The sequence below is a fragment of the Roseiarcus fermentans genome, assembly GCF_003315135.1.
Taxonomy (GTDB): domain Bacteria; phylum Pseudomonadota; class Alphaproteobacteria; order Rhizobiales; family Beijerinckiaceae; genus Roseiarcus; species Roseiarcus fermentans.
Map to the genome: position 1 here is coordinate 1 of NZ_QNRK01000047.1, position 50,699 is coordinate 50,699.

The window sequence follows — 50,699 nt, forward strand, 5'->3', positions numbered from 1 at the left end:
ACGTGTCGTACATCGCCATCGCCTGGCCATTGCCGTTGACCTGGCCGTTCTCGCCCCACATCGCGTCCGGCAGACCCGAGTACCACACCGCGTTCCGGGTGTAGGAGCCGGTCAGCAGGAAGGTGTCGCCCGGGCCGAACGACGGCAGGTTGAACTTCACGCCCGCGTCGATGCCCCAGCCGACCTTGTTCTGCGAGGAATTACAGTTCACGATGAGCGCGCCCACGCCGCAACCGGCGACGCCATTCGTGCCGTAGAGCGAGTTGTACGAGACGTTGACGTTATGGAGCACGCCGGACAGCTGGGCTTCGCCCCAGCCCTGGGTCACGTGCAACTGGCCGACGATGTCGGGCCAGCGCGTACCGCCGAAGGTGCCGCCGGGAGGCGCGAAGTTGGTGCCGCCGCCCGTCCCGCTGGCGTTCTGGCTTTCCAGCGACAGCGTCGCCGAGAAACCGCCGCCGAACGAGGCGGTGTAGGCGAGCAGGTTCGGTTCGTTGGAGCCCTTGCGGTCCGGGGAGAACATGTTCGCCCAGTTGTCGCCGCCGCCGACGAACGAGTAGAACGAGGACGCGACGCCCGCCGTGATGCCGGCCCAGGTGACGTAGGCGTTGTTGACCAGCACCGAGCTGCCGGTGTTGTCGAAACCGCTGCCCATGTTGGCGTTGAGGTCGACGTGACCGATCAACGGGCCATAGGCGGTGTTGGAGGCCATGTCGAAGCCGATGTTGGCGCGGGTCGTCCAGCCGATCGCGTTCCGACTCCAGGTATCGTTGCCTTGGCTGCGGCTGCCGGCGATCAGCACGCGCTGGCTCGAAGCGCCGCCCGAGGCCGTGCCGCCGGTGATCGTGCCGCCGGTGGAGACCACGCCCGTGGCGAGCCGAGCGAGAGTGGTCGGATCCGAGCCGCCGCCGCCGACGTAAGCGTTGTAGACGCTGGAGTAGCCGCCCTGGTTGTACTGGGTCGACAGGTTGCCGCCCTCGATCTGGGCGGTGATGTAACCCGAGAACTTCACGCAGGTGTCGGAGCCCGGCAGGGTCCAGCCGGTGATGCCGCCGACGTTGCAGATCTTGACGTATTGTTCGACCGGGGCGGCCTTCCTGGTGGGAAGATCGGCGGCTTGCGCCCCGGCGACTGCGACGATCGCCGCCGCCGAGCCCAAAAGAATGCTCTTCATGAGCGTCATGTGTGATCTCCAGTTAACGTTATGTATTTCGGTCTCGTGAAAACTCTGGCGCTCCGGTCCGTGCCTCGGGCCGGCGAAGCCGACGGGGTGCCCCCGGTTGGCGGCCTGCGCAAGCAAAGAAACGCCCATGACTTGCCTGGATCGGGAATTGCCCTGTTCACGCAACCGACCATACGCTGATCGAATCCGTCCTCAACTCCTATTCGACGACGAATCGCCGCTCGACGGCCATTATTCGGATCGTGTTGCAAAATCGACACGTATTCATCCTGTATCGATTTCATAATTTTGAAAAATATTTCATAATTGAAGATTCATTATTATGAGTTTTATCAGAGCTTGTTGTGTTACCTCCGTTCACAGCAAATAAATTGAATTTTATATTCGTAAACAAGGGCGCGGCCGTTGGACTCGCGCCTCCCTGCCGGGCAGCGGCCTCTTCGGATTCGAAATCGGAGTTCCCGCGCCGGGCGGCGGCCGATCAAGCGTCAGAGCCGGAGCAAGCGGAGCGGGAGAGGCTCGACGGCCGGCGCGAGATTGCGAAGGGCCCTCTGGGTCGCAGGGGCGCCGCGCCCCGAGCGCCGTCGTCGAGGCGGCGTTGCGCGCGGGCCGGCTGGCCGACCCGGACTTACGCGGCCGGGCGAGCCTCGATGATCACGAAGGCCTGGGCGAGCGGCGGCTCATCGGTGATGGTCAGGTGGATGAAGGCTTCCGTTCCCGGCGGCAGGATCGCCTTCAGGCGCAGGGCCGCCCCGCCGGTGAGTTTCATCGTCGGCTGGCCGGTGGGCAGGTTGACGACCCCCATGTCGCGCCAGAACACGCCGTTCCGCAGGCCCGTCCCGAGCGCCTTGGCGCAGGCCTCCTTGGCCGCGAACCGCTTGGCGTAGGAGGCCGCGCGCGCCGCGCGGGCGTCCGACCGGCGGCGCTCGAGGTCGGTGAAGCAGCGCCGGACGAATCGGTCGCCGTGGCGCGCGAGCGTCTGCTCGATGCGCCGGATGTCGCACAGGTCGCTGCCGACGCCGACGATCACCGCGCCGCCCCTGCGCCGGCGCGCCCCTCGTCCATCGCCGCGCGCATGCGCCGGATGGTGTCGGCGAGGCCGACGAAGATCGCCTCGCCGACCAGGAAGTGGCCGATGTTCAGTTCGACGATCTGCGGCAGGCTGGCGATGACGCGGGCCGAATCGTAATCGAGCCCGTGGCCGGCGTGGCATTCGAGCCCGAGGCCGGCCGACTGCGCCGCGGCGACCCGCAGCCGACCGAATTCGTAGTCGGCGCGCGCGGCGTCGCCGTGGGCGAGGGCGTCGCACCAGGCCCCGGTGTGCAGTTCGACCACCGGCGCGCCGAGGTCGGCGCTCGCCTTCAGGGCCTCGCTCGACGGCTCGATGAACATCGACACCCGGACGCCGGCCTTGCCCAGTTCGGCCACGTAGGGCTTCAGCGCCTTGAAGCCGCCGATCACGTCGAGACCGCCCTCGGTGGTGCGCTCGGTGCGCTTCTCGGGCACGAGGCAGCAGGCGTGCGGGTGCACGCGCAGCGCGATGTCGAGCATCGCCTCGGTCGCCGCCATCTCGAAATTGAGCGGCTTCCTGATCGCGGCCTTGAGCCGGCGCATGTCGTCGTCGTGGATGTGGCGGCGGTCCTCGCGCAGATGCGCGGTGATGCCGTCGGCGCCGGCCTCGATGGCGACCAGCGCCGCGCGGACCGGATCGGGCGCAGCCCCCCCGCGGGCGTTGCGGATGGTCGCCACATGGTCGACGTTGACGCCCAGGCGAAGCGCGGTCATCGGAAGTCTCCCTCGGGTTGGCCTAGCCGGCGAGCGACCGGCTGCCCGGCTTCGTCGCCGGAAGGGCGGCGAGGTCGGGCGGCAGCGCGTCGGCGGGATAGGCCGGAATGTCGAGCGTCGCCAGGGCGACGCGGGGCACGCCGATGTCGGCCTTGCCGCCGGACCGGTCGATCAGGCAGGCCGCGCCGACGATCCGGCCCGGATGCCGGGCGAGCGCCTCGAGGCACTCGCGCGACGACAGGCCGGTGGTGATGATGTCCTCGACCATCAGCACGCGCGCCCCGGCGGGAATCGTGAAGCCCCGCCTGAGCGCGAACGCGCCGTTCTCGCGCTCGACGAAGATCGCCTTGGCGCCGAGCCAGCGCGCCGTCTCGTAGCCCGGCACGATGCCGCCGACGGCGGGCGAGGCGACGACGTCGATCGGCCCGAATTGTTCCCGCGCCTTTTCGGCCAGCGCCCGGCACAGCCGTTCGGTGCGGGCCGGGTCCTGGAACACGAACATCTTCTGCAGGAACACCGGCGAATGCAGTCCCGACGACAGGATGAAGTGCCCTTCCAGGAGCGCGCCCGCGGCGCGGAACTCGTCAAGCGCCTCGTCGGCTGTTAAGGTCGTGCTCATGGCTCCTCTTAGCAGGCCCGCGCGCGCCGCGCCAAGCCGGAGCGCCGCCGCACCGAAGTTCCTCCATGCCGACGCCGCCGCCCTTTGCGACCAAAATCCTCGCAGCCGACCCCGACGCGACGGCGCCGCGGTGCGGCTTCTGCTCGCGCTCGCGGGCGGAAGCCTCGCGCATTTCGAGCTTCCCGCCGGGGCGGTGTCCCACGCCGTGACGCATCGCACGGTGGAGGAGCTCTGGTACGTCGTGGCCGGCGCCGCCCGGCTGTGGCGCAGGGCCGGGTCGGAGGAGCGGATCGAGCCGCTCGCGCCCGGGACGGCGGTGACGATCCCGCTCGGGACGGCGTTCCAGTTCCGCGCCGAGGGCGACGAGCCGTTCGCCTTCGTCGCCGTCACCATGCCGCCGTGGCCCGGCGCGGACGAGGCGGTCGCGGTCGAGGGGCCCTGGACGGCTACGGTCTCCGCCGGCCGGTAGCCGGCCGCCAGAGCGCCCTTGCGCCGGCCCGGGCCCGCTGCTAGCCAAGACGCCGCGAAAAAGGGGCCGGATTAGCACAGCGGTAGTGCAGCGGTTTTGTAAACCGAAGGTCGGGGGTTCGATCCCCTCATCCGGCACCATCTTTCCTTCCGCCGATCGCCAGTGTCCGAAAAAGGCGCTTTGGATTCGCGTCCCGAGCGTTCGCCCGGCTACGACCGTCGCCGCCGGTCCCCGCGCCGGGCGAGGAGTCAGAACTTGCTGTAGCCGCCGTCGATCACGAGGCAATCGCCGGTGTGGTAGGACGACAGCGCGCTCATCAGGTAGACCGCGATCCCGCCGAAATCGGCGGGCTGGCCGAAGCGGCGCATGGGAATGCGCGGCATTGCGGCGGCGACGAATTTTTCGTTGGCGGTGAGCGCGGCCGTCATGTCGGTCTCGATCCAGCCCGGCAGAATCGCGTTGGCGGTGACGCCGTAGCGGGCGTGCTCGACCGCGAGCGTGCGGACCAGTTCGTTGAGCGCCGCCTTGGTCGCGGCGTAGTGCTCGCCGCGCGGCATGCCGAACAACGAGGCGAGGCTCGACGTCGCCACGATTCGGCCGAACCGGTCGCCGCCCTCGGCGCGCCGGATCATGTGGCGCAGCGCCGTCTGGAAAACATGGAAGACGCCGTCGAGGTTGGTCGCGAACATCGCCCGCCATTCCGCCTCGGTTCGGTCGACGAAGGCGCGCTGGCCGAACGACCCCACGCCCGCGTTGGCGAAGCAGCCGTCGACCCGGCCGAAAGCCTCGAGCGTTCCGGCGAACGCGTCCTCGATCGCCGCGCGATCGGTCACGTCGCAGGTCCGCGCCTCGACCTGCGCGCCGCATTCGCGCAGGTCCGCGAGGGCGGCGCGGTTCTTGTCTTCGTTGCGGCCCCAGATCGACACCGCGCAGCCGGCGCGCGCGAGCGCCTTCGCCATGCCGAGGCCGATCCCGCCGTTGCCTCCCGTCACGATCGCAACCCGCCCGCCGAGATCGAAATCATTGGCCATCGAACAATCCTCCCCGCGGTCGCGCTTTCCGAGCGACGCCGGCCGCGAGCGGCATCTGAACCGACCGCGGCCGTCTCGGCAAGGCGAAGGGGCGGCGGGCCCGCTCGCGGAGTTCGTCACCCGCCGTCAGCCGAGCGTGACCGCGGCCAGTTCCGAATGAGCGGGCCTCGGACGGCTGGGAGCGAAGACTTGCCCCGCCAAACCGAACCTGCCGCCTTCGCCTTGACGTCGGTCAAGACTCCTCAGCCGACGGCGAACGCGGCGAGTCTCGCGACATCGGCGATGCTGACGCTCTCTCGCTCGACTGCGACGCCGAGGCCGGCGAGCTTTCCGAGCGCCCGGGAGAAGCTCTCCGGCTTCATGCCGAGGCGGCTCGCGATCAGGGCCTTCTCGTAGGGCAGCGCAATCCGGGCCGGGCCGCTCGTCGCCGCCGCCTGCCGGACGAAGAAGTCGGCGATGCGCTGCGGCGCCGAGCGGGCCTTCAGGTGTTCGATCTCGTCGACGAGCTGCCGCAGACGCATCGAGGCCGCGGCGAGCATGTCGAACGCCAGTTGCGGCTGGTCCATCACGGCGCGGCGCAGCTTGGCCGCGTCGATCTTGAGGATGCGCGCCGGCGAGACCGCTTCGCAGCCCGCCGGGAACCGCCCGCCGAGGAACATCGCGACCTCGGCGAAGGTCTCGCCGGCGGAAAAGATCGCGACCACCACCTCCTCGCCGTCCTCGCGCAGGCGGTAGAGCTTGGCCCAGCCCTCGATGAGGCAGAAGAACCCGTCCGCCGGATCGCCCTCGTCGAAGACGCGCTCGCCGCGGCCGTAGGTCTTCGGGCCGCGATCGCCGATCATGGCGCGCGTGATCGTGGCGCCCATCGCCTTGAACAGCGGCGCGCGCATGACGATGTCCCAGTCCGGATCGGAAAGTCCCACGGCGTTCCCTCGCTCCCGCGGTCTCTAGCAAACCCGCGCCGCCCATGCACGAGGAGCCGGGAGCGGGGCTCGCTTGACCTTGGTCAAGGACGGCGCCCGACAGATCGCTAGGACTGGGCGGCCCGCGGGCGGAAAGGCGAACCGATGCCGATGTCGAGCGCCTACGCTCCCTCGGGTGGAGACCGCATCCAATGACCGCCGTGCAGCACGCGCCTGTTCCTCGCTCCGCCGCCGCCGCCCGCGCCTGGCGGGGTTCGGCTCTGCTCAGCCGCGGCTTCCGGCCGTTCTTCCTCGGCGCCGGCGTATGGGCGCTGGTCGGCATGGCGCTGTGGCCGGCGGTCTTCTCCGGCGCGGTCGCGATCCCGACCGCCTTCTCGCCGGTCGACTGGCACGCCCACGAGATGATCTTCGGCTACGGCGCGGCGGTGATCGCCGGCTTCCTCCTGACCGCGATCCCCAACTGGACCGGACGCCTGCCGGTCGCCGGCGCTCCGCTCGCGGCGCTCGCTGCGCTGTGGATCGCCGGACGCGCCGCCGTGTTCGCCTCGTCCGCGATTCCGCGCCCGGCCGCCGCGATCGTCGACGCCGGCTTCCTCGTCGTCTTCGCCGCCCTCGTCGCGCGCGAGGTCGTCGCCGGCGGCAACTGGCGCAACCTCAAGGTTGCGGCGCTGGCGCTGGCGCTCGGCCTCGCCAACGTCGCCTTCCACGTCGAGGACGCGCGCGCGGGCTTCGCGGACCATTCGATCCGCGCCGCGCTCGGCCTCGTCGTCATGTTGATCTTGCTGATCGGCGGGCGGGTGACGCCGAACTTCACCGGCAACTGGATCGCCCGCAACGCCGCCGGCCCCCGCCCGGCGCCGGCCGGCCGGGCCGACGCGATCGTCCTCGCGCTGTCGGGTTTCGCGCTCGTCGCCTGGGCGGCTGCGCCCGAGGGCGTAGCCGCCGGCGTCCTCGCGCTCGCGGCCGGCGCCGGCAATCTCTGGCGCCTGTCGCGCTGGCGCGGGTTCGCGGCCCGGCGCGACCCGCTGGTCGTGGCGCTGCACGCGGGCTACCTGCTCGCCGCGCTCGGCTTCGTCGCGGCGGGGGCGAGCGCCCTTTGGCCCGCCCGGATTCCGTATGCGGTCGGCGTGCATGTCTGGGCGGTCGGCGCGGTCGGGATGATGACGCTGGCGATGATGACCCGGGCGACGCTCGGCCACACCGGACACGCGCTCGTCGCCTCGAGGACGACCGTCTTCGCCTATCTCTGCATCGCCGTGGCGCTCGCCGCCCGCATCGTCATGGCGATGGCGCCCGACGCCGCTCTGCTGCTGATGCATGTCGCCGCCTGCGCCTGGGCCTTCGGCTTCGCCGCCTTCCTGTTCGCCTACGCGCCCATGCTGATCCGCAGGAGCGGTCCGGGCTGAGGTCTTGCGCGGGAGGCGCGCTGTTCGTCGTCGCGAGGAACGCCGCCGGGACTCTTGATCCGGGGGACGCGGCGATCCGTCGCCACCGGCCGGACCCTCAGGCGAGCAGGGCCTGGCGCAGCTCGCGCTTGAGGACCTTGCCGTTGGCGTTGCGCGGCAGCGTGCCGGCGACGCGGTGGAACGCCTCCGGCGCCTTGTAGTCCGAGAGCAGCTCGGCGCAGTGGCGCTGCAGTTCGGAATCCTCGACCGCCTCGCGCAGCACCACGAAGGCGTGCACACGCTCGCCCAGCACCGGGCAGGGTTTCGCCACCACCGCGACTTCGACGATCTCGGGGCGGCCCAGCAGCACGTTCTCCACCTCGGAGGCGAACACCTTGTAGCCGCCGCGGTTGATCACGTCCTTGATGCGGTCGACGACCCGCAGGTAGCCGTCCGCGTCCCTGATCCCGAGATCGCCCGATTTCCAGTATCCGCCGACGAACTCGCGCGCCGTGGCCTCGGGATTGTTGAAGTAGCCGGGGACGACCATGGCGCCGCCGATCCAGATCTCGCCGGGCTCGCCCGCCCTCGCCTCGACGCCGTCGGGGTCCATCACCACGATGCGGCCGCAGGGGACGGCGAGCCCGACCGAATCCTTTCGCGCCGCCGTCTCGTCCGGCGGCATGATCGTGGCGGGCGAGGTGGTTTCGGTCGCGCCGTAGCAGTTGAGCAGCTTCAGAGTCGGCAGCCTGGCCGCGATCCGCTCGAGCGTCGCCTCGGGCATGATCGCGCCGCCGAAGCCGGACACCCGCCAGGCCGACAGGTCGGCGGCCGCGAAGTTCGGCGCCATGAGGCAGAGGGCGAACATCGCCGGCACGAGCAGCGAATAGGTCACGCGCCGCCGCGCCGCGAGGTCGATGAACTCGCTCGCCTTGAAGGACGGCATGACGACCAGCGTCCCGGCGCAGTGGATCATCGCGTCGACGAGCGCGATCAGGCCGGTCACGTGGCTCATCGGCACGGCGATGAGCGCACGGTCCTCCTCGGTCAGTTCCATCGCGATGCGATAATGGATGACGGAATGGGCGATGCTGAAATGGGTCAGCATCGCGCCTTTCGGACGCCCGGTCGTGCCGGAGGTGTAGAGGATGGTCGCCGCGTCGTCCTCCCCGACCGGCTCGGCCCGGCTCACGGCAAGCGCGCCCGAGAGCGCTTCCAGCGGCGGGCCGCCGTCGCGCCGCACCGCGACCGTATGCGCGAGGCTCGGCGGTTCGCCGGGCCGGGGCGTGCGGTCGGCGAGATCGGGCTCATGCACGACGACCCGGGCCGCGCAGTCTTCGATGATCTCCCGGTTCTCGGCGAGCTGATGACGGATGTTGAGCGGAACCGACACCGCGCCGAGCCGCGCGACCGCGAACAGCACGACGACGAATTCGACGCTGTTGCCGAGCAGCATCGCGACGCGGTCGCCCTTGCCGACGCCGAGCGCGCGCAGGCCCCCCGCGACCCGGCCGACCGCCTCGTCGAGCGCGCGATAGGTGAGCTCGAGGTCGCCGCAGACGAGCGCGACCCCGTCCGGACGGCGCGCGACGGCGCTTTCCAGCATCGCATGCACGCTCTCCGGCCGCTCGACGAAGGCGCGCACCACTCTTGCGCCGTAGTGCAGCTCGTCACGGGTCGCGGGCGCGCGGCCCCGGTCGAACCAACTGTCCATGGCGCTCCTCCTTCCGCTCCTGAACCAGCGACTTCGCGATCGCCGCCCTCTGCTGCTCGCCTCCCGAAAGCGCCACCGCTTTCGCCTCGTCGCCGATCTCGAAGAACCCCTCGGCCTTGCGGGCGCCGACCGCCTCGTCGGTGACGACCTCCCCGGCGTCGCTCGGCGAGCGCCAGCGTCTCCTCGAGCGCATGCGCGTCAAGCTCCCCTACCCCTTCGAGCCTTGCGAGACCACCCCGAATGGATCCGGCGCCGAAGGCTGCTCGAGCGTTGCTGCGAAAAGCGCCCCGGGGCGACCCGGAGGGAGGCAAAACGCGCCTTTGCGCGAACGACGGTCGCCCTCGGCCGCGCCGTCCGGTCCGCCCCCCTCATCTCCCGGCCTCGTTCGGCGGGTCGCCCGCGCCCGCGCCGTCGCCGCGGGTCTCGGGCATGAACAGGGCGAAGATCGCGAAGGCGACCGCGGCGGCGGCGGCGAGCGCGAGGAAGGCGGTCGAATAGCCGAAGCGGTCGACGACCTCGCCGACGGCGAGGCCGCTGATCGCGGCGCCGACCCCCTGGGTCGTGGCCACCGCGCCCTGCGCGAGGGCGTAGCGGCCGGTCCCGCGCATGATGTCGGCGATCACGAGCGGGGTCAGCGCCTGATAGATCCCGGCCCCCACGCCGTCGAGCAGTTGCACGCCGAGCAGCCAGACCGCGTTGTCGGAGACGAGATAGAGCGCCGCGCGGACCGGCAGGACGAAAAAGGCGACGAGGAAGATCGGGCGGCGGCCCCAGCGGTCGGCGCGCCAGCCGACGACCAGCGCGATCGGAACCATGACAGCCTGCGCGGCGACCATGCAGAACGACAGCATCGCGGTCGCCTCCTTGGGGAACTGCAGCGCGAGCTTCTGCCCGACCAGCGGCAGGAGCGGCGCGTTGGCGAAATGGAAGACGAAGGCGCAGGCGGCGAAGACGACGAGCGGGCGGCTTCGCAGCAGCGCCGAGGCCCTCTCCGCGCCGTCGCCGTCGCCGCCCAGGTCGCGCGCGCGGTCGTGGTCGATCGCTTTCGCCGGAATGGCGAGGACTGCCGCCGACGTCAGGGCCGCATAGACAGGCACCAGCAGGAACACCGCCCGTTGCGAAAAGGCGTAGCCGACGAGGCCTGCGACAAGCGCGGTGGCGATGTTGCCGCCATGGTCGAAGGCCGAGTTGCGCCCGAGCCTCCGGGCGAACGCGTCCTTCGGGACGAGGCCCAGGGTCAGCGCCGCGACCGCGGGCACGAACGCGTCTCCGGCGAGGGCGAGGATCGTGGTGGCGAACGCCATCGGCCAGAAGGTCGGGCGCAGGACGATGATCGCGGCCGCCGCCGACATCGCCGCCATCGTCGCCACGATCACTTCGCGCTTCGCCCGGGTGACGTCGATGGCGGCGCCGATCGGCGTCTGGAGCGCGATCCCGACGAGCGCGCTGGCGGTCGTGACGAATCCGACTTCGGTCTGCGTCCAGCGCCGGCTGGTGACGAGAAACACGTTGATGAACGGCCCGAACAGGTTGCGGACGTCGGCGGACAGGAAATTGACGGCGTCGAGGGCGAGCGGAACGGTCAATGGCCTGCCCCTGAACAGCAACGACGTCGACGTCCGGCCGAACGCGCGCCAGGGCGGCATGGTTCCGCTGCGCACCGAGTCGATCCGACGCGCCGTTCCCGGCCCGCGATTCCCATCGCGCGGATCATGCGCTGCGCGCCTGCGCCGCGGCAGCAGAGGACGGTGCCGCAGGGAAGCATAAGCGTGACGCAGATGGCTACAAAAGCGATTTAACCTACCTAATCTAGTTTACATTGGAAACAATTATTATAATTTCTAATACGGTGGCAACATTTTACTGTTCTTTTTACTGGATACGATATTGCAGGAGCGCAATACTCATGGTATTTGTTGAGGTGTCTTGTGGCCTGACTGCCTATTTCGTATGCGGGAATGCAAGATATTATGTCCAATCTGATCAAGGGGGTTCGTTGATGACATGGAAAACTTTGGCCGTTGCGGCCGCGCTACTCGGCGCCACGGCGCTCTCGGCTCACGCCGCCGTGGTTGGAACGCAGGCTTTCGCCGATCTCGGCTCGCCGACCGCCGACGGCAGCACGGGCGGCGATCTCAACACCGCGACCCAGTTCACGCTCGGCGACCTGGTGACCACGACCTCGCAGACCGGCGTTTTCAGCGGCCTGTCGACCATCATTGGGCCGGTCGCGTTCAACACGTCGGTCGCCGACAGCCTGAGCTTCACCAACCCGGAGTTCGGCTCGTTCACGAGCTCGAAATTTACCGAAACCATCAACGTGCCCGGCGCGATCGCCATTTTCGTGTTGGGCGAGTGGACCCCCGGCAGCTTCGGCGGGGTCACCGGCGGCCCCTACGCTTCGGGCTTCACCATCACCCTGAACCAAAATCCGGCGCACACCGGCGCGATCTCCGACTCGGCGACCTTCTCGGTGCCGCCGTCCGGAGTCATTCCGGAACTCTCCACCTGGGCGATGATGGGCCTCGGCTTCGCTGGCCTCGGCCTTGCCGGTTACGGCACCTCGCGCCGCACCGCGAGGTTCGCCGCGTAACCAAAGCCGGCCCGCCTTGCGACCGCCAGGGCCGCCCTCCGGGCGGCCCTGCTATCCCTCGCGAGGCTCGCGCCGGCGCTACCCAGACACCGCCAGATGGCCGTGGAATCGCTGGCGAAGCGCGGTCTTCAGGAGCTTGCCGGTGGCGGTGTGGGGCAGGCTTTCGACGAACACGACGTCGTCCGGCAATTGCCATTTGGGCAGCCTTTCCGAGAGAAAGGCGAGAATCGCCTCCGCGGTCGGCGCTCCGCCCGGGCGCGGGTGGACGATCAGGAGCGGACGCTCCTGCCACACGGGGTGCGCGACCGCGATCACCGCCGCCTCGAACACGTCCGGATGCGACATCGCCAGGTTCTCGATCTCGATCGACGAGATCCACTCGCCGCCCGACTTGATGACGTCCTTGAGCCGGTCGGTCAGCTGGACGTAGCCGTCCGCGTCGATGGTCGCGACGTCGCCGGTGCCGAACCAGCCGTCGCCGTCGAGGATCGCGCCGCCCTCGCCCTTGAAGTAGCCCGACACGATCCAGTTCCCGCGCACCTTGAGCTCGCCGACCGAGACGCCGTCGTGCGGCAGCGCCTGTCCGCCGCGGCCCGAGAGCTTCAGCTCGACGCCGAACACCTGCCGCCCCTGCTTGACCTGCATGTCGATCCGCGCGTCACGGCCGAGGGCGTCGTGCTTGTGGAGCGGCGCGCCCGTCGTCACGATCGGGCTCGTCTCCGTCATGCCCCAGGCGTGCAGGAGATAGACGCCGAGCAGATCGTGGAACTTCTCGATGATCGCCCGCGGCGGCGCCGAGCCGCCGCACAGAACCGTCTTCAACGCCAGCTGCGACAGGTCGAGCCGGTCGCGGTTCGCCTCGACCCAGCTCAGGACGTTGAGCCACACCGTCGGCACGCCGCCGGACTTGGTGCAGCCCTCCTGGACCATCAGCGAGAACAGGCTCTCGGGATCGAGCCTCGGCCCGGGCAGGACGAGCTTCATGCCGCACATCGCCCCGGAGAACGGCACGCTCCAGGCGTTGGCGTGGAACAGCGGCACCACGACCAGGAACGAATCGCGGCCAGACAGCCCGAGGCCGTCGACGGCGCAGGCGGCGAAGGCGTGCAGCACGGTCGAGCGATGGGTATAGAGCACGCCCTTCGGATTGCCGGTCGTGCCCGAGGTGTAGCAGAGCGTCGAGGCGGCGTTCTCGTCGAGGAGCGGCCATTCGTAGTCGGCGGTCTGGCCGGCGAGCAACTCCTCGTAGATCAGGAGCTCGCCGCCGCCGCCGAGCGCCGGCGCGCCCGCCCTGTCGCTCAGGGACACCCAGCGCACATGCGGCAGGCGCGGCGCGAGTTCGGCGACGAGCGGGCCGAACCCGGGATCGAAGAACACATAGCCGTCCTCGGCGTGGCGGATGATGTAGTCGAGCTGTTCGGGAAACAGGCGCGGGTTCACCGTGTGCAGCACGCGCCCCGACGACGTGACCCCGTAGTAGAGTTCGAGATGGCGATGGGTGTTCCACGCCAGGGTGGCGACCCGGTCGCCCTCACGCAGGCCGAGCGCGTCGAGCGCGCGCGCGAGCTTCTTCGCCCGCAGCGCCACCTCGGCGTAGGTCGAGCGATGGATCGCGCCCTCCGGATCGCGCGACACGATCTCGCGGTCCCCGTGCCATTTCGCGGCGTAGTCGACCAGCGTCGAAATCAGAAGCGGACGCTGTTGCATCAGTCCGAGCATGTTCCCTCCCCGCAGGCCGTTTCGGCCGGTCGCCCGAGCCTTGGGCCGGACGGCTGGCGCCGCAGGGCGCCTGCGCTCAGATTATCCAAACGGATGAGGTTGGCAAACGCAGACGACCCTTCGGGGACGGCGCCGGTCTCGGTCTCCGGCAGCGGGATCCGATCCCCGCGCTGATCGCTCGTCGCCCGACTGCGCCCTCGCCGGGCGCGCCGATCGCAGCCGCGCGATCGACATCCGCCTTGACTTGCGCGCCCGCCCGACTATGGTGCGCGCCAATCGCCCGCGAGACTATGCGGGCGTTTCCCGTTTCCGGCGCGGCCCCGCGCCCGTGTTCAAGGATTCAAGGACGACATGGCCAAGGCCGCATCGCTGAAGATCAAGCTGCTGTCGACCGCCGACACCGGCTATTTCTACGTCACCCAGAAGAACGCGCGCACCAAGACCGAGAAGCTGACCTTCAAGAAGTACGATCCGGTCGCGCGCAAGCACGTCGAGTTCAAGGAAACCAAGATCAAGTAAGCCCCGCCTCCAGCGGAGGTCGGCTTTTCGGGCGCCCACGGGCGCCCTTTTTGTTGCGTCCCTCCCGCCCGTCAGGCCGTGCGCCAACTCGGCCTTGTGGCGCGCGAGCGGCTTCGACGACCGTGGTCATGGGCGCCCCGGGCTCGATGTGACGCGGACCTCGACCGAGAGGCTCTCCAGCGCGTCGCTGCTTCCGGAATAGGAGCCCAGGACCGGCGCCGCCTGCCGGAGGTCGCGCGCCACGGCGACGGGAATCAGATTGGCGCCGCCGACGCTGCGGTTGGTCGGGTCGAAGCTGATCCACCCGGCGCCCGGGACGAAGACTTCGCCCCAGGCGTGCGTCGATCCGGCGTCGCTCGATCCCCGAAGCATCTGATCGGGATTGAACAGGTAGCCGGAGACCAGCCTCGCGCCGAAGCCCAGATGACGCGCCGCCTCGACGAACAGGACCGCGTAATCGCGGCACGAGCCCCAGCCGCGATCGAGCGTTTCAATCGGCGACTGGACGCCCTCGTCCTCGCGGCTCTGATAGCCGATCGCAACCGAAACGCCGGCGGCGAGGTCTTTGAGCAGCGCCAGCGTATCGGTCTGACGGCCGCGCACGAACCCGCGCGCCCAGGTCGCCAGGCGTCCGGCCGGATCCGGATACTGCTGTCGCGTCAGCGCCCCGAGGTCGGTCCATTCGTCGTCCGAGTAGCGGAACGGATAGACGATCGCCGAAGCTGCGATGGTGAAGATCGGCCACGCCGTCGCCTCGAGGCGAAGCTCCACCACGCTGTCGATCACGAGATCCCGGCTCGCGCCGTGAAACGCCGCCGTGGCGACGGCGTTGCCGAAGACGTCGTGCGCCCATGTCACCTGCGCGGTCGGCGACACCGTCACAACGCAGGAGATCACCTGCAGGTCGCGACTCTCGCGCGGGGAGAGCATCAGCCGGTGCGGCCACAGTTCGACCGGTCGCCGATACCGATAAACGGTGCGATGATGGACCGTGAGGGGAATCATCGGCCTGTCCTCTCGCGCGTCCCGTTCCGTGTCGGCGACCGGCGCGCGTCCGGCCACCGATTGTCGCTCAACCCATTCGAATGCGAAGGCGGTGGACCGCGCCGTCGTCGACAAGCGGCGCCTGCACCGGTCGCGCCGAGATTTCCGTCCCGTCCAGTTCGGCGAAGCAGACGCCGCGGCCGACCCCGGACGGATTGTCGACCGTAATGACGTATTGCGCCGAGCCCCGCCGAACCGTCATCTCGAATTGCCGCCAGGTCTTCGGAATGCAGGGGTCGAGATGCAGGGCGGCGCCGCGGATCCTGAGCCCGAGAATGCTTTCCACCCCGGCGCGCTGCATCCAGCCGGCCGAGCCGGTGTACCATGTCCAGCCGCCGCGCCCGACATGCGGGGCGCTCGCGTAGACGTCGGCGGCGACGACATAGGGCTCGACCTTGTAGCGATGCACGTCGGCGCGGGTTCGCGCATGATTGATGGGATTGAGCATCGAAAACAGCGCGACCGCCTCGTCGCCCTGGCCGAGCGCGGCGAAGGCCATCACCGACCACAGCGCCGCGTGCGTGTATTGCCCGCCGTTCTCCCGGATGCCCGGCGGATAGCCCTTGATATAGCCGGGGTCCAGCGCGGTCCTGTCGAAGGGCGGCGCGAACAGCACCGCGAGGCCGTCGGCGCTCCGGATCAGCTCCCGCTCGAGCGCGCTCATCGCCTTCGTCGCCCGCTCGGGCGCGGCGACGCCGGAGAGAACGGCCCAGGACTGGGCGATCGAATCGATGCGGCACTCGTCGTTGGCCGCCGCGCCGAGCGGCTCGCCGTCGTCGAAGAAGGCGCGCAGATACCAGTCTCCGTCCCAGGCCTCCCGTTCCAGCGAGGCGGCGAGGGCGGCGGCGTGAGCGCGCCAGGCCGCCGCTCTCGCGGTATCCCCGCGCGCCTCGGCGATCGGAAGGAAGGCCGTCAGGGCGGCATACAGGAACCAGCCGAGCCAGACGCTTTCGCCCGTCCCCTTTTCGCCGACGCGGTTCATCCCGTCGTTCCAGTCGCCTGTCCCGATCAGCGGGAGGCCGTGGACGCCGAGCGCCAGCGAGGCGTCGAGCGCCAGCGCGCAATGCTCGAACACGGTCGCGGTCTCGTTCGAGACGGTCGGCGTGAAGAAGCTGTCGTGATCGGCGGGCGCGATCGCCGGCCCTTCGAGGAACGGAACGCGCTCGTCGAGGACCGCGAGGTCGCCGGTCGCCTCGACGTAATGGGCGACGGCATAGGCGAGCCACGGACGGTCGTCCGAGATGCGGGTCCGCACGCCCTGGCCGGAATGCGGCAGCCACCAATGCTGGACGTCGCCCTCGACGAACTGGCGGCCGGCCGCCCGCAACAGATGCTCGCGGGTCAACTCCGGCCGCGCCGCCGTGACCGCCATTCCGTCCTGCAACTGGTCGCGAAAGCCATAGGCGCCGCTGGCCTGATAAAAGCCGGAGCGCGCCCAGAGGCGGCTGCTCACCGTCTGGTACAGGAGCCAGCCGTTGAGCATGACGTCCATCGACCGGTCCGGAGTCTTGACGACGACGGAGCCGAGGATGGCGTCCCATTGGCGCTTGACCTCCGCCTCGACCGTGTCGAGATCGGCGGCGCGATAGCGGCCGATGAGGTCCCGCGCCGCGGCTTCGTCCGGGGCCTCGCCCAGAAGGAAGACGACTTCCACTGTCTGGCCGGGCGCCAGATCGACCGTTGTGGCCAAGGCCGCGCACGGATCGAGGCCCGCCCCGACGCTCCCGGAGAGCGCCGCGGCGCCCACGAGCGCGGCGGGTTCCGCGAGCGTGCCGTTTCGACCGATGAACTCGCGCCGATCGCCGGTCCAGCCGGTCTGAATCCCGCGCAGATCGGCGAAGGCGACGCGTGAGGCGAAGCCGGCGCTCCACGCGTTGCGGGCGAACATCGCCCCGGTGGCGGCGTCGATCCCGGTCGAAACGAACGGCAGGGTCGCCGACCGCGCCGCGCCGAGAACCCATTCGACGTAGGCGGTCACGCTGACCCGGCGAGCCCGGCCCGAGCGATTGGTCAGCGCGAGGCGGGAAATCTTGATCGGATCGTCGACCGGCACATACTGGAGCAGGTCGGACGCGATCTCGTGCGCGACATGTTCGAAGCGGCTGTAGCCGCGGCCGTGGCGGGCGATATAGGTCGCGGCGAGGTCACGGATCGGCAGCGCCGTCGGCGTCCACAGGTCGCCCGTCTCGGCGTCGCGCAGATAGAAGGCCTGGCCCGGACGATCGTCGACCGGGTCGTTCGACCACGGCGTGATCTGATTCTCCCGGCTGTTCCCCGACCAGGTGTAGCCTCCGCCCTCCGCGCCGGCGTGGAAGCCGAACGAAGGATTGGCGATCACGTTGATCCAGGGCGCCGGCGTCGACTGGCCCGGCCCGAGCACGGTCGCATATTCTTGTCCGTCCCGGGCGAAGCCGCCGAGTCCGTTGAAGAATTCGAGGTCGGCTGGGCGCGCGCGCTGCTGCGGCGCCCGCGAACGGGGAACGATCTGCCTCGGCGCGGCCCTGGCGGGCGACGCGGCCTCCCCGACGCGATCGAGCTGTTCGGACAGACGGCCGCGCTGCGCGGCGAGAACGACCCGCGCCACGGACGCGAGAAGGTTCTTCGTCTCGGCGGCGATCAGGTCGGCGCGCAACAGGAAGACGCGACCCGGACCGCGCTCCGTCCCCGGCAACGGCGACGAGCGGCTCGCCCGGAGCAAGGTCTCGATCGCGATCTGCAGTTCCTGGACATAGGACGATTGGCGGTCGTTCAGGATCACCAGATCGACGGCGAGCTGTTTCATCCGCCAATATTCGTGCGCCTGCAGCAGCTCGCGCACGATTTCGAGGTCGTCGATATCGGCGATGTGCAGCAGGACGATCGGCAGATCTCCGGAAATCCCCTGTCCCCACAGGCCCGATTGCGGGCCGGAGCCTCGCTGGATCGTGTCCGAGGAGGGGCGCAGCGCCGACGATGCATAGATCACGTGCCCGGCCAGCCGCTGAAACAGGCTCGCTTCGCCGGCGCTGACGCCGAGATGGTGCAACTGCACCTGGCCCTGCGTCCAGGCCAGGGTCGAGGCGCGCGTGAACGCGGTGGCGTCGCGATGCTTGTCGACGCCATCGAGCAGCGCCTCGCGACTGGCCGCAGCGATCGTCCAATAGGCGACGCGGACCGTCGCCCCCGGCGCGACGCGAATGCGTCGGCGGATGGAGACGATGGGATCGAGGACCGCGCCGATCGAATTCGAGAGCGGCCGGCTGTCCATGATCGCGATCGGCGTGCGCACAGTGTGGCTGCGACCGAGGAACCGCGCCCGGTCCGTCTCGAACTCCGGCGCGCCGACCGCGTCGCCTTCGACGACCGTCAGATGCGCCGCCCAGACTTCCGGATCGCCGGAAGCGCGCCTTCGCCGCGTGGCCAGGATCGCCCCGACGTCGGGGAGAAATTCCGTCTCGACGAACAGCTTCGAGAAGGCGGGATGCGCGATATCGGCGCTCTGGGGCGCGAGCACGAGTTCGGCGTAGGACGTGATCTCGATGTCGCGCGACCGGATTCCGGAATTCGTGATCGAAACCCGACGGACTTCGGCGTCGGCCTCGCCCGAGACGATGACGTCCAGAGTCGTCGTCAGCGCGCCGTCCCTTCGGGTGATTTCCGCGCGATCCTCCTCGAAGGCGACGGCGTAGCTGTCCGGCTCGACGCCGGACGGCTGGAATCCTGCCGACCAGGCGACGCCGGTGCGCAAGTCCTTGACGTAGATATAGAAGCCCGAGTCGTCACAGGTCGCGTCTTCGCGCCAGCGGGTCAGCGCCAGATCGCCCCAGCGACTGTATCCGGAGCCGGCGGCGGTGAGCATCGTGGCGTAGCGCCCGTTCGACAGCAGGTGCGCCGCCGGCGTCGCCTGCTGCGCCGAGGCGAACCGCCGGCCGCCCGAGGGTTCGACATTGCGCGCGCCGGCGGCCGACTTGACATCGGCGGCCCAGGGGCGGGTCGCCGCGACCTCGCGCGGCATGCGCTCCTGCAGAAGCAGTTCGGTCGCCTTGATGATCGGCTCCGCGTGGAACCAGCCGCGCAACACGCCCTCCAGCACGGCGTCGGCGATGGCGGTGATCGTCATGCCCTGATGATGAGCCATGAAGGCGCGCACGATCGCGACGCTCTGGCCCTCCGGAACACGCGCGCGGGTATAGTCCAGGGCCTCGTAGAATCCGTAGCGCCCCTGCGCTCCGATCCCGGCCAGCCGCGCGAAGTTCTTGACCGCCGCCCGCGGGTCGACCATCGCCGCCAGCGCCGTCGCATAGGGCGCGATGACGCGCTCTTCGCCGAGACCGCGTTTCAGTCCGAGGCCCGGGACGCCGAAGTTGGAATATTGATAGGTCAGCTCCAGGTCGCGGGCGTTGTAGGCGGATTCGGATATCCCCCACGGAAGCCCGAGTTTCCCGGCGTAGGCGATCTGCCGCCCGACGATCAGCCGGCTGGTGTTCTCGAGCAGGCTTCCCGCCGGCGCCCGCATCACCAGCGAGGGCATCAAGTACTCGAACATGGACCCCGACCAGGAGATCAGCGCGGCGCCGTGCGCGACCGGCGTGGCGGAGCGGCCGAGGCGGAACCAATGCTTCGCGGCGACGTCGCCCTTGGCGATCGCGAACAGGCTGGCGAGCCGCGCCTCGGAAGCCAGCAGATCGTAGCAGTTCTGGTCGAGGGCGCCTTCGCCGACGAGATATCCGATCGACAGCAATTGCCGGTCGGGATCGAGCAGGAAGCCGAACTCCATCGCCAGCGCCAGCGATCGCGCCGTGCTCTCGAGGACGGCCAGCCGGTCGCGACGGGCCTCCGCCGCGTCTTCGGCCTGAGCCAAATCGTCCAGGTGGGATTCGATCGCACTCGGGACGGCGCGCGCCCAGAGCAGCATGTCGGCGCCCGGACCGTCGCCCCGTTCGACCGCGAGCGCGCCGGCGACGTCGACCATGATGTCGACATTGGCGCGAAGTCCGGCGAGTTGCGCCCGACCATCGCCTTGCGCAAGCGACGCCTGACGAAGGTCCGATGCGACCACCGCGAGCGCTTCGTCGAGCTGATGCAGGGTCACGGTCTGGGTCTGCCGGCCGTCGCGCAGGCGCGCGCATTCGGCGCGGGTCATGTCGAGCGCGTCGGCGACGCCGCCGAGGCGCCGCGCGGCGGTCAGCGGCTGCCTGATCCAGTCGTTGCACGCATTGGCCAGCGCAATCAGGTGCCCGGCGAGATTGCCGCTGTCGACGGTCGATATGTACCTCGGCTCCAGCGGGCGAAGGTCTCGCGTGTCGTACCAGTTGAACAGGTGGCCGCGGACGCGTTGCATGCGGCCGACCGTGGCGAGCGTCGCCTCCAGGCGATCGATCGCCTGACCGGTTCCGATCCAGCCGAACTCACGCGCGCAGGCGACCGAGAGCAGGTAGAGCCCGATGTTGGTCGGCGAGGTCCGATGCGCGATCGCGGGCGCCGGATCGTCCTGGAAATTGTCGGGCGGCAGGGCGTTGTCGGCTGAGGTGACGAACGTCTCGAAGAACCGCCAGGTGCGGCGCGCCGTCCGTCTCAGCGCCTGCGCGTCGGCGTCGGTCATCGGCGGCCGCGAGGCGGCGGCGGGCGGCAGGCTGACGAGACGCGCCACCGCGGGCGAAGCGAGCCACAGCGCGGCGAAGGGAAGCGCGACAGGCCAGGTTCCGTGCCGGGAGGCGAGCGCGACCAGCAGCGCGACCGCGCCCATGGCCATCGCGCCGAGCATCCGACGCGCGTAACCCGTCAGGTCGAGGCGGCGGCCGATCGCCGCCTGCGCGGCCGGAGTCCATTCGAGCAGATGACGGCGGCTGACGCCGAGGCGCCAGAGCGTGCGGCCGATCGCGTCGACCATGAGCGCGGCCTGATCGGCCAGGAAGGTGACGGTGAGCCCCGAAAGCGCCAGGGCCAGGCCCGCGTCGTTGGCCAGCGCGCGCAGATGGCTCGACAGGGTCACGCCCGGGCTGCGCGGCGGAATGGCCGACAGGACCGGAACCAGCGTCGGCAGGGCGATCGTCAGCACGACGAACAGCGTCCAGATCAGCGCCGGATGAAACGGCAGGGTCCAGCCGACCAGCAACGCCAGCACCGCGGCGGGCGCCGAGAGCGTGCGGCGCAGATTGTCCAGCATTTTCCAGCGGCCGATCGCCGGCAGGACGCTGGACGACGCCGCCGTTCGCGACCGCGACGGCCCGCGCCCGAAGATCCAGGGCAGCAATTGCCAGTCGCCCCGCGCCCACCGGTGATGGCGAACCGCGCCGACGTCGTAGCGGGACGGGAATTCCTCGACGACCTCCACGTCGGAGGCCAGTCCGGCGCGCGCGAACACGCCTTCGAACAGATCGTGACTGAGCAGGGTCGAGTCGGGCGCGCGGTCGGCGAGCGCGGCCTCGAACGCGTCGACGTCGTAGATGCCCTTTCCGGCGTAGGATCCTTCCCCGAACAGATCCTGATAGACGTCGGACACGGCCGAGGCGTAGGGGTCGATTCCGCTCACGCTCGAGAAGATCCGCTGGAACAGCGAGCCCTCGCCCCCGGTCGGCAGCGACGGGGTGACCCGGGGCTGCAGGACGGCGTAGCCCTCGACGACCCGGCGCCCGTCGGCGTCGAGGCGCGGCCGGTTCAGCGGATGCGCCATCTTGCCGATCAGGCGACGCACCGCGTCGCGCGGCAGGCGCGTGTCCGAATCGAGCGTCACGACATAGCGGACGCCGGACGGGACGGTCGGCGTCCCCAGCCCGACGTCGATGAACGTCGTGTCGGTCGCGCCGCGCAGCAGCCGATTGAGTTCGTGCAGCTTGCCGCGCTTGCGCTCCCACCCGAGCCACTTCGATTCGCCCTCGTTCCACACGCGGCGCCGGTGCAGGAGCAGGAAGCGCGGTCCGCCGGGCGCGGGGCCGTAGCGCAGATTGAGTCGCGCGATCCCTTCCGCCGCGACCGCGACGAGGGCGGCGTCGCCGTCGGCGTGTTCGTCGGCGGCGTCGGTCCAATCGGTCACGAGCGCGAAATGCACATCGCCTTCCGGGCTCGCGAGGTGGTGAATCTCGAGGCGCTCGACCAGGTCTTCGATGCTGTCCGGGCTCGTCAGCAGGGTCGGAACGGCGACCAGCGTGCGCAAGTCGGCGGGCACGCCGTCGAGCAGTTCGAGCGCCGGCAGAAGCGTCGCGGCGAAGCCGGCGTTGACCCCGCGATTGACGAACGCCACGGCGGCGTCGACGGCCGGAATGGCGCCGAGCGCGCCGAGCAGGCCGAGAACCGGGAGGCCGACGCCGGCGGCGAAGAGCGCGACGAGCGGCGCGGCGAGAAGGACCGCGGCGACGATGCAGATGGCGGTCACATAGCCGCTGACGCCGGCCGACCGGTTGACGCGCGTCGCCCAGTTTCGCATCGACGGGCGATAGTGGATCGCCCGCTCGAACGCGCGCCGTCCGCCTGCGAGCAGGACGTATCCGGCGTCCCCGCGTCGCTCCCGCTCCGTCGGCGGGGCGTCGGCGGCCGCCTGCCTCGCGGCAAGCGCCGCCGCGCTCGCGATATCGAGCTCCTCGCGGTCCGTGCCCCGGGAAAGCTCCTCGATGGCGCTGCGGTAGAGCGTGCGCGTCGGAAAATCCATGCTCTCGAAGCCGCTGTCGGCCGCGAGCACTTCGTCGACGAGGCTCAGCCGTTCGAACAGCTGCTGCCAGTCCGCGTCGGAAATCCGGCGCAGGCTGGTGATGACGTTGCGAACGGAGACGTTCGCGGCGCCCTGCTGGCGATGAACGTCGCGCACGGCCGAGTCGGCCGTCGCATCCTGAGCCGCGAGTCGCTCGTCGAGCCATGTCACCGCCGGCGTGATCGTCGGATCCTGGTCGCGCAGGCGATGGACGAGCTGGACCGCGAAGGCTTGTGACAGCGGCCGGCGCTCGTGGGCGGCGAGAACGACGGCGGCGGCTTCGGCCGGTTTCCCGCCGGCTCCGAGCAGACGGTCGGCAAGGCCGTCCGCGATCTGTCGTTCCGAGCGACCTTTGGTGATCTGCTGCGCCAGGCGTGCGAGATTCTCGATCAGAACGATCCGGAGGGTGATCGACACCGCCCAGAGCTCGCCGATGGTCAGCGGCTGCACCTCCTGATAGGCGCTCACGAAGCGAACCAGCGTTTCGGAATCGAACCGGCTGTCGGAATGGGCGACGAAGGCCCAGGCGATGCCGAAGACCCGGGGATAGCCGGCGAACGGCCCGACGGCGAGCTTGGGAAGCTGGCGGTAGTATCCCGGCGTCAGGTCCGACTGAATCGTGTGGATCTGCTTTTCGACGAGATGATAATTGTCGACGAGCCATTCCGCCGCGGGGGTGATCGGGCGTCCCTCGTTGATCGCCTTGACCGCCGACCGGTAGCCGTCGAGCAGCGCGGCGCGATTGTCGAGGAGACGCGTGGCCAGCAGTCGCCCCTTCGTGCTTCGGGACGAAACGATCTGCGCAACGGCGAGCGAGCGGGCGTGGTCCTCGAGGCGCTCGACGCCGAACAGTTCTTCGCGAACGGGTTCTCGGTTATCCCAGGGCGAGGGCGGACTCAGGCCTTCGAAGGCGCTCCGCAGGAAGACTTTCAATTTGACCTTTCTGCCGCGGAATGCCGCGGAGGATCGCCGAGCGGAGTCTGCTCCTGCGTCGGCTGTCCCCGGCTCCGGGAACCGGAAGGCGCCGAAGGGGCGGACAGCGCCGTCCCTTCGGAAAGTGTGATGCGTCCGACCTGTCGGCGGCCGCTCGGGACCGACGATCAGTAGTCCATGCCGCCCATGCCGCCCATGCCGCCGCCCGGCATCGCCGGCGCGTCGGCCTTCGGCCGCTCGGCGACCATCGCCTCGGTGGTGATCATGAGGCCGGCGACCGACGCCGCGTCCTGAAGCGCGACCCGCACCACCTTGGCCGGATCGACGATGCCCGCCGCGAGCATGTCGACATACTGCTCCGTCTGCGCATCGTAGCCGAAGGTCTGGGACTTGTTCTCGAGGATCTTGCTGACGACGACAGACCCCTCGACGCCGGCGTTCTCGACGATCTGACGGGCCGGGGCCTCGAGCGCCTTGAGCACGATGCTGATGCCGGCCTGGACGTCGGCGTTGTCGCCCTCGAGCTTGCCGATGGCGGCCTTGGCGCGCAGAAGCGCGACCCCGCCGCCGGGAACGATGCCTTCCTCGACCGCCGCCCTGGTCGCGTTCATCGCGTCGTCGACCCGATCCTTCTTCTCCTTGACCTCGACCTCGGTCGAGCCGCCGACGCGGATCACCGCGACGCCGCCTGCGAGCTTGGCCAGACGCTCCTGGAGCTTCTCCTTATCGTAGTCCGAGGTGGTGTCCTCGACCTGCGTCTTGATCTGCCCGATGCGCGCCTCGATCTCCGCCTTCTTGCCGGCGCCGTCGATGATCGTGGTCGTGTCCTTCTCGATGCGCACCCGCTTGGCGCGGCCGAGCATGTCGAGCGTGACGTTCTCGAGCTTGATCCCGAGGTCCTCGGCGACCAGGGTTCCGCCGCTCAGCACGCCGATGTCCTCGAGCATCGCCTTGCGGCGATCGCCGAAGCCGGGCGCCTTGACCGCCGCCACCTTGAGGCCGCCGCGCAGCTTGTTGACCACCAGCGTCGCCAGCGCCTCGCCGTCGATGTCCTCGGCGACGATCAGCAGCGGCTTGCCCGTCTGGACGACCGCCTCGAGGATCGGCAACATCGCCTGCAGCGACGACAGCTTCTTCTCGTGCAGGAGGATGTAGGGCTCCTCCAGCTCGGCGACCATCTTCTCGGCGTTGGTGATGAAATAGGGCGAGAGATAGCCGCGGTCGAACTGCATGCCCTCGACCACGTCGAGCTCGGTCTCGAGGCTCTTGGCCTCCTCGACCGTAATGACGCCCTCGTTGCCGACCTTCTTCATCGCCTTGGCGATCATAGCGCCGATCGACTTGTCGCCATTGGAGGCAATCGTGCCGATCTGGGCGATCTCCTCGGACGAGGCCACCTTCTTGGCGCGCTTTTCAATGTCCTTGACGACCGCCGTCACCGCGATATCGATGCCGCGCTTGAGGTCCATCGGGTTCATGCCGGCGGCGACCAGCTTCAGGCCTTCCTTCATGATCGCGGCGGCGAGCACGGTCGCGGTCGTGGTGCCGTCGCCGGCGAGGTCGTTGGTCTTCGAGGCGACGTCGCGCACCAGCTGCGCGCCCATGTTCTCGAACTTGTCGGAAAGCTCGATCTCCTTGGCGACGGTGACGCCGTCCTTGGTGATGCGCGGCGCGCCATAGGACTTGTCGAGGATGACGTTGCGGCCCTTGGGGCCGAGCGTCACCTTGACGGCGTTGGCGAGGATATCGACGCCGCGCAGCATGCGGTCGCGGGCGTCGGAGGAAAAGCGTACGTCTTTGGCGGACATGGAATGGGTTTCCCTGGATTGCTGGTTCTGGAATGAGGCGAATGGCGAAGGGCGAGTGGCGAGTGGAACGAGGAGCGGCGATGCGGCGAAACCACTCGCTATGCGCTACTCGCCATTCGCCAAGGCCTCACGCGACCACGCCCATGACGTCGGATTCCTTCATGATCAGGAGCTCCTGACCGTCGATCTTGACTTCCGAGCCCGACCACTTGCCGAACAGGACCCGGTCGCCGGCTTTCAGTTCGAGCGGCTGAAGCTTGCCGCTCTCGTCGCGGGCGCCGGGCCCGACTGCGAGCACCTCGCCCTCCTGGGGCTTCTCCTTGACGGTATCGGGAATGATGATGCCGCCCTTCGTCTTGTCCTCGCCTTCGATGCGACGGATCACGACCCGGTCGTGCAATGGGCGAAATTTCATGGCGATTGCTTTCCCGTCGACTGCATGACCGGCACGCTAGCAAAGGCTCCGGCTCTCGGCGGCAGTCCGACAATCCCCATATGGCCGCTCTTGGCACTCATTACAAGAGAGTGCTAACGGCGTTCCGCTGCAACTGCCGCCACACCTCGCCCACATCGCACGCCTGGAAATTCGGGGCGAACACGCGCCGGATCTTTCCGCGCAAGAGCCGGCGTCGCGGCCCGGCTCGACCCGTTGCGCTCGCGGTGATCGTCGATGAAGACGATCAGGGCTTGAACCGACGGTCGAGCTCCGCACGGGCGAAATGCGCCAACGCCTCGCGAAGACCGGCTTGCCGATGCTCCCGGTTCTCGCGCTCCAGCGCCTTCAGCCGCCGCGATCGGCGCGCTTCATCCAAAGTCGCAACGTCTTGGCCGTGCAGCCGATCGTCGTCGAAATCGACGACAGCGCCGCCCAGCGCGAGGCGCGCTCGGCCTCGCGCTCGAGCGCCATCCGCACCGCCGCCCGCTCTCGAACTGCCGGGGAAACCTTGTTCGTCGTCCCTCATGGCTCGGTCCTCTCGAGAGGGGAGCCTGCGGCGAACCCGGCGCGGTTCGTGCGTAGTTTCCGAGCCTGTCTGCGCGGCGTCCAAGCGCCTATCATTTACCGCGGCGGGCCATGACTTGCGGTGAAGCAAAGTCCGTGTGGCGAGCCTGCGTCAGCCACGCCATCGCTGCGCGCGAACGCCCAGCAACGAGAACGCGCGCGTCGCCCGGCATGCTCGCACGACAATGGCGGAAGGACCTTCGACCATGGAATCTCACGCGGATCAGCCTCCCAGGTCCGACCCGGGATCGAAGCCTGTTGCTGAAGACAATCTACAAACCCTCCCCCTGGCGGAGGTCGAGAAAAAACTGGGCTCGTCGCCAGACGGCCTGACCGAGGCCGAGGCGCAGAAACGGCTCGCACAATATGGGCCGAACGAGATCGCCGAGAAGAAGACCAACGAGATCCTGAAATTCCTCTCCTACTTCTGGGGTCCGATCCCCTGGATGATCGAAGCGGCGGTGATCCTGTCGGCGGCGGCCCGGCATTGGCCCGACTTTGCCATCATCCTCGTTCTGCTTCTCGCCAACGCCGTGGTCGGCTTCTGGGAGGAACATGAGGCGGGCAACGCCATCGCCGCCCTGAAGGCGACGCTCGCGATCAAAGCCAGGGTGAAACGCGATGGGAAGTGGGTTGACCCGGCGGCGCGTGAGCTCGTGCCGGGCGACACCATACGCCTGCGCCTCGGCGACATCGTGCCGGCCGACGCGCGCCTGATGGACGGCGACGAGATCTCCCTCGACCAGTCGGCGCTGACCGGCGAATCCTTGCCCGCCACGCGTAAATCGGGCGACGCCGTCTTCTCCGGCTCGATCGTTCGTCGCGGCGAAATCGACGCGCTGGTCTACGCGACCGGCGGCAAGACCTACTTCGGCAAGACGGCGGAACTGGTGGAGACGGCGGTCACCGTCAGCCATTTCCAGAAGGCCGTGCTGAAGATCGGCAACTATCTGATCATCCTCGCGCTGATCCTCGTCGCCGTCATCATCGGGCTTGGCGTCTACCGCGGCGAGCCGATTCTGACCCTGTTGCAGTTCGCCCTCGTCCTGACGGTCGCGGCGATCCCGGTGGCCATGCCGACGGTTCTCTCGGTGACCATGGCGGTCGGCGCGCGCCTGCTCGCCAAGAAACAGGCGATCGTGAGCAAGCTGGTCGCGATCGAGGAGCTGGCCGGCGTCGATGTCCTGTGCGCCGACAAGACCGGGACCCTGACCCAGAACAAGCTGACGCTCGGCGAGCCATTCTGCCTGGATGCGACCACCGCCGACGAGCTCGTCCTCTCCGGGGCGTTGGCTTCGCAAGCGGCGAACAACGACACGATCGATCTCGCCGTCCTCGGCGGCCTGAACGACAAACAGGCGCTGAAGCCCTATCAGATCACGCATTTCACGCCATTCGATCCGGTGCACAAGCGGACCGAGGCCACGGTCAAGGGCGCGGACGGAAAGACCTTCAAGGTGACCAAGGGCGCGCCGCAGGTCATCCTGGCGCTGGCGGCGAACGCGGCCGCGGTGAAGTCCGCCGTCGACAAGGCGGTCGACGATTTCGCCGCGCGCGGCTTTCGCGCGCTCGGCGTGGCGCGGGCGGATGGCGACGGCGAATGGCGGCTTCTCGGCGTCCTGCCGCTGTTCGATCCGCCTCGCGTCGACGCCAAATCCACCATCGCGACCGCGGCCGAGATGGGCGTGAAGATCAAGATGGTGACCGGCGACGCCCTGGCGATCGCACGCGAGATGGCCAAAATACTCGGCATGGGCGCCAACATCCTCGACGCGAACACCCTGGGCGACTCCAAGACCGAGGAAAGCGCGGCGACAGCCAAGTCCATCGAAGACGCCGACGGCTTCGCGCAGGTGTTCCCCGAACACAAGTTCCATATCGTCGACGTGCTGCAGAAGCACGGCCACATCGTCGGCATGACCGGCGACGGCGTGAACGACGCACCGGCGCTGAAGAAGGCCGACTGCGGCTTTGCAGTTTCCGGCGCCACGGATGCGGCGCGCGCGGCGGCGTCAATCGTCCTGGTGGCGCCCGGATTGTCGGTGATCATCGATGCAATCAAGGAGAGTCGCAAGATCTTTCAGCGGATGAACAGCTATGCGATCTACCGCATCGCCGAGACGCTGCGCGTCCTTCTGTTCATGACGCTGGCGATCGTCATCTTCAACTTCTATCCGCTGACCGCGATTATGATCGTCATTCTGGCATTGCTCAACGATGGCGCGATCCTGTCGATCGCCTATGACAATGTCAGCTACAGAAACCAGCCCGAAACTTGGGACATGCGCCTGGTTCTTGGGATCGCCACCGTGCTGGGTCTCGTCGGCCCGATCGCCTCGTTCGGGCTCTTTTACCTCGGCGACCGCATTTTCCATCTTGGACATCCGCAACTGCAAACGATGATGTACCTCATGCTCTCCGTTGCTGGGCATTTGACGATCTTCCAAACCCGCACGCGCGGTCCGTGGTGGTCCACACGCCCGGCGTGGATCCTGTTGGCGGCGGTCTTCGGCACTCAGGCCGTCGCGACGCTCATTTCCGTTTATGGCGCCTGGCTCGTGACGCCGCTCGGCTGGAAGTATACCGGGATCGTTTGGGTTTACGCCTTCGCTTGGTTCCTCGTGACGGACCCGGTGAAGCTGCTTGCCTACCGCATCCTTGCGCCTTCGAAGGTCGCATCCGCGCCCAACGATCGCCCGGCGCCGCCATTGGGAATTGCCGCCTCCGAGCCCGCATGATCAGATCTCGCTGCACGCTGGCCGGGAGGCTATCCAATCTCGGCAGTCGATGGCGGCGCTTCTGGCCGCAGAGCGACTGGCGATGAGGGAAGCCGTCATCGCTTGCAACGCGGGCGCGCCGGATCCCTCTTCCCCATCGCCGCCAGCGCCTGCTCGCAGGGGCGCAGAGCGGCGAGAAACATGCCTGGGCAATCAACGGGACTGCGCTGGCCCGCATACAATATATGAGACCCTGGGTCGGCCGGATCCCCTATCCGTCGCCCGACCGCGCGGCGCGAGGCGAAATGCCCCGCCGACACGCATGTCGAGAGGCTCGCCGGCGGCGCGGCGCGCTGGTCACTTTGTGCGAGGAGCCGTTCGGCCGAGACGGACGCCAACGATATGGTCAGCCTGTACGCTCCCGACGCCGCTGCGTCCGATCCAGAGCTCAGCCTTGCAGACAAGAGACGCTCACGCGACGCCAACGAGGCGGCCGACGACAGAGTTCAGAGTCGGTAAGTCGGCGTTGGCGCTCCCAAGGGGACTCGAACCCCTGTTTTCGCCGTGAGAGGGCGACGTCCTGGACCGCTAGACGATGGGAGCGGCGGCGCTTCTGCGCAGGGCCGTGTCTATATCGGCGGCGGGACGCGATGGCAAGGCGCGCGCGCGCAAAAAAAGCGCAGCGGCCGACGCCGCGTCGGTTCACCCGCATTTTGCGGCCGGCGGCGCTTCCGGCGCGAGAGTTGCATGGCTATAGTCCGACCGGCGGGGCGCGCGCCGCGGCGGGACTGCAACATTCTCGAGGGGGAACCATGGCGGGCATGGCTCGTCGGCCAATCGTCTTGATCGTTCTGCACCAGGAGCATTCCACTCCGGGGCGGGTGGGGCTCGCGCTCAAGGCCATGGGCGCGCGCCTCGACATTCGCCGGCCGTGCCTCGGCGACCCCCTGCCGGCGACGCTCGCCGACCACGACGGCGTCGTCGTGTTCGGCGGTCCGATGGGCGCCAACGACAACGCCGAGTGGATCCGGCGGGAGATCGACTGGTTCGCCGTGCCGCTCGCCGAAAAGAAGCCGCTGCTCGGCGTCTGCCTCGGCGCCCAGATGCTCGCCCGCCAGCTCGGGGCGCGCGTGTTCAGCTACGAGGACCGGCGCAGCGAGATCGGCTACGTCCCGATCCAGCCGAACGCGTCGGGCGACGCGCTGTGCGCCGAGCCGTTTCCGCGCTCCGTCTATCAGTGGCATTCGGACGGGTTCGACCTGCCGGCGGGCGCCGAATTGCTCGCCACCGGCGGCGAGGATTTCCCCAATCAGGCCTACCGTTACGGCGCCTGCGCGGTCGCGTTGCAGTTCCACCCGGAGGTCACCTACCACATGATGTGCAAATGGACGCTGCGCGGCGCCGAGCGCCTGACGCGTCCGGGCGCCCAGCAGCGTCCCAGCCATCTGGGCGGGTGGTTCCAGCACGACGGCCGGGTCGCGGCCTGGCTTCAGGCGTTCCTGCCCGTCTGGCTGAACGGCGCCCTCGGCGAAAAGGCCGGGCCGATCGAACCCTTGCGCGCGTCGGCGCCGCCGAGGCCGCTGGCCTCCGCCCGCGACAAGGGGCCCGCGGCGGTCCACCCGTTCGGCGCGCACGACCGTCACGAAGCTGCCGCCGCCCCGCGCCGCGCCGAGACCAGACCCGCAGCGGCCGGGCGCCTTTAGGACGACCGATTCCCCGCGCTTCGACGAGCGCGGCTACGAGGGCGAGCCTCCGTACTGGCGGCGAAAGTCCGACTTCTCCAGAAGCCACGAGACCGCGACGCCCGCGATCAGCCCCCAGAACGCGGCGCCGATGTTGAGAAGGCCGATGTCGGCGACGGTGACCAGGAAGGCGACGAGGCCGCCGAGCGAATAGCGGTCCCTGAACGTCGCGACGAAGGCGCCCTGCAGCACCCGCAGCATCGCCAGCCCCGCCAGCGTCATGATGAAGGCCTTCGGCGCTTGCAGCATCACCCGGGTGAACGCCGGGGCGGCGAGGCCGAAACCGATCGACAGCGCCCCGGTGACGAGGCCGGCGACATATTGCTTCTCCCGCGCCCCCGACGAGGTCAGGATCGCGTTGGTCGGCCCGGCGAGGCAGGTGCAGACGGCGCCGACCGCGGCGCTGGCGATCGCCCCGACGCCGCAGGCGAGCGTCACCGCGTCGACCGGCGGCGCGTGGCCGGCTGCGCGCAGCACCGCGAGACCCTGGCCGTTCTGGACGACCAGGACAGTGATCGCGAGCGGGATCACCAGTTCGATCATCGCAGACCACGACCATTGCGGCGCCTGGACGATCGGCCTCGCCAGTTCGAGCGCGCCGACCGCGGCGAAGTCGAAACGCCCGAGCGCGATCGTCGCGACGCCGCCGACGACGAGGGCGCCGATGATCGGCGGGACGATGCGGCCCGAGCGCGGCGACGCGCTCAAGCCCAGCCAGGCGATCGCCATCGGCGCGGCGATCAGCGCGTCGTCGTGCAGCGCGCGCACGAGATCGAGCCCGAAGCGCAGAAAGACGCCGGCCACCATGCCCATGACGATCGGCATCGGGAAGGCGTTCATCACCCGCTTGACCCAGCCGGTGACGCCGAGCGCGATCATCAGGGCCCCGGTCGCGTAATACGCGCCGACGACTTCGGCGAAGCTCAGGTGCGCGAGCGCCGGCCCGACCAGCACCGCGCCCGGAATGGTCCAGAAGAAGGCGAGCGGCTTGCGGTAGAGATACGAGAACAGCAGCGTGACGAGGCCGTTGACGAAGAACGCGCCGAACACCCACGAGGCGAGCTGCGCTTCGCTCAGACCGCCGCGCGCGCCGACCGCGAGGATGATCGCCACCGGCGCGGTGGCCGCGAACAGCCAGCCGATGAAGCCGTGCGCGACCGCGTCGGCGGTGAGGTCGTTGCAGAGCGCGCGCAATCCGGGCGGCGGACGCTCGGGCCGCTCGATCAGGGCCAGCATGCTCGTTCGAACTCCTGCGATCGGCGCGGGGACGCGGGCGGCGGAGCGGTCGCCCCGCCGCCCTGTCGGCGGCTTCAGGTCACGACGGACAGGAAGGCGTCGTTGAGCACCCGCTCGTAGTAGAAGATACCCTTGCCGATCTGGGTCTCGTCCCAGCTGCGGGTCGGATTGTCGGGATAGTAGGTGTAGCCGCCGGCGAACACTTCGCAGCGGTTGCCCGACGGATCGAAGAAATAGATCGTCTGGCCGCGGGTGATGCCGTGCCGGGTCGGCCCGATGTCGACCGAGATGTCGAAGCGAGTGATGACGTCGGCCGCGTGCCCGACCGCCTGCCAGTTCTCGAGTTCGAACGAGAGGTGATGCAGCTTGCCCGGTTCGGGATGTTTCACGAAGGCGATGTCGTGCGCCTTCATGCCGCACGAGAGCCAGACGGCGAGCAGCCCGTCGGGCATGTCGACGCGCTCGGCGCATTCGAAATCGAGAACCTTGACGAAGAAGTCGAGCGTCTTCTCGATCTCCGGCCCGTAGACCAGCGCGTGGTCGAAGCGCCGCGCCGCCATGCCGTGCGGCTCGACCTCCCAGACGTCGGGGTTGTGAACCCGCGGCCGAGGATCGGACGCATCCGAATGGGCGAACAGCTCGATCCGGTGGCCGGAGGGAATGGTGAAGCCGATGCGTCGGCCGACGCCCGGCTGCTCTCCCGCCGGAACCGCGTCGACCGCGATCCCGTATTCCTCCACCCGGCGCGCGAAGGCGTCGAGATCGGCGTCCTCGCGCACCTTGAACGCCATCAGGTCGAGGCCCGCCCGGTCGGCGCGGCGCAGCACGATCGAGTGATGATCGAACTCGTCGGCCGCCTTGAGATAGGCGCGGCCGTCGGCGCCCTCGCTCACCTGATGGAGGCCGATGCGTTTGGTGTAGTGCTCGATCGCGGCGGGCATGTCGAGCACCCGGATCTGAATGAATCCGGGCCTCAGCACTCCTGTCATGGCCATGTCGTTCCTCCCTGTTTGCGGTCGTTCGCGGACTTCGCCGCGCCGCCGCCTCTCCAACGCCCCCGCGCCTTGCTGCGAGACTTTCGTCCCGCTCATCCCAGATCGCCTCCGCCGACCGGCAGGACGGAGCCGGTCACGTAGGACGCCTCGTCCGAGGCCAAAAACAAGATCGGCGCGACCTGCTCCGCGATCGTTCCGTAGCGATGCATCAGGCTCGACGCCTCCGTCTGCTCGACGATGGCGCGATACCAGGCCTTTTCTTCTTCGGTCTCGCCGCCGGGATGGCGCGCGACCTTGCGCGGCGGCGCCTCGGTGCCCCCCGGCGCAGTCGCGACGACCCGGATTCCGGCGCCCGCATGCTCCATCGCCAGCGACGCGGTCAGCGCGTTCACGCCGCCCTTCGCCGCCGCATAGGGCGCGCGATGGATGCTGCGCGTGGCGATCGAGGACACGTTGACGATGACGCCCGCCTTGCGTTCGACCATGTGCGGCAGCGCGGCCCGGCAGCACCACAGCGTCGTGAACAGCGAGCGGCGGATCTCCCGCTCGATCTCCTCCGGCGCATAGCGGTGGTAAGGCTTGGTCCAGATCGTTCCGCCAACGTTGTTGACCAGGATATCGATCCGGCCCCAGCGCCGCAATGCCGCCTCGACCATCGCCTCGGCGCCGGCGAAGGTTTCGAGATCCGCCTCGAGGCCGCTCGCCGTCCCGCCGGCGGCCGCGATCGCCGCCACCGTTTCCCCGATGTGCTTCGAGCGGTCGACGCACAGCGCCGCCCCACCCTCGGCGGCGACGCCCTCGGCGACGCCGCGGCCGATGCCCTGCGCGGCGCCGGTGACCACGACCACCTTGTCGACGAAGCGCGGCGGCCGGCCGGCCGGCGCACGCGGGCTTCCGCTCGCCGGCGTCACCGCGCGCCCGTTTCGTGAACGGCGGCGAATTTCTCGACGTAGAAGTGTTTCGGCGCGACGCCCGTCCGCTCCATCCAGCGGCGCACGCCCTCGACCATCGGCGGCGGTCCGCAGACATAGACGTCGGCGTCGCCGCCGTTCAGGTCGTCGGCGGTCAGGTGGTCGGTGACATAGCCGGCGCGCTCGCGGCCCGAAGCCCCGTCGACCACGACGGTGAAGAAACTGAAGCCCGGCAGGCTGCGGCGAAACGCGTCGAGCGCCGGCAGTTCGACCAGGTCGTCGGCCGTGTTGACGCCGTAGCCGAGGCGGATCGGCTGGTCGGTCGGATGCGACCCGAGCCACGACAACATCGACAGGAACGGCGCGAGCCCGGTGCCGCCGGCGAGCATCAGGATCGGCCGCGCCGGCGGCCGCAGATAGAAGCTGCCGTAAGGGCCGACGAAGGTCATCGGGTCGCCGATCGCCGCCCGCTCCCGCATGTACCCGCTCATCAGGCCGCCGGGCACGTCCCGGATCAGAAAGGCGAGCTCGGTCGCGCCGGGGGGCGAGCTGAAGGAATAGGCTCGCTGCGCGTCGGCGCCGGGAACCCGGAGATTGACGTATTGGCCGGGCAGGAAGGCGAGCGGCTTGTCGAGGGTCAGGCCGAAGGTGACGGTGGTCGGCGAACCACGGTCGATGCGCGACAGCCGGCCCTGGTACGCCGTCGCCTCGACCTTGCATGCGGCGGAGGTGGTCGGCACCTTGAGGACGCAGTCGGAGGTCGGCCGCATCTGGCAGGCGAGCACGAAGCCCTGCGCCGCCTCCTCCGCGGTCATCGCGTCCTCGACGTAGTCGCCCAATTCATATGCGCCGCTCTCGCAATGGCACTTGCACGTGCCGCAGGCGCCGTCGCGGCAATCGAGCGGAATGTTGATCTTGGCGCGGTAGGCGGCGTCCGAGACCGGCTCGCCGGGATTGCAGGGGACGATGCGCGTGACGCCGTCCTCGAACTGCAGAGCGATGGTGTAGCCCATGGGGTTTCCTGTGGTCCTCGAGGGTTCGCGGCCCGGATTGGGTGTGGGAAGGGCGCGCCGGGCGCTTGTCCCGGCGCGCGGGCGGTCAGATGTAATAGACGTCGAGGACGTGATGAACGTAGTCGTTCTTCAGAACGACGTACTTCTTCTTGATCTTCGGCTTCGGGCCGCTGACGTCGATGGTATAGGTCGCCGTGCCGAAATAGACGTCGACGGCGGAATAGCGAAAGGCGTGGGTGGTCCAGAAGAAGCACACCTCCACCGCGCGCTCCGATCGCGACAGCACCTCGATGTTGGTGATGGCGCGGTTGAAGCGGGTGTCCGGGATGGTCGCCGACGAACGCTCCGTCTCGATGCGGAAGACGCGATCTTCCAGCCCGTTGCGGTTCGGATAGTACATCAGCGAGACTTCGGTCTTCGGATCGGTGGTCAGCCGGTCGTCGTCGTCCCACGACGGCATGTGGAAGACCGCATCCTCGGCGTAGAAGTCGAGCCAGTCGGCCCATCGCTTCTCGGACTGGGCGCGCGCCTCGGCGTAGAGAAACGCGGCGATCGCTTCGATGCTCAGGCTCATTGCTTCCCCCCGTCGGCTTCGGCGCGCACCGCCTTCTCCATCGCCTCGAGCCAGTACTTGTGCTGCATCACGTACAGGCCCTCGTCCTCCGCCTTCACCCCGGACAGTTCGGGGGCGAGGCCGATGGCGTCGGCGTTGGCGTCGGGCCCCTCGATCCAGTGGGTGGCGCCGCGGGTCATGTCGTTCCAGCGCACGGCGCGGGCGTTGAAGCCGGTCTGGCAGGCCCGGAACTCCTCGAGATCGTCGGGCGTCGCCATGCCGGTGGCGTTGAAGAAGTCCTCGTACTGGCGCAGGCGGCGTTCGCGCGCTTCCGGCGCCTCGCCCTTGGGCGCGATGCAGTAGATGGTGGTCTCGCTCTTATCGACCGCGATCGGACGGATGACGCGGATCTGCGAGGAGAACTGATCCATCAGATAGACGTTGGGATAGAGGCAGAGGTTGCGCGACTTGCGCAGCATCCAGTCCGCCCGCGCTTCCCCGTAGGTCTCGATCCATTCGTCGCGCTTGGCCCACAGCGGGCGGTTCTCGGGGTTGGCCCAGTTGGTCCACAAGAGCATGTGGCCGTTCTTGAACGAGTAGAAGCCGCCGCCGTCGCGCGCCCAGCCGCCGGCGCTCATGGCGCGGATGCCGTCCGCCCCGGCCGTGCGACGACCCTGCGTCGCCGCATAGTTCCAGTGAGTGGCGGTGACGTGATAGCCGTCGGCGCCGTTTTCCGCCTGCAGCTTCCAGTTGCCGTCGAAAGTGTAGACTCCCACCCCGCGCAGGACCTCGATCCCCTCCGGGGCCTGGTCGACGATCATGTCGATGATCTTGGCCGCTTCGCCCAGATGGTCCGCGAGCGAGCCGACGTCGGCCGAGAGCGAGCCGAACAGAAAGCCGCGATAGGTTTCGAACTTCGCGACGCGGACGAGGCCGCGCTTGCCGTCCGCATTGTGGTCGGGGGGATAGCCGGCGTCCTTCGTCTGGTCCTTCACCTTGAGCAGCTTGCCGCCGTTGGAGAAGGTCCAGCCGTGGAACGGGCAGGTGAAGCTCGACTTGTTGCCCTTCTTGTGCCGGCAGAGCGTGGCCCCGCGATGGGTGCAGGTGTTGAGGAAGGCGTGCAACTGCCCCGCCTTGTCGCGGGTGATCATCACCGGCTGGCGGCCGATGTAGGTCGAGAAGTAATCGTTGGGGTTGGGGATCTGGCTCTCGTGCGCCAGATAGATCCAGTTGCCCTCGAACAGGTGCTTCATCTCGAGTTCGAACAGGTCCTTGTCCGTGAACACCGAGCGGTCGACCCGGTAGTCGAAGGACGCCGGATCGTCCTTGAGCAGCCCGCGAAGGCGTTCGGGCAGCGGGGCGTGAGCATTCATTCCGTTTCCTCCTTGCGCAATTCGGCGCCGCGAGAGCGGCCCGGCGTCGGTTGGAGAGGCCGGTTCGTCCGGCGCTCTCGGCTCCTGCGATCATTTGAGCGATCGGGCAGCGTCGCCACGGGAGGGCGCAAGCGCCGTGCCGCGGGCGCGACGAGGCCGCCGGCGGCAACGCCCGGCCGGCTGTCGGCTCCGTTCCAAACCACTGACAATGCAAAGAGAAATGTTTCTGTCACCGACGCCGGCGGCGCCTCCGTCGCCCGCGACCGCGGCGCGCGAGGTGCTGAAAGCAGCGATCCTGCGCCATGGCGCTCGCTGAAATGAGCGATTGCCGGCGCGGACACGTCGCCTTAACACGCGTGCGACAGCGTGATACCAACGCCGAAGCGCGGGCTTCGATGCGGACGACGAGCGTCGCCGACGACGCGGGGCCAAGGGAGGCGAATGAGCAAGGCGTCGAGACTCGACGGCCCGAGGGGCGCCGATGCGCCGCCATCGTCACCGACGCAGGGCGCGGCGGGCGGCTTTTTCGATCTCGTCGGGCGGCTGCATTTCTCGACCGCCGACGGCCGGATCTGGCTCGACGATCAGCGGATGCTGCTGCTCAACGCCAGGTCGCTCGGGCGCCTGCGGCGCGACATGATCGATACGGTCGGCTTCGAAACGGCGCGCGGCCTGATGACGCGCATGGGCTATTTCGCCGGGGTCACCGACGCCCGGATGGCGCGCAAGGTGCGCGCCAACCTGTCGATGCGCGACATGTTCCTGGTCGGCCCGAACATGCATTGCCTCGAGGGCGTCGGGATGACCGAGCCGGTGAAACTGGAGGTGGACGTCGAGCGCGGCGTTCACCACGGCGAGTTCATCTGGACCAACCCGGTCGAGGACGAAGAGCACCTGCGCTTCTTCCCGATCGGCCCAGAGCCGGCGTGCTGGATGCAGATCGGCTACGCCTCTGGCTTCTCGACCGAATTCATGGGCCGTCCGGTGCTCTATCGCGAGGTCGAATGCCAGTCGATGGGCCATGCGGCCTGCCGGATCGTCGGCAAGGTGGTGGACGACTGGGGGCCGGAGGCGGCGGAAGAGCTGCGGCTAATGATGCCGGAATCGGCGCTGGAGCATTCGACCGACCGCAAGCCGCCGGCGCTCGCCGTCCTGCCGGGCGGCGCGGAGGGGACGCAGGACGGGCCGGTCGGCGTGTCGCCGGGATTCAACGCGACGGCGCAGATGGTGCGGCGGGTCGCGCCGACCCGGGCGACCGTGCTGTTCCTCGGCGAAAGCGGCGTCGGCAAGGAGGTGTTCGCGCGCCTGCTGCATCGGCAGAGCGGGCGCGGAGAGCGCCCGTTCGTCGCGGTCAACTGCGCCACCCTGCCCGACCAGCTGGTCGAAGCTGAGCTGTTCGGGGTCGAGAAGGGGGCCTACACCGGCGCCGTCGCCAGCCGGGCGGGCCGTTTCGAACGCGCCGACGGCGGGACGCTGTTTCTCGACGAGATCGGCACGCTGAACGCCGCCGCCCAGGCGAAGCTCTTGCGCGCGTTGCAGGAGGGCGAGGTGGAGCGGGTCGGCGGCGCGGCCACCCTCCGCGTCGACGTCCGCGTGGTGGCCGCGACCAACGTCGACCTGCGCCAGGCGGTGCGAGCGGGGCAGTTCCGCGAGGACCTGTTCTTCCGCCTCAACGTGTTTCCGGTCGCGATTCCGCCGCTGCGTCAGCGGCACGAGGACATTCCCGCCCTCGTCGCCCATTTCCTCGCCAAGTTCAACGCGCGCCACGGCCGGCGCATGGAGGGATTCACCCAGCGCGCGATCGACGCGCTCCTGTCCTACCCGTGGCCCGGCAACGTGCGCGAGCTCGAGAACGTGATCGAGCGCGGCGTGGTCCTCGCGCCGGAAGGCGCGCCGATCGACACGCCCCACCTCTTCACCAGCGGCGAACTCGTCGACGACCGGCGCCTGTCGCTCAACCGCGACGGCCGGATCGCGCCTGCGGGCGCGCCCGCTTCTCATCCGCGCGACGCGGGCGCGGACGAAGCCGCCAGACTCGCCTCCAGCGTGAAGACGCTGCTGGAGGCCGAGGAGGGCAGCGTCGAGCCGTTCTCGCTCGAGCATTTCGAGACGCTTCTCCTGCGTCGCGCCGTGGACCGCGCCGAGGGCAACCTCGCCGCGGCGGCGCGCCTGCTCGGCATTACCCGGGCGCAACTCGTCTACCGCCTGAAGTCGCGCGATCTCGGCCAGGCGGCCGCGGTCGGGACCTGACGGACCCTAGTCCACGTCGTCGACGACGACCGTGCGGCCCGACAGGCGCTGGGCGAGCGAGGCCTCCATGAACGGATCGAGGTCGCCGTCGAGCACCTCCGCGGGCGTGCCCGAGACGTGGCCGGTGCGCAGGTCCTTCACCATCTGGTAGGGCTGCAACACGTAGGAGCGGATCTGGTGGCCCCAGCCGATGTCGGTCTTGGAGGCCGAATCGGCGTTGACCTTGGCCTCGCGCGCCTCGAGCTCGCGCTCGTACAGCCGGGCGCGAAGCATGTTCCACGCCGTCGCCCGGTTCTTGTGCTGCGAACGCTCGGACTGGCAGGCCACGACGATTCCGGACGGGATGTGGGTGATGCGCACCGCCGATTCGGTCTTGTTGACGTGCTGGCCGCCGGCGCCCGACGCCCGGTACGTGTCGATGCGGCAATCGCCTTCGTTGATGTCGATCTGGATGCGGTCGTCGACCACCGGATAGACCCAGACGGAGGCGAAGCTGGTGTGCCGGCGGGCGTTCGAGTCGTAGGGCGAAATGCGCACCAGGCGGTGCACGCCCGACTCGGTCTTGAGCCAGCCGTGGGCGTTCAGACCCTTGACGACGATGGTTGCCGACTTGATGCCGGCCTCGTCGCCGGCCGTCTCCTCGACCACTTCCACGTCGAACTTGCGCCGTTCCGCCCAGCGCACGTACATGCGCAGGAGCATGCGCGCCCAGTCGGCGCTTTCCGTGCCGCCGGCGCCGGAATGGACCTCGACATAGGAATCGTTGCCGTCCGCCTCGCCCGACAGCAGCGCCTCGAGCTGGCGGCGCTCGCCGTCGGCCTTGAGCGCCTTCAGCGCCGCCACGCCCTCGGCCTCGGTCGCCTGGTCGCCCTCGGCCTCGCCGAGTTCGACCAGCGTCGTCGCATCGTCGAGGTCGCGCTCGATCTTGGCGAGCGAGCCCAGCCGGTCCTCGAGCATCGTGCGCTCGCGCATCAGCTTCTGCGCGGCGTCGGCGTCGTTCCAGAGGCCGGGGTCTTCCGACTTCGCGTTGAGTTCGGCTAGCCGCCGTGTGGCCGTTTCGACGTCAAAGATGCCTCCTCAGCAGTCCGACGGACTGCTTGATGTCTTCGACCAACTGTTCCGCTTCCGCGCGCATCGCTTAGAAACCCGTCGATGAGGGAAAGATTGCCCGCGCAGCGAATCGCGCGAGGGACCCGTCGTCTAGCCGCTGCCGCGGCGGGAGGCAAATCCTCAGTAGAGGCCGCCCGTCCCGGACCCGACGGATTGATCGCCGCCGCCGTCGACCGCGGCCTGGGCGCCGCCGCCCCCGCCGCCGCCCGAGGCGTAGCTGTCCGGCGGCCCGGTGCCCGGCTTGAAGGCCTCGAGGATCGTGCCCGGCCCCGAGCCGCGCAGGCCGGAATGGACGTCGACCGAAATCAGCTTGATCCCGGGCGGGACGCGGAACGGCGTGTCGGGCGTGTCCTTCAGCGCCATCTTCATGAAGTCGCGGAACACCGGCGCGGTGTAGAGCGCGGCCTGGGCGCTGTCGCCGAGCGAGCGCGGCTTGTCGTAGCCCATGAACACGCCGAAGGTGAGGTTGGGCGAATAGCCGACGAACCACAGGTCCTTGGCGTCGTTGGTGGTTCCGGTCTTGCCGGCCAGCGTCTTGCCGACCTCCTTGATCGCGATGCCGGTGCCGCGCTGGATCACGCCTTCCATGATCGAGGTGATCTGATAGGCGCTCAAGGGATCGATCACCTGCTCGCGCTTGTCGATCAGCGTCGGCTCGGGCTGGTTGTCCCACTTGGCCGCGTCGCAGCCTTCGCACAGGCGCTCGTCGTGCTTGTAGATGGTGTTGCCCCAGCGGTCCTGGATGCGGTCGATCAGGGTCGCCTTGATCCGCTTGCCGCCGTTGTCGAACATCGAATACGCGGTGGTCATGCGCAGGACCGTGGTCTCGCCGGCGCCGATCGACATCGACAGGAACGGCGGCAAATTGTCGTAGATGCCGAAGCGCTTGGCGTATTCGACGACGAGCGGCATGCCGAGGTCGCGCGCGAGGCGCACGGTCATCAGGTTGATCGAGTGCTCGATGCCGAACCGCAGGGTGTGGGTGCCGCCGGAGGTGCCTTCGAAGTTCGCCGGCTCCCACAGCTCGCCGCTGCCGTCGTCGATCTGCACCGGCGCGTCGAGTATCTGCGACGAGGGCGTGTACCCCTTGTCGAGCGCCGCCGCGTAGACGAGCGGCTTGAACGACGAGCCCGGCTGCCGCTGCGCCTGGGTGGCGCGGTTGAACTCGGATTCGTCGAACGAGAAGCCGCCGACCATCGCCAGCACCCGGCCGGTGTAGGGATCCATCGCCACGCAGGCGCCGCTGACCTCGGGGATCTGCCGCAGACGGTACTCGCCCGCGCGCCCGGCGACCGGTTCGACGTAGAAGACGTCGCCGGGCTTGACCAGCGACTTCGGCGCCCGGCCGGTCCAGCGGTAGCCGTCGGGCGGCACCGATCCGGTCTGGCGGTCCTGCACCACCGCGCCGGCCTTGTCGTGCTCGGGCTGCAGGCCGATGCGGATCGACGGGCCGCTGACGTCGAGGGCGACCGCGAGCTGCCACGGCTTGATGTCGCCGTAGGCCGGAATATCGGCCAGCGGCACGCCCCAGTCCTGGCCGAGGTCGATCGACTTCAGCGCGCCGTGCCAGCCGTGCGCCTCGTCGTAGCGAACCAGGCCGTCGACCAGCGCCTTGCGCGCCATCAGCTGAATCTTGGGGTCGAGGGTGGTGCGCACCGACAGGCCGCCCTCGTAGAGCTTCTGCTCGCCGTAGCGCTCGCTCAGTTCCCGGCGAACCTCCTCGGCGAAGAAGCCGGCGGCGATGGTGTTGGGCGTCAGCACCCGCGGATTGACGACCAGCGGCTCGGAGCGCGCGTGGCGGGCCTGCTCCTGGGTGATGTAGCCGTCCTCGGCCATGCGCCCGATCACGTAGTTGCGGCGCTCGACCGCGCGATCGTGGTTGCGGAACGGGTTGAGCGCGCTCGGCTCCTTCGGCAACGCCGCGAGATAGGCGACCTCGGCGATCGACAGCTCGTGCACCGACTTGTTGAAGTAGTTGAGCGCCGCCGCCGCCACGCCGTAGTTCGACAGGCCGAGATAGATCTCGTTCAGGTAGAGCTCGAGGATCTTCTCCTTCGAATAGGCCGACTCGATGCGGACGCTGAGCAGGATCTCGCGGATCTTGCGGTCGAAGGTGCGGTCGGCGTTGAGGAGAAAGTTCTTCGCCACCTGCTGGGTGATGGTCGAGGCGCCCTGGACGTGGCGCGAGCCCTGCAGGAACACGAGCCCGGCGCGGGCGATGCCCTCGGGATCGAACCCGCCGTGCGAATAGAAATTCTTGTCCTCGGCCGAGATGAAGGCCTGCTTGACGAGGTCGGGAATCGCCGTCGACGGAAGATAGAGGCGGCGCTCGCGCGAATACTCGGCGAGCAGGCTGCCGTCGGCGGCGTGCACGCGCGTCATCACCGGCGGTTCGTAATTCTTGAGCTGGGAATAATCCGGAAGGTCCTGCTCATACTTCCAGACGACCGCCGCGAGCACGGCGGACGCGACGACGAAGACGATCGCCCCGGTCGCGAAAATGAAGCCGATCAGGCGAGTCAGGCCGCGCATCGTCCAACAACACCTTTCCTGACGTACGCCCGCGCGCAGGCGCTGGACGTACGCAAACCTTTGCAAGCCCTGGGCGCTTCGGCGACGCCGGCGCAAGCGCCGACCCGGCCGCGACGGCGCCCCCCGCCTCGCCCGAATGCGAACGGGCCCCCAAATCCTTCGCGAGTGCGGCGAATCTATGATGACGGCCCCGGGCCGGGGGGCCGCCGGGCCCGCTAATGGCCCGGCGGGGCGGGCTGCTCGACCCGGTAAGCCACGCCCCGGTCCTCGGATACGCCCTCGACCCCGCCCCCGGGGGCGGCGAGAAACGCGTCGATCGCCTTGACCATGGCCGCGGCGGTCCTGGCGCGCCAGTCCGCGGATGTGAGCGCCGCGACGTCCTGGACGTTGGACAGATAGCCGAGCTCCACCAGCACCGACGGGAATTCCGGCGCCTTGAGCACGACGAATCCGGCCGAGCGCTCCGGGTTGTGATTGAGCCGGGTCGCGCCCTTCAGGCCGTCGACCAGGCGGCGCGAGAACAGGTGGGAATAGGCGCGGGTCTCCCGCCGCTTCAGATCGAAAAGGATGTCGGCGACCGCGGGATCGGCGCCGGTCGCCTTCGGTTTGCCCGGGTCGCGGTCGGCCGCGTTCTCGCGCGCGGCGATCCGCGCCGCCTCGGCGTCGGACGCCCGGTCGGCGACGGTGTAGACGGTCGATCCGCTCACGTCGCCGGCCTCGTTGAGGGTGTCGGCGTGGATCGAGACGAACAGCGCGGCGTTGGCGTCGCGGGCGAAGGCGACACGGCTGTCGAGATCGACATACGTGTCGCCCTCGCGGGTCATCAGCACGGTATAGAGTCCGCCCGCCTGAAGCTGGCGCTTCAGCTCGACGCAAAAGTCGAGGACCAGCGTCTTTTCCACCGATCCGTTGACGCCGCGCGCCCCGCCGTCGATCCCGCCGTGCCCGGGGTCGAGCACGACCACGGGACGGCCCGAGTCGGGCGCTTCGCCGGACGGCGGGGCGGCGGCCTCCCGCGGCATCGCCGCCGCTGCGAAGGCGGCGTCGTCGCAGGCCCGGATTTCGATCGTCAGACGCGAGGGCGAAAGGCCGGCGGCGATCGGCTTCGATCCGACGCCGACCGGACAGGCCCGGCTCGCGAGATCCAGGATGAGGCGCGACTTGCCCGGCGCCAGTTGTCCGAACCGGAAGGCCTTGACGAGCCCCGCCCCCTCGGCCGCGGTGTCGCGCCCGGCGTCCGGGGGGATCTGGAACACGATGTCGGGAAGATCGACCACGATCCGGTCGGGCGACGCCAGGGTGAAGGCGTGCGCCTCGACGGCGCGGGACAGGTCGAAGACGAGCGCGGCGCCGGGCCCGTCCGGCGCCAGCCTGACGGCGACCGCGACCGGTTTGATCGGGCCGTCCGCGGCCGCCTCCGCCGTCATCCCCGCGGTGGCCAGGACCACGGCGACGGCGAAGGCGAAGGGTGTTTGCGGCCTCATGACGTCTCCTGCCCCGCGCCCCTCCCGTCCTTAGCGCCGCCTCCCGCCGGGAGGCAATCCGCCCCGTCGTCGCCGCAAGGCCGGTCGCAAGGGCGCCGCCCGGGCGCCGCCCATTGAGGAGGAGGAAGGTTTCCGATTTCTAAACCACGAAAAGGCGCAATACGATCGTGATTAATTCGTCGGCGCCAAACCGTCGTCGAGACCTTGAAAGAACTTGCCAAGCCAAATGGCGGCGCCTATTTAAGACGAGTTACGAATCCGGACCGAGTCCGCGAGGCCGCCCCGCCCGAGGGTGACGTGGGCGTATGCAGGACTGTCGTATGACGGCTTGCAGTCCTCGCGCAGACAACGACGTGGCAATTGGTTTGGCGCTCCAGGGAGAGGCTTTCACCTCCCTTACGGGTTTGCCGGAGGAAACCAAGCAGCCGGACGTTTGCCGGCGGATCGGCCAGTTTCGTGACGGCGGCGCCCGAAATGCGCCGCTCGATGGGCGAAGAGCCGGATTAGGCCTTGGTTTACCTTTGACGATGCTCCGACAGCTGGTCCACGACGACCTTTCGACGACGGCGGCGGGCTGCGGATTCGTCATACCTTTGCGACACCATTGCGCGGCGATCGCCGCGTCGGCTCCGCGAGCCCGAACATCCCCCATCCCAACCACCAACGCTGCGCCCCGCGGCGCGAGGCGGACGCGCTCCCCAGCGGTCGCCCGCGCCATGCGCAAGAGAGCATTCCATGGCAAACAAGATGATCATCGACGCCTCCCACCCGGAAGAGACCCGGGTGGTGGTCCTGAGAGGTAACCGGGTCGAGGAATTCGACTTCGAGTCCGCGAGCAAGCGGCCGCTGCGCGGAAACATCTATCTCGCCAAAGTGACGCGCGTGGAGCCTTCGCTCCAGGCCGCCTTCGTCGATTACGGCGGCAACCGTCACGGCTTTCTCGCCTTTTCCGAAATCCATCCGGATTACTACCAGATCCCGGTCGCCGACCGTCAGGCGCTGCTCGACGAGGAGGCGCAGACGCATCACGACGAGGACGAGGAGCCCCGGGGCGAACGGCGAAGCCGGCGTCACCGCCGGTCGCGCGACAACGAAGCCGAAGCGCGCGTTCGCGCCGGCGACGAAGAGGCCGTGTCCGAAGCCGCTCCGGTCGCGGACGAGCCGGGCGTCGAGCGCGACGACGAGGATTTGCCAGCGGTCCCCGGCGACGCGCCCGAATTCGAGGTCGCGGACGAGGCGGGCCCGGACGCGATCGCGGAACCGTTCGCCGACTCGCAGCGCGAGGACCTCGCGCCGCAAGCCTTAACGGCGTCCGAACCCGAGGACGCGCAGTCGGCGCCGCACGCCGCCGCGCCCGAGGACACGCCTGCCGACGAGCGCGACGACGCCGAGGCGGAAGCCGTTTCGGCGGAGCCTTTGGAGGCCGGGCCGACCGCCTCGCAGGAGTCCGTGCAGGCGGTCGACGTCTGGGAGGAGCGCGCCGAGCCGGTCGACGTCGACGACAAGGGCCGTGACGACGACCACGAGGTGACGACGCTCGAAGCCGGGTCGGAGGAGCGGGTCCGGACCAGTCGCAAGGACCGGTCCGAGGACGAGGGCGAGCCGGTCGAGCACATCGGCGGCGACGCCTGGGAAGAGGTGCCGCGCCGGCCGCAGCGGCTGCGCCGCCAGTACAAGATCCAGGAAGTCATCAAGCGCCGCCAGGTGATGCTGGTCCAGGTCGTCAAGGAAGAGCGCGGCAACAAGGGCGCGGCCCTGACCAGCTACCTGTCGCTCGCCGGCCGCTATTGCGTGCTGATGCCCAACACCGCCCGCGGCGGCGGCATTTCCCGCAAGATCACCAACGCCCAGGACCGCAGCCGCCTGAAGGGCATCGCCGAGGAACTCGACGTGCCGGACGGCATGGGGGTCATCCTGCGCACCGCCGGCGCCTCGCGCACCAAGGCCGAGGTCAAGCGCGATTTCGAATATCTGCTCAGGATGTGGGAGACCGTGCGCGAGACGACGCTGGCCTCGAGCGCGCCGACCCTCGTCTACGAGGAGGGCTCGCTGATCAAGCGCGCCATCCGCGACCTCTACAGCAAGGAGGTCGACGAGATCGTGGTGGCGGGCGAATCCGGTTACCGCGAGGCGCGGCAGTTCATGCGTCTGCTCATGCCCACCCACGTCAACTCGGTCCAGCTCTATCGCGACACCCAGCCGGTGTTCGCGCGGGCCGGCGTCGAGCAGCAGCTCGACGCGATGTTCTCCAATCAGGTGACGCTGAAGTCGGGCGGCTACATCGTCATCAACCAGACCGAGGCGCTGGTCGCGATCGACGTCAACTCCGGCCGCTCGACGCGCGAGCACAACATCGAGGATACCGCGCTCCGGACCAATCTCGAGGCGGCCGACGAAATCGCCCGCCAGCTGAGACTGCGCGACCTCGCGGGCCTGATCGTGGTCGACTTCATCGACATGGAGGAGTCGCGCAACAACCGCGCGGTCGAGCGCCGCATCAAGGATGCGCTGAAGAACGACCGCGCCCGCATCCAGGTCGGCCGCATCTCCCACTTCGGGCTGCTCGAGATGTCGCGGCAGCGCATTCGCACCGGCGTGCTGGAAGGCTCGACGGTGGTGTGCGCGCATTGTCAGGGCGCCGGCGTCGTCCGTTCGACCTCCTCGATCGCGCTGCACGTGCTGCGCATTCTGGAAGACGCGCTGATCAAGAGCGCCACCCACGACATCGTCGTGCGCACCCGCACCGCGGTCGCGCTCTACATCCTCAATCAGAAGCGCGCCAACCTGCGCGACCTCGAGCGCCGCTTCGGCGTCGCGGTCTCGGTCGAAGCCGACGACACCCTGACCGGGGCGACCTACCACGCCATCGACCGCGGCGAACTCGCGGTCGGCCCGCGGCGCGACCTGGAGCCCGCGCCGCTGGCGCAGGACGAGTTCGCCGCCGTCGTCGACGAGCCGGCGCCGATCGAGGAGGCGGTCGAAGAGGAATTCGAGACGCTCGTCGAGGAAGAGGGCGGCGACGAGCCGGAGGACCGCGCGTCGGCGCGCGACGGCGGGACCGCGGACGACAGCGAAGGCGGCCGCCGGCGCAGGCGGCGAAGGCGGCGGCGCAGCGGCGACCGCGGCTTCGGCGAAAGCATCGCGGCCGACGCGCCGCAGCCGGCGGACGACGGACTGGCGGCGATGGCGGAGATCGGCGGCGATCTCGCGGCGCCCGCGGCGGAGCAGGACGCGGTCGAAGGCCGAGGTCCCGCGCCGGAAGGCGAACGGATGGGGCGGCGGTCCCGGCGGTCGCGCGGCGGACGCAACCGCTTTCCGCCGACCGTCAACGGCCTCGCCTTCGACGACGCCGGATCGGAACCCGTGCGGTTCGATCCGCCCGAGCTTGAGCACGAGCGCGAGCCCGAGCACGCCGACTTCGAGCCCGCCGCGTTCGCCGCCGGGGACAGCGCCCTGGACAGCGACGCCCCCGCCGCCCCGCCGACGCAGCCGAGCGGCGAGGAGACGGAAATGACCGCTCCGGACCGCGCCGGCGACGGCGAAGCGCCGGCGGCGGACGAACCCGGCGCCGAGCCGCTTCCGACCTTCGCCTCCGAAGAGCCCGCGGCCCCCGCCGCCGAGCGCGCGGAGGAAGTCCGGGCCGCCGAACCCGATCGGAGCGAGCCGGTGGACGAAACCCCCCGGCCGCGCCGGACCGGATGGTGGCAGCGCGCCCGCGCCAGCATCGTGGGCGACTGACGACGCCCGAGGCCGGGTCGTCCCGGCCTCGCCCCCGACGAGGACAGATCGGACGACGTTGCGATGGCCGCCCCGGAGACCACCGCGAGCAACGCGCCCGAGATCAGCGTCAGCGAACTGTCGAACTCGATCAAGCGGGCGATCGAGGATCGTTTCGGCTACGTCCGGGTGCGCGGCGAGATTTCCGGCTATCGCGGGCCGCACTCGTCCGGCCACGCCTATTTCTCCCTGAAGGACGCCGGCGCCCGGCTCGACGCCGTCGTCTGGCGCACCGCCTTCGTGCGCATGAAGGTCAAGCCCGAGGAGGGCCTCGAGGTCGTCGCGGTCGGGCGCCTCACCACCTTTCCCGGCAAGTCGAGCTACCAGATCGTGGTCGAGCAGCTCGAGCCCGCCGGCGTCGGCGCGCTGATGGCGCTGCTCGAGGCGCGCCGCAAGAAGCTCGCCGACGAGGGGCTGTTCGACGCCGCCCGAAAGCGCAAGGTTCCGTTCCTGCCGCGCGTGGTCGGCGTGGTCACCTCGCCCACCGGCGCGGTCATCCGCGACATTCTGCACCGGCTCGCCGACCGTTTTCCGGTCCGGGTGGTGGTGTGGCCGGTGCGGGTCCAGGGCGACACCTCGGCTGCCGAGGTCGCGGCCGCGATCGACGGCTTCAACGCGCTCGGACCGAACGGGCCGGCGCCGCGGCCCGACGTGCTGATCGTGGCGCGCGGCGGCGGCTCGCTCGAGGACCTGATGGGCTTCAACGAGGAGGCCGCGGTGCGGGCGGTCGCGCGCAGCGCCATTCCGGTGATCGCCGCCGTCGGCCACGAGACCGACTGGACGCTGATCGACCACGCCGCCGACCTGCGCGCCCCCACCCCGACCGCCGCCGCCGAATTCGCCGTGCCGGTCCGCAGCGACCTCCTCGCCTCAGTCGCCGAGCTCGACGCGCGGCGGCGCGGCGCGGCGCGGCGCCTCGGCGAGCGCAGGCGCGCGGATCTGCGCGCGCTGTCCCGTGCGCTGCCGGGCGGCGAGGCGCTGGTGGCGGGCCCGCGCCAGCGGCTCGACCGCGCCGGCGCGGCGCTCGCGGCGCGCCTGCGCGGCGCGGTCGATGCGCGCGCGCTCAAGCTCGCGGGGCTGGCGCGGGGGCTCGCCCGCCACTCGCCGCGCGCTCACCTCGCAGGGCTGACGGAGCGCGTACGCGGCGTCGCCGGACGGCTGCGGCGGCTCGGGCCGGCCCTGATCGAGCGTCCAAGGCGCGAGGCGGAGGCCGCCGCGCGCGGGCTCGTGCGCGAGCGGTCGCATCTCGCGCGCCGGCGCGCGGAGCGGGCGGGCGACCTGCAAAACCTCGGGGCGCGGCTCGGGCGCGCGTTCGCCGACGCCCTCGCGGCGCGCCGCGCGCGCGTCGCGGCTTCCTGGCAGCTCGCCGGCGCGGTCAGCTACCGCGCCGTGCTCGCCCGCGGCTTCGCCCTCGTCCGCGACGAGGCCGGCGAGGCGTTGCGCAGCGCCGCGGAAACGCGCGAGGGGCAAAGGCTCAGGATCGAATTCGCCGACGGCTCGATTCCCGCGATCGCCGGGGCCGGGAGCGGCGACGCCGCCAGCCGCCCCGTCCTCGCCGCGCCGCCCCGGCCGAAGCGGGCGCGCGGCGGCGCGGGCGAAGGGCAAGGGTCGCTGTTCTGAGAGGCGCGCGCGTCCGCGCCGGCGTTCCGGCCGACTTCGAGCGCGCGCGACCGGCGCCCATTGGCCGGGAAAGCGTCAGGGGGGAACGTCCCGGCGCCGCGCGGGTTGATGCGGACACGGATGGAGAGCAGACATGGCGGAGACACCGGACCCCGACGCGAAACCCGATCCGTCCACGCCCGGGGAGGGCCCCGATCCGTCCCCGTCCGTCTCGGACCTGAAGGCGATCGCGAACCGGCTCAGGGAAAGGATCGAGGAGGAGAAGCGGCGCCACGACCTGCCGCTCGACTCCACCCTCGGCAATCCCGACTGGGACGAACGCGCCAAGGACGGCCATCTCGACCGCCCGGACGACGACGACGAGGATTGAGCGTTGCGTCCCGCCCGGAGCGCCGCGGTGTCCGCTCCGGGCGCGCGCGGCGTCCGCCGCTGGGCGCGCTGATGGGAGCCGTGGCTTGGCCGACGGCGCTGCGGCGCCGGGGCCAAGTCGACCCGGGGAGCCGCGGCCTCCCCGCGATCGACATTCTCTTGCCGGCCTCGCCAAATCGTTCTATCTTTGTTCCTTCGAGACGACATCGAGGCCCCCCGTGTCCGACTCCCGCCGACATCCCACGCGCCCTTCCCGGAGCCTGACGATCCTGAACGGCGCCAGCGGAAGGAACTTCCAAGCCTTGGCGCACCGTGGGAATGAAGGGCGGTCGTCGACGCCGAGGCGGCGGCGATGACGCTGCCCGCCGTCCTCGCGAGGAGCCCGAAGGGCGACGCGGCGATCCAGGGGCCGCCTGCGCCGACGTTGCAGCGCGGCGACGCCCGGCATACGAACGGCGGCTTGGGTGTCACCGGCGGAGCAACCCCCAACCCCGTCATTGCGAGGAGCAACCCCCGGGTCGAAGAGCCCGGGGGGACGAAGACTGTATGTCCTTGCGGAGGCGGGGCGGCCCGTCCTCGATGCGCCTTGCGAGGGTTGCTCGGATAGGCCGGGTAGAGCCTCACGCGAG

Annotated in this window: 34 protein-coding genes, 2 tRNA genes and 1 other annotated feature; of the genes, 11 read left to right on the plus strand and 25 right to left on the minus strand. The window is 69.4% G+C overall.

What is annotated here, in order from left to right; translation table 11 throughout:
• The 4 genes from DFR50_RS27960 to pyrE form a co-directional block, all read right to left on the minus strand.
• On the minus strand, positions 1–1,183 hold a 1,183-nt coding region (locus DFR50_RS27960; protein WP_210209061.1), incomplete at its 3' end, for a porin.
• 628 nt (positions 1,184–1,811) lie between these two features.
• On the minus strand, positions 1,812–2,213 hold the full coding sequence (gene acpS, locus DFR50_RS27965; protein WP_113893046.1) for a holo-ACP synthase: 402 nt from the start codon (positions 2,211–2,213) through the stop codon (positions 1,812–1,814).
• Entirely contained in the window at positions 2,210–2,968 is a 759-nt protein-coding gene (locus tag DFR50_RS27970; RefSeq protein ID WP_113893047.1) for a pyridoxine 5'-phosphate synthase, read from the minus strand. Before DFR50_RS27970 ends, acpS begins: the two co-directional genes overlap by 4 nt.
• A gap of 22 nt (positions 2,969–2,990) precedes the next feature.
• Positions 2,991–3,587, minus strand: a complete 597-nt coding sequence (pyrE, locus tag DFR50_RS27975) for an orotate phosphoribosyltransferase (protein ID WP_113893048.1) — start codon at positions 3,585–3,587, stop codon at positions 2,991–2,993.
• Between the two features lie 130 nt (positions 3,588–3,717).
• Between pyrE and DFR50_RS27980 the strand changes: the two genes are divergently transcribed.
• Entirely contained in the window at positions 3,718–4,056 is a 339-nt protein-coding gene (locus DFR50_RS27980) for a cupin domain-containing protein (protein ID WP_210209062.1), read from the plus strand.
• Positions 4,057–4,121: 65 nt separating this feature from the next.
• A tRNA-Thr gene (locus DFR50_RS27985) sits at positions 4,122–4,196 on the plus strand.
• Positions 4,197–4,304: 108 nt separating this feature from the next.
• Here DFR50_RS27985 and DFR50_RS27990 read toward each other — a convergent pair.
• Both DFR50_RS27990 and DFR50_RS27995 read right to left on the minus strand, forming a co-directional pair.
• Positions 4,305–5,087, minus strand: coding sequence for an SDR family NAD(P)-dependent oxidoreductase (locus DFR50_RS27990; RefSeq protein WP_113893050.1), 783 nt, complete (start codon positions 5,085–5,087; stop codon positions 4,305–4,307).
• A gap of 242 nt (positions 5,088–5,329) precedes the next feature.
• Positions 5,330–6,010 carry a Crp/Fnr family transcriptional regulator gene (locus DFR50_RS27995; protein ID WP_245428187.1) on the minus strand — a complete coding sequence of 227 codons (681 nt, stop codon included), beginning with the start codon at positions 6,008–6,010 and terminating at the stop codon, positions 5,330–5,332.
• A 191-nt stretch (positions 6,011–6,201) separates the two neighbouring features.
• On the opposite strand from DFR50_RS27995, the gene DFR50_RS28000 reads away from it, so the two are divergent.
• Positions 6,202–7,416, plus strand: coding sequence for an NnrS family protein (locus DFR50_RS28000; protein WP_113893051.1), 1,215 nt, complete (start codon positions 6,202–6,204; stop codon positions 7,414–7,416).
• A gap of 97 nt (positions 7,417–7,513) precedes the next feature.
• On the opposite strand, the gene DFR50_RS28005 is transcribed toward DFR50_RS28000, so the two are convergent.
• The 3 genes from DFR50_RS28005 to DFR50_RS28015 all read right to left on the minus strand — a co-directional run bounded on the left by DFR50_RS28005 (position 7,514) and on the right by DFR50_RS28015 (position 10,695).
• Positions 7,514–9,109, minus strand: coding sequence for a class I adenylate-forming enzyme family protein (locus DFR50_RS28005; protein ID WP_113893052.1), 1,596 nt, complete (start codon positions 9,107–9,109; stop codon positions 7,514–7,516).
• Complete coding sequence (locus tag DFR50_RS28010) at positions 9,066–9,302, minus strand: hypothetical protein (protein ID WP_113893053.1); 237 nt, start codon at positions 9,300–9,302, stop codon at positions 9,066–9,068. The genes DFR50_RS28005 and DFR50_RS28010 overlap by 44 nt, the downstream gene beginning before the upstream one ends.
• A gap of 175 nt (positions 9,303–9,477) precedes the next feature.
• Complete coding sequence (locus DFR50_RS28015; RefSeq protein WP_245428188.1) at positions 9,478–10,695, minus strand: MFS transporter; 1,218 nt, start codon at positions 10,693–10,695, stop codon at positions 9,478–9,480.
• 413 nt (positions 10,696–11,108) lie between these two features.
• On the opposite strand from DFR50_RS28015, the gene DFR50_RS28020 reads away from it, so the two are divergent.
• Entirely contained in the window at positions 11,109–11,702 is a 594-nt protein-coding gene (locus DFR50_RS28020; RefSeq protein ID WP_147262960.1) for a hypothetical protein, read from the plus strand.
• Positions 11,703–11,780: 78 nt separating this feature from the next.
• On the opposite strand, the gene DFR50_RS28025 is transcribed toward DFR50_RS28020, so the two are convergent.
• Positions 11,781–13,421, minus strand: coding sequence for a long-chain fatty acid--CoA ligase (locus DFR50_RS28025; RefSeq protein ID WP_113893056.1), 1,641 nt, complete (start codon positions 13,419–13,421; stop codon positions 11,781–11,783).
• A 351-nt stretch (positions 13,422–13,772) separates the two neighbouring features.
• On the opposite strand from DFR50_RS28025, the gene rpmG reads away from it, so the two are divergent.
• On the plus strand, positions 13,773–13,940 hold the full coding sequence (gene rpmG / locus DFR50_RS28030; protein WP_113893057.1) for a 50S ribosomal protein L33: 168 nt from the start codon (positions 13,773–13,775) through the stop codon (positions 13,938–13,940).
• Between the two features lie 126 nt (positions 13,941–14,066).
• Here rpmG and DFR50_RS28035 read toward each other — a convergent pair whose 3' ends face one another.
• From DFR50_RS28035 to DFR50_RS33690, 5 genes are all read right to left on the minus strand, one after another.
• Positions 14,067–14,945 carry a transglutaminase family protein gene (locus tag DFR50_RS28035; protein WP_113893076.1) on the minus strand — a complete coding sequence of 293 codons (879 nt, stop codon included), beginning with the start codon at positions 14,943–14,945 and terminating at the stop codon, positions 14,067–14,069.
• Between the two features lie 67 nt (positions 14,946–15,012).
• Positions 15,013–23,580 carry a glycoside hydrolase family 94 protein gene (locus DFR50_RS28040; RefSeq protein ID WP_210209063.1) on the minus strand — a complete coding sequence of 2,856 codons (8,568 nt, stop codon included), beginning with the start codon at positions 23,578–23,580 and terminating at the stop codon, positions 15,013–15,015.
• Positions 23,581–23,747: 167 nt separating this feature from the next.
• Entirely contained in the window at positions 23,748–25,388 is a 1,641-nt protein-coding gene (groL, locus tag DFR50_RS28045; protein ID WP_113893058.1) for a chaperonin GroEL, read from the minus strand.
• 127 nt (positions 25,389–25,515) lie between these two features.
• Entirely contained in the window at positions 25,516–25,803 is a 288-nt protein-coding gene (locus DFR50_RS28050; RefSeq protein ID WP_113893059.1) for a co-chaperone GroES, read from the minus strand.
• 172 nt (positions 25,804–25,975) lie between these two features.
• Positions 25,976–26,114, minus strand: a sequence feature (AL1L pseudoknot).
• Positions 26,115–26,169: 55 nt separating this feature from the next.
• A complete protein-coding gene (locus DFR50_RS33690) occupies positions 26,170–26,295 on the minus strand; it encodes a hypothetical protein (RefSeq protein ID WP_425376097.1) in 126 nt (41 codons plus the stop codon).
• 299 nt (positions 26,296–26,594) lie between these two features.
• On the opposite strand from DFR50_RS33690, the gene DFR50_RS28055 reads away from it, so the two are divergent.
• Entirely contained in the window at positions 26,595–29,126 is a 2,532-nt protein-coding gene (locus tag DFR50_RS28055; protein WP_113893080.1) for a plasma-membrane proton-efflux P-type ATPase, read from the plus strand.
• 506 nt (positions 29,127–29,632) lie between these two features.
• Here the strand turns inward: DFR50_RS28055 and DFR50_RS28060 are convergent.
• Positions 29,633–29,708, minus strand: a tRNA-Glu gene (locus tag DFR50_RS28060).
• A gap of 218 nt (positions 29,709–29,926) precedes the next feature.
• Here DFR50_RS28060 and DFR50_RS28065 point away from each other — a divergent pair.
• A complete protein-coding gene (locus tag DFR50_RS28065; RefSeq protein ID WP_113893082.1) occupies positions 29,927–30,808 on the plus strand; it encodes a glutamine amidotransferase in 882 nt (293 codons plus the stop codon).
• A 33-nt stretch (positions 30,809–30,841) separates the two neighbouring features.
• Here the strand turns inward: DFR50_RS28065 and DFR50_RS28070 are convergent, their stop codons facing one another.
• The 6 genes from DFR50_RS28070 to benA form a co-directional block, all read right to left on the minus strand.
• A complete protein-coding gene (locus DFR50_RS28070) occupies positions 30,842–32,083 on the minus strand; it encodes a benzoate/H(+) symporter BenE family transporter (RefSeq protein ID WP_113893060.1) in 1,242 nt (413 codons plus the stop codon).
• Positions 32,084–32,157: 74 nt separating this feature from the next.
• Positions 32,158–33,078 (minus strand): catechol 2,3-dioxygenase, encoded by a 921-nt coding sequence (locus tag DFR50_RS28075; protein ID WP_113893061.1) that lies wholly within the window; start codon positions 33,076–33,078, stop codon positions 32,158–32,160.
• A gap of 92 nt (positions 33,079–33,170) precedes the next feature.
• Positions 33,171–33,989: a benzoate diol dehydrogenase BenD gene (gene benD, locus DFR50_RS32680; RefSeq protein WP_113893062.1), complete on the minus strand. Its 819-nt coding sequence runs from the start codon at positions 33,987–33,989 to the stop codon at positions 33,171–33,173.
• Entirely contained in the window at positions 33,986–35,002 is a 1,017-nt protein-coding gene (gene benC / locus DFR50_RS32685) for a benzoate 1,2-dioxygenase electron transfer component BenC (protein WP_113893063.1), read from the minus strand. The genes benD and benC overlap by 4 nt, the downstream gene beginning before the upstream one ends.
• Before the next feature lie 85 nt (positions 35,003–35,087).
• Positions 35,088–35,576: a benzoate 1,2-dioxygenase small subunit gene (gene benB / locus DFR50_RS28090; RefSeq protein ID WP_113893064.1), complete on the minus strand. Its 489-nt coding sequence runs from the start codon at positions 35,574–35,576 to the stop codon at positions 35,088–35,090.
• Positions 35,573–36,928 carry a benzoate 1,2-dioxygenase large subunit gene (gene benA, locus DFR50_RS28095; protein WP_113893065.1) on the minus strand — a complete coding sequence of 452 codons (1,356 nt, stop codon included), beginning with the start codon at positions 36,926–36,928 and terminating at the stop codon, positions 35,573–35,575. The genes benB and benA overlap by 4 nt, the downstream gene beginning before the upstream one ends.
• Before the next feature lie 441 nt (positions 36,929–37,369).
• On the opposite strand from benA, the gene DFR50_RS28100 reads away from it, so the two are divergent.
• A complete protein-coding gene (locus tag DFR50_RS28100; protein ID WP_113893066.1) occupies positions 37,370–39,178 on the plus strand; it encodes a sigma-54-dependent Fis family transcriptional regulator in 1,809 nt (602 codons plus the stop codon).
• A gap of 6 nt (positions 39,179–39,184) precedes the next feature.
• On the opposite strand, the gene prfB is transcribed toward DFR50_RS28100, so the two are convergent.
• The 3 genes from prfB to DFR50_RS28115 all read right to left on the minus strand — a co-directional run bounded on the left by prfB (position 39,185) and on the right by DFR50_RS28115 (position 44,304).
• Positions 39,185–40,313 (minus strand): peptide chain release factor 2 gene (gene prfB / locus DFR50_RS28105; RefSeq protein WP_113893067.1). Its coding sequence is split into 2 segments (ribosomal slippage): positions 39,185–40,243 and positions 40,245–40,313, totalling 1,128 coding nucleotides; the frame shifts between segments, so codons are not numbered across the junction.
• A gap of 95 nt (positions 40,314–40,408) precedes the next feature.
• The gene (locus tag DFR50_RS28110) at positions 40,409–42,820 is read right to left on the minus strand and encodes a penicillin-binding protein 1A (RefSeq protein WP_113893068.1); all 2,412 of its coding nucleotides are present in this window, start codon (positions 42,818–42,820) and stop codon (positions 40,409–40,411) included.
• 215 nt (positions 42,821–43,035) lie between these two features.
• Positions 43,036–44,304, minus strand: a complete 1,269-nt coding sequence (locus DFR50_RS28115; RefSeq protein WP_113893069.1) for an N-acetylmuramoyl-L-alanine amidase — start codon at positions 44,302–44,304, stop codon at positions 43,036–43,038.
• 735 nt (positions 44,305–45,039) lie between these two features.
• On the opposite strand from DFR50_RS28115, the gene DFR50_RS28120 reads away from it, so the two are divergent.
• From DFR50_RS28120 to DFR50_RS28130, 3 genes are all read left to right on the plus strand, one after another.
• Positions 45,040–48,042, plus strand: a complete 3,003-nt coding sequence (locus DFR50_RS28120; RefSeq protein ID WP_113893070.1) for a ribonuclease E/G — start codon at positions 45,040–45,042, stop codon at positions 48,040–48,042.
• A gap of 63 nt (positions 48,043–48,105) precedes the next feature.
• On the plus strand, positions 48,106–49,701 hold the full coding sequence (gene xseA / locus DFR50_RS28125) for an exodeoxyribonuclease VII large subunit (RefSeq protein WP_113893071.1): 1,596 nt from the start codon (positions 48,106–48,108) through the stop codon (positions 49,699–49,701).
• Positions 49,702–49,834: 133 nt separating this feature from the next.
• Positions 49,835–50,071 carry a hypothetical protein gene (locus DFR50_RS28130; RefSeq protein ID WP_113893072.1) on the plus strand — a complete coding sequence of 79 codons (237 nt, stop codon included), beginning with the start codon at positions 49,835–49,837 and terminating at the stop codon, positions 50,069–50,071.
• The last annotated feature ends 628 nt before the right edge of the window (positions 50,072–50,699 follow it).

What these genes read in the sequence shown, in the direction of transcription:
- DFR50_RS27970 (WP_113893047.1), bottom strand. Translation starts at nt 2,968, where the DNA reads ATGACCGCGCTTCGCCTGGGCGTCAACGTCGACCATGTGGCGACCATC.
- pyrE (WP_113893048.1), bottom strand. Translation starts at nt 3,587, where the DNA reads ATGAGCACGACCTTAACAGCCGACGAGGCGCTTGACGAGTTCCGCGCC.
- DFR50_RS27990 (WP_113893050.1), bottom strand. Translation starts at nt 5,087, where the DNA reads ATGGCCAATGATTTCGATCTCGGCGGGCGGGTTGCGATCGTGACGGGA.
- DFR50_RS28000 (WP_113893051.1), top strand. Translation starts at nt 6,202, where the DNA reads ATGACCGCCGTGCAGCACGCGCCTGTTCCTCGCTCCGCCGCCGCCGCC.
- DFR50_RS28005 (WP_113893052.1), bottom strand. Translation starts at nt 9,109, where the DNA reads ATGGACAGTTGGTTCGACCGGGGCCGCGCGCCCGCGACCCGTGACGAG.
- DFR50_RS28010 (WP_113893053.1), bottom strand. Translation starts at nt 9,302, where the DNA reads ATGCGCTCGAGGAGACGCTGGCGCTCGCCGAGCGACGCCGGGGAGGTC.
- DFR50_RS28020 (WP_147262960.1), top strand. Translation starts at nt 11,109, where the DNA reads ATGACATGGAAAACTTTGGCCGTTGCGGCCGCGCTACTCGGCGCCACG.
- DFR50_RS28025 (WP_113893056.1), bottom strand. Translation starts at nt 13,421, where the DNA reads ATGCTCGGACTGATGCAACAGCGTCCGCTTCTGATTTCGACGCTGGTC.
- rpmG (WP_113893057.1), top strand. Translation starts at nt 13,773, where the DNA reads ATGGCCAAGGCCGCATCGCTGAAGATCAAGCTGCTGTCGACCGCCGAC.
- DFR50_RS28035 (WP_113893076.1), bottom strand. Translation starts at nt 14,945, where the DNA reads ATGATTCCCCTCACGGTCCATCATCGCACCGTTTATCGGTATCGGCGA.
- groL (WP_113893058.1), bottom strand. Translation starts at nt 25,388, where the DNA reads ATGTCCGCCAAAGACGTACGCTTTTCCTCCGACGCCCGCGACCGCATG.
- DFR50_RS28050 (WP_113893059.1), bottom strand. Translation starts at nt 25,803, where the DNA reads ATGAAATTTCGCCCATTGCACGACCGGGTCGTGATCCGTCGCATCGAA.
- DFR50_RS33690 (WP_425376097.1), bottom strand. Translation starts at nt 26,295, where the DNA reads ATGGCGCTCGAGCGCGAGGCCGAGCGCGCCTCGCGCTGGGCGGCGCTG.
- DFR50_RS28055 (WP_113893080.1), top strand. Translation starts at nt 26,595, where the DNA reads ATGGAATCTCACGCGGATCAGCCTCCCAGGTCCGACCCGGGATCGAAG.
- DFR50_RS28065 (WP_113893082.1), top strand. Translation starts at nt 29,927, where the DNA reads ATGGCTCGTCGGCCAATCGTCTTGATCGTTCTGCACCAGGAGCATTCC.
- DFR50_RS28070 (WP_113893060.1), bottom strand. Translation starts at nt 32,083, where the DNA reads ATGCTGGCCCTGATCGAGCGGCCCGAGCGTCCGCCGCCCGGATTGCGC.
- DFR50_RS28075 (WP_113893061.1), bottom strand. Translation starts at nt 33,078, where the DNA reads ATGGCCATGACAGGAGTGCTGAGGCCCGGATTCATTCAGATCCGGGTG.
- benC (WP_113893063.1), bottom strand. Translation starts at nt 35,002, where the DNA reads ATGGGCTACACCATCGCTCTGCAGTTCGAGGACGGCGTCACGCGCATC.
- benB (WP_113893064.1), bottom strand. Translation starts at nt 35,576, where the DNA reads ATGAGCCTGAGCATCGAAGCGATCGCCGCGTTTCTCTACGCCGAGGCG.
- benA (WP_113893065.1), bottom strand. Translation starts at nt 36,928, where the DNA reads ATGAATGCTCACGCCCCGCTGCCCGAACGCCTTCGCGGGCTGCTCAAG.
- DFR50_RS28100 (WP_113893066.1), top strand. Translation starts at nt 37,370, where the DNA reads ATGAGCAAGGCGTCGAGACTCGACGGCCCGAGGGGCGCCGATGCGCCG.
- DFR50_RS28110 (WP_113893068.1), bottom strand. Translation starts at nt 42,820, where the DNA reads ATGCGCGGCCTGACTCGCCTGATCGGCTTCATTTTCGCGACCGGGGCG.
- DFR50_RS28115 (WP_113893069.1), bottom strand. Translation starts at nt 44,304, where the DNA reads ATGAGGCCGCAAACACCCTTCGCCTTCGCCGTCGCCGTGGTCCTGGCC.
- DFR50_RS28120 (WP_113893070.1), top strand. Translation starts at nt 45,040, where the DNA reads ATGGCAAACAAGATGATCATCGACGCCTCCCACCCGGAAGAGACCCGG.
- xseA (WP_113893071.1), top strand. Translation starts at nt 48,106, where the DNA reads ATGGCCGCCCCGGAGACCACCGCGAGCAACGCGCCCGAGATCAGCGTC.
- DFR50_RS28130 (WP_113893072.1), top strand. Translation starts at nt 49,835, where the DNA reads ATGGCGGAGACACCGGACCCCGACGCGAAACCCGATCCGTCCACGCCC.